Genomic DNA, 57,671 nt, shown 5'->3' with positions numbered 1-57,671 from the left:
GGCTGACTACAGAGACATCAATATAGTCTTCAAGTCCTTTTAACTTTCTAAAAATCAAGGTGCGATGCGCCCATGGGCAGGCTAATGACACATATAAGTGGTAACGGCCTTTTTCAGCCTTAAAACCAGCTTCACCCGTTGCGCCTGCGCTGCCATCTTCGGTTACCCAGTTACGTAATTGTGCAGACTCGCGTTTAAACTCACCGTCGCTTTTATCGGTGTCGTACCATTTATCTTGCCATTTACCGTTGACTAGTAATCCCATAATTGACTCCTGTATTGTGTATTAAAAGGTACCAAATTTACCGCTTTGGTAATCACTAATTGCTTCTCGCAGTTGCGCTTGCGTATTCATCACAAACGGTCCCATGTGGGCAATCGGTTCATTGAGCGGATCACCGGCTAAAATAAGCACCCCGGCACCGGTTTGTGAACTAAATTGAATATCACTGCCAGGCTCTAAAATAAGTAGGCTGCCGGCCATCACGGGGCCACCCTGTTCGGTGTTGATAGCGCCGCTGTGAATATAAAGCATCACCTTAGTTTGTGTCAGCGGTGGGTGAACAAACTCAGCGCCCGCAGGGATTGTTACATCCGCTAACATGCCATTGGCTGCCAGCTCTTGTAGGCTAGAAACTTGAGTTTGCTGGTCAAATTGCCAACTGCCAGCCAGCGCTTTTAACTCAACACCTTGGCTATTTTTAAAGCGCGGTGCAGGGTGCTCGGTGGTATCTTGATATTTAGGTGCTCTGAGTTTTTCAGTACTTGGCATATTGAGCCAAATTTGAAAACCATGCATGCCTTCTATCGCATCGGCAAGTGGCATTTCGCTGTGAATAACACCAAAACCTGTGCTCATCCATTGCACATCTCCCGCGCGAATGGCTTTTTTATTACCCATTTGGTCTTGGTGCTCAAAGCCACCTTTAATAATGTAGGTAAAGGTTTCGATGCCACGATGCGGGTGCGCCGGAAAGCCGCCGATAAAATCACTATGATCGTCAGATTTTAATTCGTCGATCATCAAGAATGGATCTAAATGTTTGCCATCAAAGCCTGGAATACGGCTGATGTTTACGCCATCACCATCTTGGGTTGCATGGCTATTGAGTTGCTTTATTACTTTCATTGCTTTGCTCCGAATCTTATATAGTGTTATTTAAGCACATTAAAATTAAACAACCATGGGTAAAAATAGCACTATTCATTCGTTTTAGAAGAATGTTCGCGTTTTTGTCGTTCAGTACAATAGGCAGTAATGCATAAAAAGCGACACCAGCCGAGCAGAGGAATGTCTGCAGGCTTATTGGCTGTAAAACCACGCTGTTTATGTGCCATTATATTCCTTACTTAGCTTTATTATTAAGTAACCAGAGTTCAGGTTGAGTGTCTTATTTGCAGTTAAATACTTATCTATTAATGAATTTAACTGCAAGGTGTTTGCCAGTTTAAGTTGGCGTTTTATTTGCAATGTCAAAGTTAATATTTATAGCGGCACGGAACTCAAGGTATACATATGGAAATTATCAATATCATTAATAATCAATTTCTTACTTTATTTCTGCCACTCGAAGTTAATACTAACTCAGTCGCTGTCGCCCCGATATCTTGGCAAGCAATAAACCTACAGATCGCGCATTTTTTACAAAGTGCTTGGCAAATGTTACCTGCTCTTACCTTGGGAATTGTAGCGATAGTTTTGTGCTATTTGCTTGCTAGGCCATTGTCATACTTATTTGTTAAGCCCATCGGTTATGTTAGTGAAAGCCGGTTGTTGCACGTTGTTACTCGTCGTTTCATTAGCATTGTGATTATTTTGTTTGGTGTTTATCTGTTTTTACGGTTAGCAGGCTTAACTGAGTTTGCAGTGGCGGTGATGAGTGGCACTGGCTTAATAGGTTTGATCTTAGGGTTTGCATTTCGAGATATTGCTGAGAATTTTATATCAAGCATGTTGTTGAGCGTACAGCGGCCTTTTCGTATTGATGATGTGATTGAGGTCGATGGCCGCTTAGGAGTCGTTAAAAAAGTAACGGCTCGTGCCACCACTTTAGTTGATTTTGATGGTAACCATATTCAAATTCCTAATGCGACCGTATATAAAAATGTGATTAAAAACCTGACTGCAAACCCCAAAATGCGTGGTCATTTTAAGTTAGGTATAGGTTACGATAACGACATACGCGCGACTCAACAACTTGCCGTTAGTTTAATGGCTCAACAGGAGGCGGTGTTAAACGATCCGGCCCCACAAGTGTTACTTGATGAGCTGGACTCTGCGACTATCAATTTAAGCATTTACTTTTGGATTAACAGTGAGCAACACAGCACAATTAAAGTGGCGTCACAGTTAATGCGAGAAATGGTCAACAGCTTTACTGAGCACAGTATTAGTATGCCAGATGATGCACGTGAGCGAATTATTTTAAATGCATCGATCAGCGAGCAAACGCAAAATCTATCGGCAGAGCCTGTTATACCAGAGAGAAAAGCCAAGGCAATCGCGCAAACTCACACTGATATTGATGATGTGAGTAGTGATGCCGATGAAATTCGTGAACAAGCTGATAGCTCTCGCGATCCTGAGCAAGGCAATAATATTATTTAGCTCTCGCTTTTCTCCGTTTTTTTGTAAAAAACAGTGCGCTGTTTTGTGGCAGCAGCGTGTATAGCGTATACTGCTGTGCTGGTAATTTTAGACTCGCTCGGTGCTTTACGGGTATAGCTTAATTACGTCGTCTTCTTACCCCTTTTCAAAAATGACATTAAATATATGAATGATTTAACAGTAGTAACCCACAATGGTAATTTTCACGCGGATGATGTGTTTAGTATCGCAGCACTTAGGCTAGCTCTTCCTGACTTTAAGCTTGTGCGTACTCGCGATACGCAGTTGATAGCGCAAGCTGATATTGTGATTGATGTGGGCGGTGAATATGATCCAGAAACAGGACGCTTTGATCACCACCAACGTGGTGGTGCGGGTGAACGTGAAAATGGCATTCCTTATTCGTCATTCGGTTTAGTTTGGCAGAAATATGGCTTACAACTGTGCCATGGCGATGAAAATATCGTTAATGCTGTTGATTCCTCTTTAGTATCTACCATTGATGCCATTGATTGTGGTCACGTTGAAGGGGTGTCACAAGGGATCAGTTTAAGCCAAACTATTTCTATGTTTAACCCAACGTGGCAAGAAGCAAGTGAGTTTGATCGCTGTTTTGACGAAGCGGTTGAATTTGCAATGCGTATTTTGTCGCGCTTTATAGCCTCGGCCAGTGGCAGTATCAACGCTAAAGCAATTGTCGCAAAAGCGATTGAAAACGCGGAAGATCCAAGAGTCATTGTGCTAGAGCAGTACACGCCGTGGAAAAAAACAGTGCATGCGTTATCGCAACAAGCGCTATATATGGTTTACCCATCACATTCGGGTAAATGGATTTTGCAAACTGTGCCAGTGGAGCCAGGCTCATTCGAAGATAGAAAATCACTGCCAAAAGCATGGGCGGGTTTATCAGATATTGAATTTCAAACCGAAACGGGTATTGATGATGCAATGTTTTGCCACAATGGTTTGTTTATCGCAGGGGCAGAGTCATTTGCAAGTACTATGAAACTGGCTGCGATGGCGTTGCAAGATTAATAAAGAGATTAAAAATCTTGGAAAAGGGGAGGCGATTGATCCGCTTCCCCTTTTTGTATTAGTGCCTAAAGTTCTCTAGCAGTGCAGGAATACCTGGCAGCATACCCACCATCGCCATTACACTGGTTAATAATACAAACATAAACAGCGGAATGATCCAACGGCTCATATGAGTGAGCTCAGAGCTGCGCTCTTTACAGCCAATTAAGCCTAAGTTATCCAGTAGCATGGTTAGCGACCAGCCAAATGCGGGGTTTACTAACGTTGACGCAAATACCACAATAGCGGCTGATTGCGTGGTTTTACCTTCGCGAGTCATTTCCATGCCAGCCTCAAGCAGCGGGATAAATACACCGACAATTAACGCCACACACAGCACTGGCTGCCAAATAGCGAGATCCATTGGATAACCCCATATACCTGCAATCACACAAAACAATGCGGTTAAAATTGCACCGGCTGGGATAGGACGCTTGGCAATTGCAGCAGGCACAATATAGGTGCCCCATGATGAGGTAAAATTAGCCCCGCCTAAAATAGAACCAAAGGTTTGCCTGACCGATGCACTGAGCATAGTATCGTCAATATTCATTTGTACTTTTTCAGTGCGTTTTGGGTAGCTGATTTTTTGGAATACTTGATGGCCTAAAAAGTCTGGCGACCACATTGCTACAGCAAGTATCGCAAAGGGCAATACCACTACAAAGCTTTCAAGAGTCGGCAAACCTAACATCCAACCCGTGTTTTCGCCCCACCAATACATAGGGTTCATATTTGGCATGCCGGGGGCGGTTTTAAATTCAAACGGCGCGCCTAAAGCAAAGGCAGTCAAGCCACCAATTAGGCAACTGAGCGGCACCGCTAACCAACGCTTTTTAAAATGCTCGAGTAGCGCATAAAGTAAAATAGTGGCCAAAATAACGATAAAAGCAATGTGCGCCATTTCAATTTCTTCCGCCCATGCAAATAGTTTTTTTACCTGTGAAATTGTGCCGATGAAGCCTAAATACAGTAATAACCCGCCGCACACTCCTTTACTGGTCAGCCGTGCCAGTAAACTGCCGCCTTTACTGATGGCAAGCAGTAATCCTAACGCGCCAATGAGTAGTCCGAACGCCATGGGGTGCCCGCCTGCTGCAACAACAATGGGAATGAGTGGAATAAGCGGCCCGTGGGTTCCCGCTAAGTTAGCGGTGGGCAAAATAAAACCTGAAAACAAGATGATAAAAATAGCTACTATAAGTAATTCGTAGCGTACATTTTCTAGCACAAAGGCATCACTCAAGCCCAGTGGCGCAGCAAATGTGGCAGCTATTGCACCCACCATCACGACTTTGCCTATGGTGCCTGCCATCGCTGGGATAGTATCTTCAAATTCGAAGCGGTAATCGCGAAAAGGCAAATTAGGGCGCCAACGCTTGGGCTGCATAATTTGCAGTTCATGCTCAAGGTAGTCATCTCGACTGGCAAACTCAGAGCTAGGTTTATGAAGATTTTTATAGCTATCGGAAACGGTTTGAGTGTCGCTTACCTGCTCAGCTTGGGATGAAGAGTCATCTTTTCGCGTAGTTGTCATTAATTCTCCTGCAACATAGTTGCTTACTCAAAATAAAAAAACAGCTTTATATACCTATTTAAAGCTATGAATATTGAGTTGGCACAGTAATGCAGGTGAGTAACAATTACGATTAGGCAAAGGTCGAGCATGGTGTTGAAAGTGGCAAGTGTGTAAAGTAACCAAGCTGCCAAGTGTGAATGTATTTTATCTTTTAAAATCAGCTTTTTAAGTGTGTTTTAGTGAGTGGGAAACTGATCGTTATTGGCTGATGACGCAGATGCTGTTTAATCAATTGGCTCTACACCTTTAGTCTAATAAGCGCAGCACAGTGTTAATAATCAATAACCAGCAGGGCGGCTGTCTTGCATTAATAAGTCTAACTTGGCTTGTGCTTTTTTGTAGTTATCCAAATCAATGACCTCAATCATTTCACATTCGTCTCTTACCATTTCGCTAATGAGGCTAGGGTAGTGACGACAATCTTCTGGTCTATCTAAGTAAATACTGCAGGTATATTTATTCGCTGCATGGGGGGTTGCTTTGGGTGCAAGCGCAAGAAAAGGACATCGGCTGAGTTTTTCCCCTGTGTGCGGGTCGTGCCATATTTGCTTATTTTTAACAAATGCGAAAATGTCAGGGTTAAAAATTTCCCAAAGATCAATCTCTTCTTGCGTAGCACTGAGATCGCCATCGCCGTATTTAATACAGCATTTACCACACTGATTACATTCTTTCATAATTAACATTTCTGCAAGTTTGTGTGCTCACTATACAGCAATTGTTGCTCAAGGCAGATAAATCAGCCGACTATTATTGCTTGAGGTCAATTTTGTTCAATACGACACACTGAGAAAAAGAAATACTCATCAGCAAATTAATTACTGAAGTACGCTTATGACTTTTTCTGTGATCATCTCAATGGCATTATTTGCCTTAGCAGCCTCTATTACACCAGGCCCTGTTAACCTTTTATCGTTAAGTTGCAGTGCTCGCTTTGGGGCAAGAAGCGGCCTATTATTTGTGACCGGGGCTACTTTAGGTTTTATCGTATTATTTTTATTTATTGGTTTTAGTTTACATATTTTGATTGATGAATTGGCTTGGATCACCGCGGCTTTGCAGTGGTTTGGTATCGCATTTTTATTGTACTTGAGCTACCAACTATTTATCGATGATGGCACATTGAATAGTAAAGATAGCCGCCGCGCCCCCACTTTTATGACTGGGGTTATCATGCAATGGCTTAACCCTAAGGCATGGTTGGCTTCGTTATCGGGTATTGCGGCGTATATTCCTAATGCATTAAGTACAGAGGTCATCACCTTTGCCAGTTTGTACTTACCGATTTGTTGGCTATCACTTGGTTGTTGGGTGTGGCTTGGTATGCGACTCGGGCAGCATTTTCAAAGTGCTGCGAATGTGCGGTTGATGAACAGAGCACTGGCATTGTTGTTGGTGGCCAGTTGCGTGTTATTAGTGGTTTAAATTGCTTTTACTTACAACGGTAAGGAGCGCCGGTATTGCTCAGGAGTTGCGGCAACACGTTGCTTAAATACACGTTGAAAGTGAGCTTGATCACTAAAGCCACTTTCGTAGGCAATACTGGCTATTGTTTGCCCTTTTTTGAGTGCTTGCTGGCCTAACTGAACACGGCGATTTAGCCGATAGGCATGAGGAGTCATGTTAAAGTGGCGTTTAAAAGCGCGCACTAAATAGCTGGTACTAAACCCGAAATGTTCACTGATGGCACTAATAGGGGTGTCATCTAAGCTGTGCTCATTTAAATAATGAGCCACTTGATAAAGCGTGTTGGGAGCGAGTAAAGTGCGCTCGACTGTGCGTGAGTTGCTATCTAGATGGTTAAATAATTCAATAAAATAATGATGCAATTGACTACGCTTAGCACTAACAGGGTTGTTTGATAGCAGTAATTTGCACAGGCTAACAAAATCCTGATACAGCAATGGCATGTTCAGGGTATCTAAACGACTATCTTGCCAGTGCGGCTCGGCTCTCACTCCTGACTCAAATAATAACTGCGCTAACCACTGTTTATCGACGTGCATCATATAATATGCCCATGCAGAGTTTTGCTGTGGGTTACAGGCATGCACTTTATCAGGGTTCATTATTACGAGGTGACCTTGGCTGACTTGATGTAGGCGGTTTTCACAAACAAATTCACTTTGCCCAGCTAAAATAGCCCCGATAGACCATTGTTGATGAGAATGGGGGGCATAGGTAACGCGTCGGCCATCAAGTACTTGGCGAAGCTCTATAAATGGCAATGCGGGATCGCGCCAAAAAGCAGGATGTGTTGTAGGGAGCATAGTGTTTGCCACGGGTGAAAATATAAGCCCAGTATAACCTCAGTGGTGATATATAAATCTACCCCTAATTTAAAATATTTTCTACAAAAGCAACGAATGATGGACCGCAAAACGCTTCGATAAAGACTGGTAGACAAATAGCCAATCATAGAGCGATAAATTAATTTTGGTATTTCCAATACACGGGATTGCCATACACCTCACTAAAGTAATCAATACAGGCACGCACATTGAGCGGTGGCTGCTTGGTGTTTGGGTAAATGGCAGTAATGTTTTGTGAGCCAACTTTAATTGTTGGTGCAAACGAACCTAAAATTGATACTAGTGTTCCAGCTGTTAGGCTTTCACCGATTAACCAGTCTGGAAATAACACAATCCCCATGTCATTTAATGCGCTAATTAGCAGCGTTTCGGCATTATTAGAGACTAAGGTAGGGATCACTGCTTGTTGCTGCCATGCTGATGAATTGTTTTTAAATAACCAACGATTTTGCCCAGATGAACCGCGATATATTAAACCATGATGCTCACTCAGATCTGACGGACGTTTAGGTATACCATGCTTTTTAAGGTAACCGGGTGATGCCGCCAAATGGTATGTTTGCACGCCTAAAGTTTTGCCATGCAAGGATGAGTCGCTGAGTGAGCCAATCCGGAAAATTATGTCGGCGGCATCCGTATGTGGATCAATAAAATCATCTGTTTGGGTTAACTCAACTTGAATTAACGGGTAGCGATTTAAAAACCCGCCAAGCCAAGGGGCGATGTGTTTTTGGCCAAAAAACACCGGTGCATTTATTCTGATCAACCCTTTTGGCTGACTTGCTCTATCTTGCAATTCATTATGTACTGCTGTGAGTTGTTCGGTCATTGACCGCGCATAGTCGTGAAAAATCCTCCCGGCTTCGGTTGGTATTATTGCACGTGTATTGCGATAAAACAGTTGCTGACCAAGCGCCTCCTCAAGTTGCAGAATTACCCGAGAGATCATTGAAGGAGAGACATTTTCACGCCGAGCAACAACAGAAAAGCTTTTACTTTTATATACGTCGATAAAGAACTTTAATGCGCGGATATTAATTGAGCTAATACCATTCATTTGTGCAAATCCTGCAAAGGTGTTTTCTATATAATCCCATTTTTTGCGTTAAACCACTAGGCTATGATGAATTTCTTATTTATAGGAGATTTGTATGCAGTTTATTTTGATTCTAATTGTGGTTGTGGGAGGAATGGGGTTGTCTGTAGAAGCCGGCATATTGGGGCCTTTGGGCGGCGAAGTTGGAGAACTATGGGCCACCTTTAGTGTGTTTAGTGTCGGTGCTGCTCTGACTTTTATGTTGATGCTATTTTTTAGTCCTCGTAATAGCCCGTCATTTTTCACACAACCATCATGGACATTGTTAGGTGGTGTTTTGGGGCCGATTTATGTTGTTATTTTGACCATAGCAACACCGGTGATTGGTATTGCGATGACGATGATCGGTATTCTGATGGGACAAATAGCGAAAAGTTTATTGATAGATCATTACGGCTTATTTGGCACAGAGCATCGTCAGGTCGATCGTAAACGGCTTGTTGCACTAGTTTTTATTATTATTGCATTGATTTTGATGGCACAGGGGTAGGGGACGAAAATGACTTTTATAATGATAATTTTAGCTGTGATCGGCGGTGCTACATTAAGTATTCAAGCGGCAATAAATGCCCAGCTAGGAAGTAAAGTCGGCGTGTTTCGCTGCGCATTCTTAACTTTTTCGGTAGGTGCGTTGATCACCGGATTACTTATTTTTTACTTTGAACCTAACCACGTCGTGACACTATCAGATGTGCCCAAATGGCAATTACTCGGGGCAATGTGTGGCGTACCCTATATCGTAATTATGGTGTTTGCTGTACAGCGTATAGGCACTGCGGTTGCAACGGTTGCGGTTATTTTTGGGCAATTATGTATGAGCATGCTTATTGATAATTTTGGTTGGCTTGGTAATGACATTATTACTTTTTCGCAAACTCGAATTGGTGCCGTTATTTGCTTAGGGATCGCATTGTATTTTATTCATGCAAGTAACAAAACTAAGGCCAAAACAGAGAATTAATATTTTTACAATCGAGAAGGTGCGGTAGACCCCTCAATTCACCGTTATTATGGCACCAAATCGACAGTTTTACCCATCGATAATAAAACAACTTGTGTGATCTCGCTTAGGATGAATCATTTCAGCGTAGAGTGTATTAGAATAGTGCATTATTGGTCTTAGCTAGATTGCTGGTTTCGAATTACTTTAAGCAATCTATTATTGAGCTGGCCGTTATTTCTAACAAAAGGTAATGATAGAATGATGAATACAAAACTGTATAAATCAGTATTGGATTTGGCTGGCGAGCTAATGAATGCAGCGCAACAGCAAGATCAAGCGAGCTTTGAGGCACTTTACGAGCAGTTAAAAGCCCTGTGTATTGAACACGAAAATACTGAAAAAGATCATCCTGTTCAGTGGGAAACGCTGGCTGATTTTACCGATGAATTTGCCGATGCTTTGTTGATCTATGAAAAAGCGTTAGCCAAGGCGACAGCCATTAATGCTAAAGATTATATGTCGTCAATTGGCTATGCAATGGCAACTATGCATATTGAACTCGGGCAAACCGATGCCGCAATTAGCTGTTTACAAGCCGCACAGGTTAGTGCAAATAAAATCCCAGATAAAGCATTAAAAGCTGAAATAGCTGAGTTATTAGACACCTTAAAATAGAGTGTTGAATGATTATCTGTAAGAAGGGGTAATAAATGGATGTTACACTAGGCACTAGCCCTGAACTGATTGCGCAAGCGCATGCTATTCGCCATCAGGTATTTGTTATCGAACAAAATATTCCTAAGCAGTTAGATTTGGACGGCTTAGATGAGGAAGCTATTCACGTTGTGGTGACTGATGTAGGCTCTTTAGTTGCGACAGCGCGATTAGTTAAACGTGACAAATTTTGTGCTGTTATGGCAAGGATTGCGGTGTTAAAGCAGTACCGAGGGGTGGGTGTTGCTAAGCTGGTTATTAATGCTTTGCTATCACATGCTGGTAAAATTGGTCTTGAGAGCATTGAAATTCATGCGCATGCCTACTTGCAAGGCTATTACCAACGTTATGGTTTTAAATATATTAAAGATGTTGAAAAAGTTGGCGAACACCAACTTATTGAAATGCAATGCAGTTTAAAAAGTGAAGTGAGGTAACGCCGTAATGCGCGATGAATTAAGGACTAAGATCATTCAAGTTTGCGATAAAAAAATAGCGACGAAGGGTGATAATGTGGGATTGTCATTTTATGCTTTCTTTGCAAATAAAAATGATGATCCTGAACTATTGATGGAAGCCGCGACATGGTGGATACAAACTCATCAATTAGATCACTTTGTTAAAGCACGAACGATTAAAACTATGATTGAAAATAATCTGTAATAGCGTGTAGCTGTTTGAGTTATTGTTTATTAACCACAATAGCGGTTGAGATATTTATTTTAGTGGGGTGTAGGGCTGGTGGTTGATAGTTTGATTGCCCAAGGGTTTGGTTTACTCAGCTTTGTTTTAGCATTGGTGTGCTTTTATCAAAAGGATGATCGTCGTTTAAAAATAATGATGGTGGTGATGAATCTAAATCATGCACTGCACTTTTATTTACTCAATGCGATCACTTCATCATTGTGCTGTTTATTTTCAGCGGGGCGTACGGCTGTATCAATGCGGGTAAAATCGGTGTGGGTAGCAGCCATTTTTATTATTTTAACCGTGTTTATCGGTTACCTAACAGCGCAGCAATGGACGGATTATCTTGCGATTGTTGCCGCCTGTTTGGGTTGTTTTGCACTATTTTGTTTAACGGGCATCAAAATGCGTGTTTTGCTGTTTGTGGGATCGTGTTTATGGTTGGCAAATAATATTATTGTTGGCTCAATTGGCGGCGTGTTATTAGAAGCAACCGTTATCGTTATTAATTTAACCACCATTTACAGGCTGCATAAACAACGCTTTACGAATGCTGCGTTTACGCAGTGAAGGACTTAGCCAAGCCCTTCACTGGTAATGTGGGGTTACTGTTTGGTTAGTTCAAACATTTGATTTTCTGCCCCGGCTAAGCATGTCCACTGCAAAATATTAGCATCATCGCCCGTTTTACTGCCATCTACATCCAAGCATAGTTCACTATTGCGGTTGATGATACGCCACTTACCTGAGCCGGCACTTTGGAAACGAAACTGTTGGTTATAGCTTCCTGTGTAGGTCCAGATATTGATATTTTCTCCCGCTGTTGTGGAATGGGTATAAACTTCTAACCCTTTAGCTGGGGCATTAGCGGGTGAAATACGATGCCATATACCATCCACTGTGGAGATATTAAACTTTTGGCAATTATTATTAAGCCAAGACCACTGCCTGATATTTGCCCCATCCGTACTATCACAATTAGCTACATCGAGTGAAGCGCCACTGTGTTTTGGGGTAATGCGATAGATACCATTGACTAAGGTATTGCTGACGTTGCCATTCGAGCCATCGCTATAGCCATTGTAGACTTCAAACTCTGCGATTTGTGGTACACCGCTGGCTGAGTGAATTACAAAACTGACTTTTGATAAGTTAGTGTCAGAGAAAGTGATCACATTTGGCACGGCACCACCGTTTGCAAGGGTGACACCTGTATCATGATTCACTAAAGACCAAGCAGTGATCCGCCCAGCACTGGCTGCTGTTTCGATAATTCTCACAGCATTAATAGTTGTATTTAGGTTTTTAATATTAATGGCGCCTGTGGTAGCTGACGGTGACCAGTAAGTTGCAGTATCGCCATCATTGACATTGCCATAGCTTGAACCACTGGCCTTTGAGCTACCATCAACACCTGCATTGAGTGCCAAATTTTCACCAGCGGGTGTCGGCTTAGGGGTTGGAGTTGGATCCGGATCCGGTGTTGGATCAGTTGGTGGCGTTGTACCACATTGCCCATTGGATGTTTGTAAGCCTTTGTTTGCCCCCGCTGTTGCAGCGATGATGCTGGGTATACACTGCGCATTATCAAGTTGATAGCTATAAGGGATGTTGATTGATGTGGTGGAGGTCGGGTTAGGCCCAGCAGGGTGAAGCTTGCTTTCTTGCTGTGACCAATCGATATTATCCCAAATATTGCCACTGACCTGCCAATAACCCATATCATTCGTATAAAACGTGCCCAGTGGATCTTTTGAATTTTTGAAGTAATTATTCTCGGCTCGCATTTTGCCACCAATACGTGGATTCATACCTGATGATACAAGTCCACTGTAGTAGTTATTGTAAGCATGGGCTGTGGCATGTCTTAATAAAGGCGTGCGAGAGTTGATATTTTCATAGTAGTTGTGATGAAAAGTAACAGGGCCGTTATTCTCATCACTATCACTTGAGCCAACAAGCCCGCCACGACCTGAATTACGTAAAATACTGTATGATAACGTCACGTATTTAGTGTTACTTTTCATATCAAATAACGCATCATAACCCGAACTTTCTCCTCCGTTGGCTTCCAGTGTAACGTGGTCAACCCAGACATTACTGACATTCGATTCCATGCCAATGGCATCCCCGCCGTTGGAGGTGGGTGAGCCAGACTTTTTGACGTTTCTGACATGGACATTCTGAATAATGATATTTGAAGAAGAGCGAATATGAATGCCCAGTTGATCAAACATGGCACCGCTTCCTACACCAATAATTGACACATTACTTATTTCTTTTAGTTCAATTAAATCAGGCCCTGTATTGCAGCTGTCTCCTGAAACTTTACTAGTATTACCATGATTTATTGTACCTTCAACATGGATGATAATTGGCGTGTCACTTGATGCTCGATTACACAGTGCCTGATGAATTTGCGTACCCGTTGTCGCATAAACAATATCACCGCCAGCACCGCCGGTTGTCCCGCCATTTGTGGTGGCAAAACCTGAAGCATTAGCAAGCGCACTGTTGCCATAAATTGCCGCAGTGATGGCCAAAGCCCGCACTGAGTAGTTAAAAAGTGTACTTTTTCTCATTGTTGTTCCTAATTATTGTATGTTCAGATAAAAACAATTAAATAAATTAATTGTTAAAAGTGTTAACACAATCAAGGTTTTTAATGCTTGTACAGCAGTGCTACCGGTGGCATTATTGCGGTAAATATTATTTTACGCAATGCTAATTGCTGAATATTTAGTTTTAATTTCATCATTTAGGTTTGCTTTATTTTCCTTTAAATTATTTAATTTCATTAAAATCAGTTTGTTGTCCTGTTTTTGCGCGGAGTTGTAAGTAATAAAAATAATAACAATTTAATTTACTATTTTGTTTCAAAGGTAGTTGATTTGCGATGTTATTAAATTAACATTTGTTCCCTTTATGTTTAAGCGAAAAGTACACTAAGTGGATGAAATGAGCATCTTATTAGGCTCTATGAAGGGGCATATTTGCTTAATGCGTTATCTAGATCTTTTGGATCATTAACTTAGCTCCCACAACGATGACAACCCTAACCGGGTTGAATTTAGTTGTGCTAGAAAAACCTCTAACGTTTAAATTCGCTTTGTGTGCTCTGTAGGTATTCAGCGGGTGACTTAAATAAATATTTATTTTTAATCAAGCTGTTAATCGTTTATTTAAGCGAAGTTTAGTTACTGTCAGGAAGTGTTGAATGAGTAATGCAAAACCAATCTATATTGGTTAATTTTCGCTTAAAATGAGCGTTCAGCTTACAAATCATAACGTTGATGACGACTGCTATAGCAACTTCAGTGAGTCGATTTAGGTTGTTAGTGGGTCGTTCGCTAAGCTAAAGAGCAGCCATGCTGCAGGAAAGTTTATTGCAGCATCAATGTATGCAAGGGAATTATCTACACGCTGTGGCACTTTTTATATTTTTTACCGCTACCGCATGGACATTCATCGTTACGGTTAATTTTAAGATCAGCAACAGGGAAAATCTCACCATCTAAATAGCGCCATAATCCAGCTTCTTTTATAAAATTTGATTTTTCATGCAGCTGGCAAAATAAGTTTTGATAAAAATAACTAACGCAAAATTCAACATCAGCAGTGGACTCGTGTTGCTCGGCACTGACTACGGCTAATTTTATAAAACGACAGCTGTTGGCAAACTCAGCGATTTCTTTGACTGGATTTTCAGCTTGTTTTGCTTGGACATAAGTTTGATAAATATACTTGGCATTTTTCAATGCATAAGCAACATAACGAGAGCGCATCAGTTGCTCTGCCGTGGTTGCTTGCTCTGTGCCTAAATGCAGCTTTTGGCAGCAGTCTTGGTAACTGTGTTGACTGCCGCATAAGCAATTACTGTTAGTAAGTGAAGTCATGTTAAATTGGTTTTATGCAAAAACGTTATTTTAACAGCTTATTGCGCCAATGCCATATCGGTACTTTGTTGGGTTTTAGTAAAGCAGTATAACTTTGCACTTGCTTGATCTAAGTTTAGCGATAGATCCGCAATTTGATTATCTTTTACGATGTCAGTCCAAGTGATCACTGCTGCAAAATTACCATTATGTAATGCTGAGTTTAAAACATACGCTAAATTCACAAGATGCTTTTGACGTATCACTAGTAGTTTACTGGTATCAATAGAGCATGAATCAAGTAACGCTTTACTCGGTACATGATCGGGTGCAATCAGTAATGTCCATGCATTTTGATTATTGTAATGGTGCAATACCTTTAGTAATTCAAACGTTGCTGAGATCTCATCTTCAATTTGAATTAAGTTAACTGATGCGCTTTGGTTATCTCGTTGGTAGCTTTTAACAGTTCTTACGGTAATTGGCTGTAACATAATGTTCACTCACTGGTTGTTTATACAGTATGTGTATACAGTAGTTTATACAGTTGTTTGGTGCAAGTGTTTTTTGCTAATTTTTTATACGATTTGTAATTTTTAATGTTCGCTGTGCAGATTTAATACATAGTAAAATTGAAATTTAAAATAAAAATCAATCCCTTAATTATTATTTCATGCTGTTGGTATTTTACTCAATATAAAGTGGTGGTTATTATTTTTTTATACAGTAGTTGGGATCAGATGCGCAAATTGCTGCTGATGGATCTGTTCATACAGTGTTGCAGCGTAGCACTGAGCATCTTTAAAACGACGTGTAGTGAGATGTTTACGAAGATCTGCCAGAGCTGCAGTCGCGGGTGCATAGTCTTGGCTACTAGCTAAACTTAGCCATACTGCACCATGAAATACACTACTGGGCACGCCTTGGCCTTTGATAAAAAATAACCCGAGATAAAACTGTGCTCGGTGATCTCCTGACATCGCTGCCAGGCGCATCCATTTAGCGGCGAGAGGGGCTTGTTCATTTTTTAAATAATACAGCGCTTTATTCACCGTGCTTTGTGGTGTATCAGCTTTAGCGTCACCCTGTGGGGGGCGGTTTGGTTGAGTGATAAACGATAACACGTTATCTAGCTGTTGTTCTAAATCTAAGCCAATTGGCGAGGTATCTGTCATAGTGCCACATATATTATTGTTGTCTATTACCGCGTAAGTTTAGTCTAATACAAGGTAAAATGTCCTGCTATTCTTGAAATATATGATAAAATTGCACAATTATTCTTATCTAAAATGAAACTCATCTATGCTTGACGCGTTATTTAAAATTAGCGAGCACAATTCAACTGTGCGCCGTGAATGTATTGCTGGCCTCACAACTTTTATTACAATGGTTTATATTGTTTTTGTAAACCCTGCAATGTTAGCTGAAGCTGGTATGGATCAGGGCGCGGCGTTTGTTGCAACCTGTATAGCAGCCGCGATTGGTTGTTTTATTATGGGTCTTTGGGCTAATTACCCGTTAGCACTGGCTCCAGGTATGGGGTTAAATGCCTTTTTTACTTATGGTGTTGTACTTGGCATGGGCTATACCTGGCAGGCTGCATTAGGTGCGGTGTTTATGTCGGGCTGTATCTTTTTGTTTTTAAGTTTGTTTAAAGTCAGAGAGTGGATCATTAACGCAATCCCTTTGGTATTAAAGCAAGCAATAGCCACGGGGATTGGCGCATTCTTAGCGTTAATCGCGCTAAAAAATGCCGGTATTATTGTGGCAAGCCCTGCCACCTTAGTACAGTTAGGTGATATCACTGCAGCAGGGCCATTGCTGGCAATTTTCAGCTTTTTTGTTATTGCAGCTTTGTTGTATCGTGATTTTAAAAGTGGCGTACTGATCAGTATCTTATTAGTTACTGTCATAGCGTTAAGTTTAGGTTTAGTTGAGTATCAAGGGGTGATGTCTATGCCACCTTCAATTTTACCTACCTTTATGCAACTTGATTTTGCTGCGGCACTTGAGTTGTCAATGCTCAGTGTTATTTTTGCATTTTTGTTTGTTGATTTATTTGATACATCAGGCACTTTGGTGGCGGTAACGCAAAAAGCGGGCCTTGCTGATGAAAAAGGTAATATGCCGCGGTTAGGTCGTGCACTCAGTGCTGATAGCACAGCAACCATTGCAGGCTCGGTGCTTGGTACTTCTACAACAACGTCCTATATTGAATCGGTTGCAGGGGTTTCTGTTGGTGGTCGTACAGGCTTAACTGCGGTGGTTGTTGGTTTGTGTTTTTTACTGATGATGTTTTTTGCGCCGCTGGCTAAAATGGTGCCAGCATATGCTACTGCAGGCGCTATCTTATATGTTGCGGTATTGATGCTACAAAATCTCAAGTTTGTAAATTGGGATGATATGACTGATGCGATCCCAGTGAGTGTTGTATTACTGATGACACCACTGACGTTTTCGATTGCACATGGTATTGCGCTTGGCTTTATCTCGTACACGGCGGTAAAAGTATTGTGTGGCAAACGTGATGAAGTGAGTATTAGTGTGTGGATCTTGACGGCGATGTTTGTGGTTAAGTTCGCGTTTTTATCGTAAATCGGTTTTTAACGACTCATGCAAAGAAAAAGTGGCTTACCACTTTTTCTTTGGTGCAAATAATACATCTAAATCGTCTTGCTCTTGTTCGGCTTTCTTCTTCAGTGCCGTTGCATTTGATGCTTTTAATTCAGTACTAATAGCTTCTAAGTAACCCTCTAATTCTTGACGTTTCCCAGTGATATAGTCGTCGCTGTAGGCCACTGCTGATAATGTAGCGTAGGCTTTTTCAAAGTATTGCCGTGCTGAACCCACCATGTTGGCTGAGCGAGCGGAGATACCCCGTTTAATTTGGCTTTCTATGTTAATTCTTAATTGCAGTTTTTCTAAACGCTTATCTTCAGCAACAAAAATCTGGCTATCAACTTTACCTTTACCATGCTCAGAGCGAAGCACTGCGCGTAATTTTTTAATAGCTTGGATCAGTGATATCAATTGTTTGTCGTTATCAGGTAACACTAAGTTCTCTGAATTAGTGGCGTCAACAAGTTGGTTACTCAACCGTTCTTTTGCTTCTTTTAAGCGATTTTTTAACTCTTTAGAATTGGGAGAAAGTTGCACCATAGTTACTAAAGCATCATGAATACGGCGCTGCAGAATACGTAAAATATGCTCAGACATGGGGATGTTAGCACTATTTAGTAATACGTCTTCCGATTCTTCAATGATTTTTTTTTGTTTAGTTAAATCTTTGCGACGTTCGGTTTCTTGTTTCTCTTTATGCTGTTGTACCGCACTGACCCACAGGGCAATGACAATTAGTGCAACAATCAACATAATAATAATAGAAACGATCATGGTTTAGGTCTCAGGTTTCACAAGCTAATAATTTTTATCTTACATTAAATATATGCTAACAGGGTAGTTTTGCGCTATTTATGTCAAAAAAGAATTTATTTTCTCATTATTTATTCCTATACGGATTATGATTTTTTTTCATTTTGGGGTTCCGTTAAAAAGATGGCTACCTCAATACGAGGGTTTATGCTAGCCTAAGCACATAACCTTATAATTCTGATCCCAGAGAGTCTTTTTCTATTATTGAGTAGAAAACACTTGGCTTGACGTGATGTAGCATTTATAAATAAGCAGTATAACTACACTAAAAAATGCAGCCATGAAATTACAACAACTCAGATACATCGTCGAAGTCCAAAATCATAAACTAAATGTTTCAGCAACAGCTGAAAGTTTATTTACCTCGCAACCAGGTATTTCTAAACAAGTACGTATGTTAGAAGATGAGTTGGGTGTGCAAATTTTTGGTCGAAGTGGTAAGCACCTCACTCATGTTACGAGTGCAGGCACTGAAATTATTAACATTTCTCGTGAAATACTTTCCAAGGTCGAAGGCATCAAAGCGGTAGCAAATGAACATACCTTACCAGATCAAGGTAAGTTAAATATTGCTACCACACATACACAGGCCCGTTATGCGCTGCCAAGCGTGATCCAAGGCTTTATGAAAAAGTATCCAGCGGTGTCATTACACATGCATCAAGGTACGCCACAACAAATTTCCGATGCAGCGGCGCGCGGGGATGCCGATTTTGCCATTGCCACCGAAGCACTGCACTTATATTCAGACTTAGTGATGTTGCCGTGTTATCACTGGAACCGTAGTATCGTAGTTGCTAAAGACCATCCACTTGCGAAAAAAGCGGGATCTTTAACCGTTGCTGATATCGCCCAGTATCCGTTAATTACCTATGTATTTGGTTTTACTGGTCGCTCAGAGCTTGATAAAGCCTTTAATGCGCAGGGACTTGAACCGCATATTGTATTTACTGCAACGGATGCAGATGTGATTAAAACCTACGTACGCTTAGGTCTAGGTGTGGGTGTTGTTGCATCAATGGCGATTGATCAAATTGCAGATACTGATTTAGTGTGTATTGATGCAAGTCACTTATTTGAAGCGAGCACCACTAAAATTGGCTTTCGAAAAGGCAGTTTCTTACGCACCTATATGTATGACTTTATAGAACGTTTTGCACCGCATTTAACCAAAGAGCGGGTGGAACGAGCCAGCTTATTGCGTAATCAAGAGGACGTTGATAAGTTGTTTGAAGATATCGAGTTGCCAGTTAAGTAGCTAATATTGCAAATAAAAAAGCCGCATCGAGCGGCTTTTTTGAGCATCTTAAAAAATTAGCATTCAATAATGTTTACAGCCAAACCACCCCGTGCGGTTTCTTTGTATTTGGTTTTCATATCATTGCCGGTATCGAGCATGGTTTTGATCACTTTATCCAGTGATACCTTTTGCTCGCCACTGCCACGAATAGCTAAGCGTGATGCGTTAATCGCTTTAATCGCGCCCATTGCATTACGTTCGATACAGGGCACTTGTACTAAGCCACCGACCGGATCGCAGGTTAAACCTAGGTTATGTTCCATGCCAATCTCGGCGGCATTTTCTACCTGCAATACGCTGCCACCAACAATTTCTGTCAGTGCACCGGCAGCCATAGAGCAGGCAACACCTACTTCACCTTGGCAACCTACTTCAGCGCCTGAAATTGAGGCATTCTTTTTATATAAGATGCCAATCGCAGCGGCAGTGAGTAAGTAGCGCGTTGCGATATCGCGGTCAACTTCTTTAATAAAGGTGTGATAGTACATAAGTACCGCAGGTAAAATGCCCGCTGCGCCATTTGTCGGTGCCGTAACCACACGGCCACCGGCGGCGTTTTCTTCGTTAACGGCAAGGGCAAATAAGTCTACCCAGTCCATCGCTCGCAGTGGATCGTTACTAACTTCAATATTGAGCTTTAAATACAAACTCGGGGCACGGCGCTTTACTTTTAAACCACCGGGTAAAATGCCTTCGGTGCGCATACCGCGTTCAATACAGGCTTTCATTACTTGCCAAATATTGAATAGCTCATCTTTTATTTCATCTTCTGTGCGCAAGGTTTTTTCATTTTTCATCATCAAGCTTGATACGCTAAAACCCGACTCTTTACACATCTCAAGCAATTCTTTGGCGCTGCCAAAAGGAAAGGGGGCTGGGTTTTCTTCGCGAATATCCAGCGCTGCTTGTTTTTCTTTTTCAAATTCTTCATCGGTAACAATAAAGCCGCCACCAATTGAATAATATACTTTACTGTGGAGTTTTTCGTCACCTTTGAATGCAATGATTTCCATGGCATTTGAGTGTTTAGGTAAGGTTTTGCGACGATGAAATACGATCGCCCCTTGTTTTGGGAACTTAGCTTTATGAACTTGATTTAAATAGATAACTTGTTCGTTTTCAATTTTAGCGAGAATATCGTCAACTAAATCAGCATCTATGGTTTCCGGATCGTAACCGGCAAGCCCTAAAATAACGGCTTTACCAGAGCCATGGCCAATGCCAGTTTGGCCTAATGAACCATATAGCTCCACTTTAACGCTGGTGACATCGGTTAATAAATTTTGTTGTTGTAGTTCGTTAACGAATAAACGCGATGCACGCATAGGACCGACTGTGTGTGAAGACGACGGGCCAATGCCAATACTAAACATATCAAATGCACTGATCATAATAACTTTACTCTACTTTTACTCAGCACGATTGCTGCCTTTGAACGGTCGCACATAATAACCCGTAATTGTAGCCTTGTAACCCTTTGCGGCAGAGATTTAAACTGGTATGGCGAGCTGTTTTGTAAAGTTTTTTATAATGCTTGCCGTTGCCCCCCAGAGCAATCCATAAGGGGTTGAAAAGCCTTGTAAAGTAATTACCTTTCCGCGTCGTTCAAACGCTAAGGGTTGCCAATTGTTTACATTCGCTAAGGCGTTAATGGGCAGTAAAAAACTTGCTGCAACTTCATTGTGATCGGGTTGCCATTGGGTATTCGCTGCGAGCACACCAACAAATGGCGTGATGGTAAAGCCGGTAAGAGTAGAATAATCGGGTAATTGGCCAATCACACGGACATTCTCAGCAGCAATATTAAGCTCCTCATTTAACTCGCGCAGGGCGGTGTCACGTAAATCGATATCACTGTGTTCATATTTACCGCCGGGCAAACAAATTTCGCCAGGGTGATGATTTAAAAAGGTTGGCCGTTTACATAATAAAATGTGCGCAATGTTGTCGATATCAATCAATGGCAGCATCACGGCACTAGCGCGTTGAGTGCCTTGTAAATAAGCATGATGCGCTGGAATGTCAGTATTGGGCGCAGTTAGCTGAAAACGAGCCATAAGTTGTCGGCTATTCAAGAGGATCACTTCAATAAAGGCAAAATTTTATTTACTTTATCGTAAGTTTCTTGGTATTCCAACTCCACTTGGGAGTCAGCCACAATGCCGCCGCCAGCCCAACAATAAATATGCTGGTTATGACACACTAAGGTGCGAATGGTAATGCTGGTATCCATATTGCCACAAGCACTTAAGTAACCAATTGAGCCACAGTAAATACTGCGGCGATGTGGTTCTAATTCTTCAATAATTTCCATCGCACGTATTTTTGGTGCGCCAGTAATTGAGCCTCCAGGGAAAGCCGCTTTGAGCTGATCAACGGCGGTTTTATCAGCGGCTAATTGCGCTGTAACTGTACTGACTAAATGGTGTACGGCCGGAAAGCTCTCAATCGCAAACAACGAAGGCACGTGTACGCTACCGGGTTTGGCAACTTTACCTAAGTCGTTACGCAGTAAATCAACAATCATCACATTCTCGGCGCGATCTTTCGCTGAATTTTGTAAGCGAGTGGCTTGTGCAGCATCTTCTTGCTCGTTTGCGCAGCGCGGCAAGGTGCCTTTGATGGGCTTAGTTTCAATGTAACCTTGCTTGATGGCGATAAACCGCTCTGGCGAAATAGATACAATAGCGCCATCGGGGTGATTAATAAAACTGGAAAAGGGCGCTTTGTTGGCATCACGTAAAGTGCAGTAAGCTTGCCACGGCGAACCTTGATATTGCGCGGTAAAGCGTTGTGCTAAGTTGATTTGGTAGCAATCGCCACTGTTTAAGTATGCTTGGATTTTGGCAAATTTATCGCTGTATTGAGCAAGGCTCATATTTGATGACCAGTCACGGGTTATCTCAAATGCAGAATAAAGTGGTGTTGCGGTTGTTAACGGCTCAAGGTACAGGGCTCGTCTATCAATATTTGGCTGCGCGATATAAAACCAATGGCCGAGCTGCTTGTCGTAAATTAATGCATCAGGGTACAGACCAATCGCCATTTGTGGCATAGCAATATCATCAATTGCTTGTTCAGGTAAGTGTTCAATGACGCGGCCTAAGTCGTAACCAAAATAACCTAGCCAACCACCGCTAAACGGTAAGTCGTGCTGTGTTTTGCTGGCATCAAGCTTGGCAAGCTCGTTTTGGATGACACTAAAGCAGTCTTGCGTTGTCAGCTGGTCATCAATATAAGTGTGATTATTTTTAACTTCTAGGCGCATGCTAGGGGCTATAGCAATCAGATCATAACGGCTATTGATATGCTCGCTATTGGCAGAGTCGAGCAGTACTGCATAAGGTAAATCAGCAAAATAGGCGAAAACCTCTACACAGTTGAGCGAAATGTCTAATTGAATACAGGTTTTTTGTTGCTTTATCATCTATTTTTTTACCCTGAAAAACTGGCTCGAAACGGGCTGGGAGGGTATCATAAGTTAAAATTTTTTGGCAGCGTTTAGTGAATAACAAAGGCTGCCTATGGCTTTGCAAACCACCGTCACCGGTTTGATTTATGTTACGTGTATAAAAATACGTAAAGGTAACTTAAGGAACCCCTATGAGTACAATTCGTCAGCAAGACTTTATTGATAGCATTGAAGATGCTCTGCAATATATTTCGTTTTATCACCCACTTGATTTTGTACAAGCACTCGAAAAAGCCTATAACAAAGAGCAAAGTAAAGCGGCTAAAGATGCCATCGCGCAAATTTTAATTAACTCGCGTATGTCGGCTGAAGGTAAGCGCCCGCTATGCCAAGACACCGGCATTATTACCTGCTTTGTAAAAGTAGGTATGGATGTGAAATGGGATAAAACCGATTTAACCGTACAACAAATGGTTGATGAAGGAACGCGTCGTGCTTATTTGAACCCAGATAATCCTTTACGTGCATCGATTGTTGCAGATCCAGCAGGCACCCGTAAAAACACCAAAGACAACACGCCATCAGTGGTACACATTGATTTAGTGGCAGGCGGCGAAGTAGAAGTGATGGTTGCAGCCAAAGGCGGCGGCTCAGAAAATAAAACCAAAATGGTGATGCTGAACCCATCTGATGACGTAGCGGCATGGGTTGAAAAAACCTTACCGACCATGGGGGCTGGTTGGTGCCCACCGGGTATGCTAGGCATAGGTATTGGTGGCACGGCTGAAAAAGCAGCGGTACTAGCAAAAGAATCCCTGATGGATCCTGTTGATATCCATGAGCTTATGGAACGTGGTGCACAAACTACCGAAGAAAAGTTGCGTTTAGATATTTTTGAACGTGCTAATAAACTTGGTATTGGTGCGCAAGGTTTAGGTGGTTTAACAACGGTTGTTGATGTAAAAATTAAAACCGCACCAACACACGCCGCATCAAAACCTGTGGTAATGATCCCAAATTGTGCCGCGACTCGCCATGTTCACTTTACCCTAGATGGTTCAGGCCCTGCGAACTTAAAAGCGCCAAAACTTGAAGATTGGCCAGAAGTAACGTTTGAAGTAGGTGAAGGCACACGCCGCGTTGATTTAAATACGTTAACCAAAGAAGATACCCGCGAGTGGAAAATGGGCGAGACAGTATTATTGTCAGGCACTATTTTAACCGGTCGTGATGCGGCGCATAAACGTTTACAAGATATGATCAATTCAGGTGAAGGTTTACCAGAGGGCGTGGATTTTGATAATAAGTTTATCTACTACGTTGGCCCAGTTGATGCGGTACGTGATGAAGCAGTAGGTCCAGCAGGCCCAACAACTGCAACACGGATGGATAAATTTACCGACATGATGTTAGAGAAAACCGGCATCATTGGGATGATTGGTAAAGCAGAGCGTGGCCCTGCAACCGTTGAATCTATCAAAAACAACAAGTCAGTGTATTTGATGGCAGTAGGTGGTGCGGCATACTTAGTATCGAAAGCAATCAAAAAAGCCCGTGTTGTGGCGTTTGAAGACTTAGGTATGGAAGCTATCTATGAGTTTGAAGTAGAAGATATGCCAGTTACAGTTGCGGTAGATAGCGAAGGCGCAAATGCGCATACGCAAGGTCCTGCGATTTGGAAAGCAAAGATCGAAGAGTTAGACGGTAAATTAAAATAAACCGCCGTTGATTTTGTGCGGTATTTAGCGAATGTTAAATACCGCTTATCAGATCTGACCAGTTTCAATGAATCCCTAACTCCGCGCATAACTTACTCTATTTAAACATATATTCCCGTTATTCTGGTTGTAATATTTACTTTACACTAAACTTGCCTTTTACGTTCACGTAAAGCTATATTTGTAATCTTTCAATTAATGTGCATTTAAGTTGTTGTTTTTGTATTTTTTGTGGATTAAATATGCGGCTAATTTGTCTTATTGCATTTGTTTATGATGTTTAGTTATTTTGATTAGTTTTATCATCTCATATAGTGGTAAGGCGCAATTTGAAGTGATAAAGTCTCGGCAATTTCAGCGTGCATACCCTCTCACGGGTTACAAATTTCGGAGTAAGATAAAGTGGCTGTGTTTAATCAAGTTGACTTTGATAACCACGAACAAGTGGTTTTTTGTGCAGATAAAGAATCAGGGCTTCGAGCAATTATTGCCGTACATAATACTAATCTGGGTCCTGCCGTTGGTGGTTGCAGAATGTGGGACTATGCAAGTGATGATGATGCTATCGTTGATGCGCTGCGTTTATCAAAAGGTATGACCTATAAGAATGCAGTAGCACGCCTGCCATTTGGTGGCGGTAAATCTGTGATCATTGGTAATGCGAAAGAGATTAAATCTGAGCAGCTATTTCGTGCCTTTGGCCGTCAATTAGAGCGTTTAAATGGCAGCTATTACTCAGCCGAAGATGTTAACATCACCTGCGAAGATGTTGCCATTATGAACAAAGAAACTAACTATGTGTTAGGCCTTGAAGGTAAAAGTGGTAATCCATCACCATTTACTGCTTATGGTACTTTTTTAGGCATTAAAGCCGCGTTACAGCATCAACGTGGTGATCAGGACCTAACAGGTATTAAAGTCGCGGTACAAGGGTTAGGCGCCGTTGCTTATGGTTTATGTAAACACTTACATGAAGCCGGTGCACAATTATTTGTGACCGACATTAACCAAGTAGCGATTGACCGTGTTGTCAATGACTTTGCCGCAACTGCGGTGAGCATCGACGAGATCTATGACCTTGATGTAGACGTTTATGCGCCATGTGCACTAGGTGCTACAGTCAATGATTTAACGATCCCTCGTATTAAAGCGACTATTATTGCTGGGTGCGCAAACAACCAATTGGCAGAATCTCGTCACGGTGAAATCATTCGTGAAAAAGGTATTTTGTATGCGCCGGATTATGTGATCAACGCCGGTGGTATCATTAATGTTTATTATGAAACTGCGCCAGAAGGTTACTCTGCTGCAGCGTCAAATAAACATGTTGAAGGTATTTACGATACCCTAACTGAAATTTTTGCACGCAGTGAAAAAGAGCAAAAATCAACGCATTTAATTGCCGATGAACTAGCACAAGAGATCATCAAAAACGGTTTATAATAGCCGAATACCAATCGTGTTAAGTTATTAGCCATTTATAGCGACAGATAAATAGAGTGATAACAAGGCATAAATTTCGACATGTAGTTGTTCTACTTTAGAAATTTATAACGCAGTTAGCGCTTTATTTAGCACGCTAGAATGGTTAAATATTTAAGCCGATTGGTATATAGGCGTGTTATTGCACGCCTTTACTTTATGTAATAAATCACTCACGATACGCTTACCCTAAGCCGTTTAGTTTTAAATAATGACCCCAATCGATTTAACCTCATGGTCACGCCAACAACACTTCTCTTTGTTTAAAGAGTTTACGCAACCTTATTTTAATGTCTGTGTACGGCTCGATGTGGCAGCACTTTATCAGTATTGTAAAGCACAACAGTGTTCATTTTTTCATGCTTATATTTATGCGGCGTTACAGGCCAGTCATGCTTATCAGCCAATGCTGCTGCGTATTATTGATAACATGCCTTGGCAATTAACAACTCAGCGGGCCAGTGTTGTTGAGCTTGCAGATGATGATACTTTTCGGTTTAGTTATTTGTTACCGCAGTCTAGCTTTGCTGATTTCCAAGTGCATGCCAGTGCTGTGAGCCTAGCAGCAAAACAACAACCTTTATTTTCAGATGCTTTTGCATGCACAGAAGGGCAAGCGGATCTGCTGCATATTTCAGTGTTACCTTGGTTGGATTTTATGAGCTTCTCTCATGCCTTTAGCCAAGCAGATAATTTCGGTATTCCAAAATTAGTGTTTGGTAAATTTAATGCCAAAACCGGAAAAATGCCGCTTTCCATAGATGTACATCATGCATTAATGGATGGTTTGCATGTGGCAAAGTTTATTGAACACCTGCAACGCAGTATTGATGACTTTTCTGTTTAGTTTAGACGTAAACACATTGTGTTATTTAGTTAATGAAACTAAAACTAAGACTATGTTAGTATAATTGCCGAACAGTGAAATGTAATGATAATTAAATACTAATAAATCATTATTAATTTAATTTGTGTTAATGCTAAGTTGTTAGCTCGCCATAATTACAAAGGCGTTTAGTATAATGATCCGTTTAGGTCTTTGTTTTTTCATTTTTGTTGTCTTTAGCAGCTTTGCTGCTGAGCAAACTCGCTTACCTCTGAATGACTATTTTGCTGAAACATGGAATACCCGCTCGGGCTTACCACATAATAGTATTAATAGTGTTGCGCAAACCAGTGATGGTTATGTGTGGATTGCGACCTGGGAAGGATTAGTCCGTTTTAATGGTCGTGAATTTAAGCTATTTTCCCGCTCAGAAATAGCCGGTTTACCTGATTCCGGTTTACGTAGCCTAGCCCCGCAAGCCGATGGCAGTTTGTATATTTCAGGAGCACGCGGTGGTATTAGTCATTTAAAAAATAGGCAATGGATTGCGCAAGACAATGCGTCAGCCATGGTTAATTATGTTTTAAAAACCCGTTCAGGTGAAATGTGGTTAGCACTAGAAGGCGACGGTGTTACATATCGTGAGTTTGATAATGGCCCAGAACATAGGGTATTAGTTAATTTCAGCGCATATAGATTAGTTGAAGATGCGAGTGGGGTGATCTGGGCCGCTACTAGCGATGGTTTGTATCGAGTCGAAAATAAAACGGCACAATTGGTTACGCCAAGTAGTGGATTACCTAACAGCTCTATTTATTCGGTATTATTAACTAAACAAGGCCAACTCATTGTTGCAGGTGAAAAAGGTGCGTGGCGATTAGTGGGTGATATGTTTGAAAGTATTCATACCCAATTAGATGGAGAATCTATCTCTAGTCTATTACAAGATGATCATGATGACATTTGGTTTGGTACTATCAATAAAGGTCTCTTTAGGCTCAGTGAAATTGGTTTAGAGCAACTGGATGCCGACGCAGGTTTACCGGCAAATCGTATTTTATCGTTAATGCAGGATCGTGAAAAAAGCATCTGGGTTGGTACTAACGGCGGTGTCTATCGATTACGCGAAGCCCCTTTTTCGTCATGGACAAAAAAACGTGGACTTAATGGCGACTATGTACGCAGCGTACTTTCTCGCCCTGATGGCAGTATCTGGGTGGGGAGTAGCTTAGGTTTAAATCGCATTAGTGATGATAAAGTAGAGGCGATTAAACCTGCATTTGATCAAGATCCCTTATCAATTCTCAGCTTAGCTGAAGATCAACAAGGAAATGTCTGGGTCGGTACTTATACCAGTGGTTTAATGCGTGTTATTGATAAAAAAATCTACCCAGTAATAAATCGTGATTATGGCTTAGCAAGTAATGAAATCAGAGCACTTTTGTTTGATAACGAACAACGCTTGTGGGTCGGCTCTGCTGCAGGGCTAACACGTATAGAACCCGATGGTTCATTAACTCAATATACAACCAAACAGGGTCTACCTGGTGATTTTATTATGGCACTTGCGCTTGATAGCCATGGCAACATTTGGGTTGGCACGGGGGTTGGTGTTGCTATGTTTAATAGTGCCTTAGGGGAATTTAAAGGGCAGGCATTTCCTAAACAATTTAATGCAGAATATGCATTTGGTTTTTACGCTCAACAAAACTTTATGTGGATGACCACAGATAGAGGTTTGATTCGCTTTAATATTATTACTGGCGATATTGCGATGTTGGGTCGTGAACAAGGTTTACCAGTTGATAAGCTCTTTCAGCTAGTGGCACAAGGTGATTCGTTTTGGTTGTCGAGTAATCGTGGCATCATTCAAGTTAAGCAGCAGCAAGTGAATGACTTTTTAGATGATCCAATCAATGCTAAAAGCCAAAAATTACAGTATCAACTGTATGATGAAGGCGATGGTATGCTAAGCGCCCAAGCCAATGGTGGCTCTAACCCGGCTGCAACACTTCATAATGATGGCAGTATTTGGTTTGCTACTTCCCAAGGAGCGAGTACTGTTGTGCCTGAACGTATAAAACAAGCCACGCAAATATCATTGCCAACAGTGATAGAAAATTTGTATGTAGATGGTAAAAATACCCCGTTATTATATGCTGAAGAAGTGCTACTTTTACCGCCAAGTACGTCGCGATTGTCATTTCATTATGCTGGCTTGAGTTTCATTATGCCGCAGCGGCTCAACTTTCAAACAAAATTGCTTGGTTATAATAACGAGTGGGTAAATCGCCAGCGCTTAACAATTACAGAATATACAAATCTTGCTCCGGGTAAATATACTTTTATGGTACGAGCGGGATACCCAAATGGTCAGTGGCAGGATAATTATAAAACGGTAAATTTTGTTATTCAGTCGTATTTTTGGCAAAAAACAAGCTTCAAACTGGTAATGTTTTTTACTTTACTATTGCTTGCATACGCCTTGTATCAATATCGTCTTTATCATTATAAAAAAATTGAAAAGGAGCTCATGATTCGTGTCGAGCAACAAACTAGAGACTTGCAACAGCAAACGGATGCATTTGCTCATCAAGCAACTCATGATCAGCTAACCGATTTGCCAAATCGTCGTGCCTTTGATAGTTGGCTAGCTGATAATTTTTCAGATTTTAAACAGCAAGCTTTACCTTTGGCTATTGCGATTATGGATATCGATCATTTCAAACGAATTAATGACGGTTGGTCACATATTATTGGCGATCGGGTAATTTGCGTAGTTGCTCATTTGTTAGGCCAATGTGGTGAGAGCGACGCAAGCCAAGTCGCTCGTTGGGGAGGTGAAGAGTTTACCTTACTATTCCCTAATAAAACCGCACAACAAGCCGCGCAATTATGTGAACAATTACGGGTGGAAATTGCCAATTATGATTTTTCAAATATTGCTAGCGGGTTATCTGTAACGGTCAGCTTTGGTGTCGCTGACTCATTGAACGTTAATGATTATGATCGGTTACTAGCGCAAGCTGATCAGGCATTATATAAAGCAAAAAGTAATGGCCGAAACAGGGTAGAAATAACATTTTCAGATACATTTAGCGCTAAACAATTGAATCCTTAATGTGCTTTTTTGTAATTTGCTTGTGTATTTTTTATGCGCTTATTTTTATCAGAGAAAGCCCGCTGCAGACCATGCTATATCAGGTACATAAAATATATTTATGTAAACATTAAAACACTTCATTAACATCTGCTTAACCTTGATGTTATATCTTTGTTCCCAGTTGGGGATATTTTTGATATTTATACAAGGAACAACAGATGAAAAATAATATAGTTAATCTTGCACTAGCGAGTATTTTAGGCGTGTCACCTGCGGTATTTGCAGAAGGTCATAAGCACGATAATTTTTCGTTTACAGCCCAGTCTATTGAATCACTAAAATTAAACTCTTTACTGGCTGTTGATGATACTCAGTTTGTATTTAATAATGCCTTATTGAATGAAGACTGGGATAACTTTTTTGCTCTACATGCTCCTGCACTACAAGATAAAAAAGAGCTTATTCTGCATTGGGCAGGTTATGCGAGTATTAATCCGAAAATTATTTTAGCCTTGCTTGAACAGCAAAGCGGTTTACTTTCAAACCCTGCTGCTGATAGCACTAACCCGCTAGCGGGTTTATCTGATGAGCGGGGTTTTGATGCGCAAGTAGAAGATGTGGTTACAAAATTAAGTCAGCGGTTTTATGCTTACAAACAGTGGCAAGATAGCCAAGTGACGGCAAAAAAATCAAAATACGCGAGCACGGCTATAAGCAACTCGGCCATTACAAATAGCAGCACAGCTGCAACGGCTGCCTTGGTTAGTGTGTTTAAAAAGCGTAATAAATTAGCCGTGGAGCAAGATAACGTTCATCACGCTAATAGCGATTTAACAGGCTTTTTAGCCACTTTTGATAGCTTATTCCCCGAAAGTAGTGCACAGCTACAACGTTCATCAAAAAGTGCAGCAAAAAGCAGTCGTCAACAGTTTACAGCTGCCAGCTTTTCCATGGATCTACCTTGGCCATCAGGTTATTGGTATAGCGGGGGGGCCCATTCAAATACTGGCTCTGGCTATCCATATTCATCACTTGATTTTAATAATGGTTCGGGTAACTGGGGCAGTAATACACCATACGTACAAGCGGCTCATGGCGGCACAGTCACGCGTTTTTCATCGTGCAATATTCGCGTAACGCACTCCAGTGGTTATGCAACCAACTATTATCATATGTCTAACTTACAATATACCAGTGGTGATTATGTACAACCTGGCGCATGGCTTGGCCGTTATGCTAACAACTATAATCAGGCCTTGTGTGAAGGCGGTCAATCATCAGGCCCGCATGTACACTTCACACTGTTGTATAACGGTCAGCAGGTGTCACTGCACAATCAGTACATCAGTGGCCATCGTATTGATGTAGGTAACAGTAATTATGATGATAACTGTAACCGCTTCTATTTCGAGCGTTATGGTTATAAAACCTGCGCATGGCAGCCACTGTATCGTTAATTCTACAAGCTGTTAACCTGTATTTAGGTTAACAGCATGTCAAGGAGCCGTAGCTCCTAAATCGATATGCGGCGTTTTATTTGTAGTTAACTAATTGAATTTACCAGCCAACGGACATATTAATACTGCATAGCTTTTTAGTGGACACTCATATGGTAAATGGATTATTAATACTGGCGCTAATTGCGTTTGTGGCTGTTTATTGGCGTTGGCCGGTAATTCAAAATCGACTGTGGCAAAAGAAATACCGAGATTACCGTTTAGACGCAAAACAAACAGCATTACTGTTACGTTGTATGCCTATCTACCAAAGAATGACCGATAGCGATCGTGAGAAATTAGAACGTCATATTGTGTGGTTTTTAAATGAGAAACGTTTTATCGGCTGTGATGGTTTACAGTTAAATGATGCCATGAAGCTGATAGTTGCAGCTGACGCATGCGTGTTAGTGCTCAACAAACCATGGCCCTTATATCAAAATGTGAAAGAGATTTTGCTTTACCCTAGTGCATATTATGCCCCACAAACGTCCCGTGACAATGCTGGGCTGGTAAGTTATCACAATACGGTACGCCAAGGAGAGTCGTGGCCTGGCGGCACTTTAGTACTGAGCTGGCATGATGTATTAGAAGGTAACCGTTTGCCCAGTGACGGACATAATTTAGTGTTTCATGAGTTTGCTCATCAACTTGATCAAGAAACTGGAAAAACAACCGGCACGCCGTTATTAGCCAAGCAAGCGGATTATCAACAATGGGGGCGTGTTTTTAGCCGTGCTTATAATCAGTTAAAAACGCATGTGGCTTATAATATGCCCCATGTTATTCATAGTTATGGCGCGACTAATGAAGCCGAATTTTTTGCTGTAGTCACTGAAACCTTTCTTGAAAAACCCGCCGAGCTGCGCCATTACGACCCTGAAATATACAGTTTGTTGGTCGGTTATTACCAGTTTGACCCGATAAAATGGCATTAACCGCCAAATAACTGCGCTTTATCAGATATCGCTGGTAACTTGCAGCCGTTTTTGTTGCAATCATGTTCATAAGATGAAAACCGCAATAAAAATAAGCGAGAATGCAATGAAAACAATGCTTCATACAGCGATGGCTGTTGCTGTGTCATTGGCACTTTATGGCCAAGCTCAGGCAGCGGATAATAATGATGAAAAATGGCAAGTAGATGCGCCACAAGGGCAGTTTACTGATGCCGCTATCAGTGTCTCACAAGGCACTTGGATGAATATTGATGTTAGCCCTGATGGCAAAACCATCGTATTTGATTTGCTGGGTGATATTTATACCATGCCAATGGCAGGTGGCACAGCGGTGCAGCTTACTTCTGATATTGCATGGCAAATGCAGCCACGTTTTAGTCCTGATGGAAAGCATATTGCGTTTACCTCAGATCAAGGTGGTGGCGATAATATCTGGCTAATGGATGTAAATGGTGAAAACCAAACGCCGGTAACCGATGAAACGTTTCGCCTGCTCAATAGCCCTGCTTGGAGTCCTGATGGCGATTACATAGTTGCTCGTAAACACTTTACTGCAACGCGCTCACTGGGCGCTGGTGAAGTATGGCTTTATCATAAAGCGGGTGGTAAAGGTGTACAACTCACTCAACGCGCGGATGACCAAAAAGATTTAGGTGAGCCAATGTTCTCACCGGATGGCCGTTATGTGTATTTTTCTCATGATGCAACACCGGGTAAAACCTTCCACTATTCAAAAGATTCCGTTGCTGGTATTTATAAAATCAAACGCTATGATCGGCAAACGGGTGAGATAGAAACGATTATTGATGGTGTCGGCGGTGCAATTCGACCAACCCCTTCGCCTGATGGCAAAAAGCTTGCGTATATTAAGCGTGACGACTTCCAAACGAGCCTGTATTTATATGATTTAACCAGCGGCAAACACACCAAGTTATACGATAAGCTTGAACGTGATATGCAAGAAACATGGGCTATTCATGGTGTGTATCCAACCATTGCCTGGACCCCAGATAACCAACAACTGGTGTTTTGGGCGGGTGGTACTATTCACAAACTGGATGTAAGTGACGGTGATGTAGAAACTGTGCCATTTGCAGTTAAAACCAGTAAGAAAATTCAAAAAGCAGTGCGCTTTACGCAGAACATTGATAGCGATGAATTTGCTGTAAAAATGCTCCGTAACGTGCAGGTGTCACCGGATGGTGAAACGGCAATTTTTGAAGCGCTAGGGCATATTTATAAACGCGATTTAGAGTCAGGTAAAGTTAAACGTTTAACTACAGAAGATGATCACTTTGAGTTGTTCCCGCAGTTTTCCCGTGATGGTAAAAAAATCGTTTATGTAACCTGGGACGATAACGAGCAGGGCGCTGTACGAGTTGTATCTGCACGCAGTGGTCGTGGTGATGCTATCACCACAGAGCCGGGTAAATATGTTGAGCCAACCTTTAGCCCTGATGGTAAAACGGTGGTGTATCGTAAAGCCTCTGGTGGCAGTATTTTAAACCCTGATTGGTCTTTGCACCCTGGTATTTATGCAGTGAGCAGTAAAGGCGGTAAAGCAGAACTTATTACTAAAAGTGGTTATCAGCCACAGTTTGCAGCAGAAAATGACCGTATTTATGTAATGAGCCCGTGGCCAAAGCCTACGTTGAGCATGGTTGAGCTGGATTCGAAAAAAATCACTAAGCTTTATGAGTCAGAGCATGCCACTGAGTTTAGAGTCTCGCCTGATGGTAAATATTTAGCTTTTGCAGAACGCTTTAAAGTGTTCGTTACTCCTTTAGTGCAAAGTGGAAAAACCATTAATATTGGTCCTAAAGACAGCCAGTTCCCAATCGAGCAGTTATCTGTGCGTGCCGGTGAGAATATCAGCTGGAGCGCCAGCAGCGATAAACTGTATTGGAGCTTAGGCCCTGAGCTTTATCATGCAAGCTTGGCAGGTTTATTTGATATAAATAAAGCGGATGACGCTGATTTTAAAGTAACAAGCGGCGATAACATTGGCTTTAGTAGCAAAATGGCTGAACCAAAAGGCATGATAGCCTTAACGGGCGCACGTATTATTACCATGAAAGGTGAGCAAGTCATTGAAAATGGCGTATTACTAACCGATGGCAAGCATATTAAAGCCGTTGGCAGCGCCGGTGATGTTAGCATTCCAAAAGGCGCCCAAGTGATCGACGTCACTGGCAAAACCATTATGCCAGGGATTGTTGATGCGCACGCGCATGGCTCACAAGCCAGTGATGAAATTATTCCTGAGCAAAACTGGAAAAACTTAGCCGGTTTATCGTTGGGTGTAACCACGATTCACGATCCATCAAACGATACCACGGAAATTTTTGCTGCCAGCGAAATGCAAAAAGCGGGAAACATAGTTGGTCCGCGTATCTTCTCAACCGGTACTATTTTATATGGCGCCAATATGCCTGGTTATACGTCGCATATTGATTCGTTAGAGGATGCAAAATTTCATCTAGAGCGTTTAAAGAAAGTCGGTGCATTTAGTGTTAAGTCATATAACCAACCACGCCGTGAACAGCGCCAGCAAGTGATTGAAGCCGGTAGAGAGCTTGAGATGATGGTGGTACCAGAAGGCGGCTCATTACTGCAACATAACTTAACCATGGTGGTTGATGGTCACACCGGGATTGAGCATTCAATACCAGTGGCAAATATTTATGATGACATTAAGCAGCTTTGGTCACAAAGTGATGTAGGTTACACGCCAACGCTCGGTGTTGCCTATGGCGGGATTTGGGGTGAGAACTATTGGTATGATAAAACAGACGTGTGGAATCATCCGCGTTTGAGTAAATTTGTGCCAAAAAACCAATTGCTACCGCGTTCAATGCGTCGCGTTAAAGCACCCGATCATCACTATAATCACTTTAATAATGCCCGCGTTGCAAAAGAGCTGCAAGATTTGGGCGTATTAGTGAATTTAGGTGCGCATGGCCAGCGCGAAGGACTTGCCGCGCATTGGGAGATCTGGATGTTTGCGCAAGGCGGTATGACACCACTTGAGGCAATTCGTGCGGCGACGCTTGATCCGGCAAAGTACATCGGCCTTGATCAAAATATCGGTTCATTAGAAGTCGGTAAACTGGCTGACTTAATGGTGATCGATGGCAATCCACTGACGAATATCCGTGATACAGATAAAGTTGATTACACTATGATCAACGGTCGCTTGTTTGATGCCGCGACTATGAATGAAGTTGGCAAAAAAGCACGTGACAAACTGTACTTTGAAGATAAGTAATTATTAAATAAACCAATCAAAAGCGGCTGAATAGTCGCTTTTTTTATGGCTGCACATTCATTAACTGACATAACAACTCTGGATTTTGTAAAAAGTGATTCGTTGTATGCGTGACTCGCGCTTGGCAGATCATGCCCTCTTTTAGAGTCATCAGCAGCTGCGCCAGTTGAGCGGCTTTAGCGGGCTGGTTTTGTAATTGCGCCGTTTGGCTGAGTGTATCAATTAGCAGAGTTAGCACCGCTTGTTTATGTGCTGCGCACTGCAAAGCAATAGGATGATCGGGCACAGGATATTCTGCCGCAGTATTAATAAAGAAACAGCCATTAAAATTGCCAAGCTCGGGCGCTTTATTATCTATCCAAGTTGCGATAGCACCAAATAATGCACAGGCAACGTCTAGTGGCGTTGTACTGCCTGCAATTTGCTTGCTTAACCAGGTATTAAAACGCTGATCTCTCACCTCAAGACACGCGCAGATCAACTCATCTTTACTGACGAAATGATTATAAAGCGTTTTTTTTGCAACACCTGATCCTTTAAGTATTTCATTAATGCCTACCGCATGGATGCCTTTTTGATAGAAGGCACTGAGTGCGGTATTAATTATCTGGGTACGTTTATCCATGGCTGCTCCTAGTCAAAAAGTAAGCTTGACATAAGTAGACCGACTTGTCTACACTGCTGCGTGTAGACAAGTCGGTCTACTTTGTTTGGAGGTAACTATGAATTATCCGTTTTATAAAGCACTCAGTGCCGGTGTATTTTCTGCAATGACATTATTGGTGTTGGCGTATTTAGAAAGTTTAGGGAATTATGGAATTTGGTTAATGGCCCCTTTTGGTGCTACAGCGGTGTTAGTGTTTGGCGTGCCACACAGCCCGCTAGCAAAAGCAAAAAACGTGATAATAGGGCATTTTTTAACTGCGTTAATTGGTGTTGTTTTTGTGAATTTTGTGGGTGTTGAGCCAATTAGCATTGCTGTAGCTACGGGTTTGGCTATCACAGCCATGATGCTGACAGACACCATTCATCCTGCTGCCGGTGCGAACCCTATTCTAATCATGTTAAGTGGGCAAAGTTGGGATTTCCTGCTCATGCCAGTGTTGCTTGGCACTGTATTTATTGTGCTGTGCGGTACATTATCTAACGGCGCAAATAAAAAAGTTGCGCAATACGTGACGCACAAAAAAACCGCTTAAAAGCGGTTTTTTAATAACAGCTAAATTAGCTTACACAACACCGCGCGGTAGGCGACAATCGTGATCTTTTTCAGCTAGGTACACAATCCAAAGTTCTTCGGCTGTGTAACCTTCTTCATTCGCTGTTGTTATAGTAAATGGCGCTTTTTTAACAGCTGCTTTAGCGGGAGCTACTTTAGTTTTAGTTTTTTTAGCTGGTGCTTTAGCGGCAGGTTTGTCAGACGTTGTGCCTGATGTTAACTGCTCTGTTAATTCAGCAACTTCTGCAAGGCGTAAATTTTTGCCGCCATCGATGCTGTACCAACCAGGTTTGGTGGTGATTTCAGGTTTCTTACCGTTGGCTGCTTGATATGCAGCTTCAAAGGCATTTAATACTTCTGTTTTGTCTAGTTTGCTCATCAGAGACCCTATACGTTGTAAACACAGATTGAGAATATTTATTTATACCTATTTTTGACTTACTTTTCAATTTTTTGCGATTTTCCTTCCATTTTAGCCCTATAAACGCCAAAATTTGCACAGAATTTAACGCTAATCTGGAATAATAAAATGCAGCGCAGAGAATTTAATCACTTATTAAATACTATTTTAAGACCGGATGCTATCCAAGATTTTTGTCCAAATGGCTTACAAGTTGAAGGACGTGAGCAGGTCAAAAAAATTGTTACGGGTGTCACTGCCAGCCAAGCATTAATAGATGCTGCAATTGCTCATAACGCAGATACAATATTAGTTCATCATGGCTATTTTTGGAAAGGTGAAGCGCAAGCAATTACCGGGATTAAAAAACGTCGCATAGCTGCGCTGCTTAATCACGATATAAATTTGTTTGCGTACCACCTTCCTCTTGATGTGCACCCGGTAATAGGCAATAACGCACAACTTGCCCAATTACTTGACTTGGAAATGAGCGCAGGTTTAGAGCCTGTGGTAAACAGCGTGGCGGTAAAAGGGCGATTAAAAACCCCGATGAGTGGCGAACAGTTCGCACAAAAGATAGCAAGGGTATTAAACCGAGAGCCATTGGTTAGTTTAGTACGCGATGAACCAATTGAAACAATTGCGTGGTGCACCGGCGGCGGTCAAGGGTATATCGATTTGGCGGCAAGCCAAGGCATAGATGCATACCTAACTGGCGAGGCATCAGAGCAAACCATCCATAGCTCCCGAGAACAGCATATTGATTTTTTTGCCGCAGGCCATCACGCCACCGAGCGCTATGGTATAAAAGCGCTCGGTGAGTTATTGGCTGAGCAACATGGCTTTGATGTAACCTTTATTGATATAGATAACCCAGTGTAACCCTGAACTTGATTTAGAGCGCTTCTGGATCAATCCAGCGGCGCACGTTTATCCACGCACTTCCTAGTACTTCACGCCAATAACGGGTAACGGCCTTGAGCACTTCTACATTTGGAATATATTGTTTGTGAGTAGGCCAGGCGGAGAAATCATAAAAATCCGTAGCGGCAGGGATCACGTCAACACCTTGAGCATTAAATAAATCGCTTGCCCGTGCCATATGACTGGCTGAGGTGACCAGTGCCACTTTAAAATCAACTAGGGTGGGTGCTAGAAGTCTTGCTTCGTCGGCGGTATCCATGGCTGCGGGGTTTTGTTTGATGCGCGTTGCATCCACTCCTAAACTGATGGCAGTTTGTTGCATCAAGCTACTATTGGTGACTTTTGCATAGCCACCGCCTGAAACAATAAGTTGCGCATTAGGGTAAATGTTGGCTAACCGCAGGCCTTCAACTAAGCGACTTTTAGCACAATTACCGAGCTGACTATTGGCACTAAGTTGTGGGTTGGGATTTACGTCGCAACCAAGTACCACTATTTTATCGAGTGCTGGCTGCTGATTTGAGTGAAAGGTGTATTTTAATTGCGAACTTGGATCTATTATTTGTTGGCCAATAAATGGGGTGCTGACCAGCAGTAAAAAGCTGATTGCGAAGATACCAATATACGCGCTGAGCTTATTGGTGCGCAGCGCGATAACCAGAGCGATAAAGCACAGTATTCCCAATAACGGTAACGGCATAAGCATTGCGCCGAGGATTTTTTTTAATTCAAACATTACAGTAGCACACATAAAAGGGTTTTTTGTATGCTACTGGGTTACTGTTATTTTATCGACCGTTATTTAACTTACAGGTATTTAAAAAGTGGCGATAGACTGGATTGTCTTTCATATTCTTTTTCATCGCTAAATACATCGGCCGTGTTAAGCCCAGCGCACCCAACGGAATTGATTTTATCAGCCCTTGGCTTTCATAAGGTGTGACTAACCAATCTGGTAATGCCGCAACGCCCATTCCCGCGCTTACTAGTTGAAAAATTAATAAGCCTTGATCAACCGTTTTTAAAGTACCGTCATAGCGTGCATTTTGAATGAAATGCTTAAATATATCCTGACGTTCACGAGGAATAGGATACGAAATAATGGTTTCGTTTTTTAGATCAAGGGCTGTGACATAGGCTTTTTTTGCCAGTTCATGATCAGGGGCAACAATGAGCTTAAGTTTAAAATCAAATAAATGTGCGTATTCAAGTTTATCTGGCTCACGAATATCTGAGGTTAATACTAAATCCAGTTCATCGCTGAGCAGATCGGGTATAGCGTCATAACTAAAGCCGCGCTCGTAATCCACTTTAATATCTGGCCAAAAGTTATTGAATTCTTTAATCGTCGGTAGTAACCAATGAAAACAGGCGTGGCATTCTACACTTAGGCGTAATTGTGAGATTGGTTGGTTAAGACTTTCTTTCAAACGACACTTAGTCGCCTCAACGCGAGGCAGTACTTCGTTTGCAAGTTCTAGCAATAGCATACCTTGCGGAGTAAAACGTACCGGTTGAGTTTTACGTTCAAATAGTTGGCAATCAAGCTTGTTTTCTAAATCTTTGATTTGATGTGATAAAGCAGATTGAGTCAAAAATAATTCCCGCGCAGTATTCACCAAAGAACCGGTTTCTTTCAAGGTTGCGATGGTTTTCAAATGTTTTACATCAATCATCTTTAATAATTCTCATGGTAAAAGTGAGCCGAACTCAGATTGCAGACATAATACGCTTTTATTAAAGGTGCTTCAACGTCTAGATGGCTAAATAACGTCATTTTTTCACGTAAAGTTTACAAGTTCACTATAGCATTAGATTTGACAGCGTTATCATTGTATTTTTTTAGATTATTAAAATTATTTCCATGAATTTACCTCACGTTAGAACTGAGAAAGCATCAATTGTACGATTGCAATTACGAGTGTAGATTTTAGCCATCTAAACAGCTAAATGGAGATTAGAGCATATGGCACAATTACATAACTTAGGCTTTCCGCGAATAGGTAAAAAGCGCGAATTGAAATTTGCAGTTGAATCATATTGGGCAGGTAACATCACTCAAGCAGAGCTATTAGCGCAAGGTGAGGCGATCCGCGCAGAAAATTGGGCACTGCAGGCTGATGCTGGTATTGATTTATTACCGGTGGGCGACTTTGCTTGGTACGACCATGTACTGGCTACCAGTTTATTAGTTGGTGCTATCCCTGAGCGTCATCAAACAGCGGATGGCAGCGTGGATCTGGATACCTTGTTTGGTATTGGTCGTGGCCGCGCACCAACAGGTTGTGCATGTGCAGCCAGCGAAATGACCAAGTGGTTTAACACTAACTATCATTATATTGTGCCTGAGCTTAGCAGTGATCAGCAGTTTCAATTAACTTGGAGCGAGTTATTTGAACACGTTGCCCAAGCACAAAAATTAGGTTATCAAGCAAAAGCGGTGTTATTGGGCCCTGTCAGTTACCTTTATTTAGCTAAATGTGCAGGTAAAGAGTTTGATAAATTAAGTTTACTTGAAAAGCTACTGCCCGTTTATCAACAGGTATTAGCTAAACTTGCTGCGCAAGGGGTTGCGTGGGTACAAATTGACGAGCCTATTTTGGGCCTTGAACTCGCACAAGATTATCGCAATGCATTAAAAACGAGCTTAAATGCATTAGCCGGACAAGGTGTAAAGTTGCTACTTGCCAGTTATTTTGACTCAGTAACTGCTTATTATAACGATATTGCTGACTACCCAGTTGATGGTGTGCACTTTGACTGTGTTGCAAGCGATGTAGATGTGACAACGCTTGATTCGCTATTAAGCCCATCGCAAGTGCTGTCGCTTGGTGTTATCAATGGTCGTAATATATGGCGCGCTGACTTAGAAGTTGTCTATGCAAATGTAAAAGACATTGCTGCAAAGCGTGCTGATAACTTATGGCTTGCGCCGTCGTGTTCGTTATTACATACCCCAGTGGATCTAGACCAAGAGCAACAGCTTGATGATGAGCTGCGTTCGTGGCTTGCATTCGCGAAACAAAAAGGCCAAGAACTGGCATTACTAAAAGCGGCACTTGCAAGTAATGATGTCAGCGCGTTGCAAAGCTACTGCGCACCAGTTAAAGCACGTTTAACGTCAAAACGGGTGAATAATCTTGCTGTGCAGCAACGTGTCAGTGCATTAACGGCAACAGATGGTGAGCGCAACAGCGTATTTGCTCAGCGTATCGAAAAGCAACATGCGGCGCTTGATTTGCCGCTATTACCAACCACAACGATAGGGTCGTTCCCGCAAACACAGGCTATTCGTAAAGCCCGACGTGATTTTAAAGCCGGGGCGTTATCCGCTGCACAATACCAATCGCAAATGGCGGCAGAAATTCGTTACGCGGTTGAAGAGCAAGAAGCGCTCGATCTTGATGTATTAGTGCACGGAGAAGCTGAGCGTAACGACATGGTTGAGTATTTTGGAGAGCTCCTTGAAGGCTTTGCTTTTACTCAATTTGGCTGGGTACAAAGTTACGGCTCACGCTGTGTGAAACCGCCAGTCATTTGGGGCGATGTCTCACGTGAACAGCCAATGACGGTTGAGTGGAGTAAATATGCGCAATCGCTGACTGACAAGAAAATGAAAGGCATGCTCACAGGCCCTGTGACGATTCTGTTTTGGTCATTCATTCGTGATGATTTAGATAAGCCAACCATAGCTAATCAAATAGCACTTGCACTTCGCGATGAAGTGGTTGATCTGCAAAATGCGGGTATTGAAATCATTCAAATTGATGAACCTGCATTTCGTGAAGGCATGCCGCTAAAAGCCAGCCAATGGCAAGCATACTTGGAATGGGCTGCGTATGCATTTAGGGTGTCTGCCAGCGGTGTGAAAGATGAAACGCAAATTCATACGCATATGTGCTACGCCGAGTTTAATGACATCATTGCTGCGATTGCAGATATGGATGCTGATGTGATCACCATTGAAACGTCGCGTTCAAACATGGAGTTACTTGCAGCATTTGAGGATTTTGCATACCCGAATGATATTGGTCCTGGGGTGTATGATATTCACACACCGAATGTGCCCGACATTGCATGGATAAAAGCCTTGATCCACAAAGCGGCGCGAAAAATACCTGTCCAGCGCTTATGGGTTAATCCAGACTGTGGTTTGAAAACCCGTGGCTGGGAAGAAACGCGTCAAGCACTTGATAACATGGTTAAAGCAACTAAAGAACTCAGAAAAGAGCTTACCTAAATTAAAGAACATCCCCTACGATGCAAAGCCCTAACTAAACTAGGTTAGGGCTTTTTTTGCGCTCTGGTGTCTGTTTTTTTATCCTGGGCTTTAAAACTAATGTTTGCTGAGTGCTTTAATAGCATGATATTGCCGATAATAACTGCCAACACAACAATGATAATAAGGACTTGCCAAATTTGCATGATTTTTTAATGACCAATTAATTTTCACTGAGTTTAGCAGCTATTATACACTTTAAAAACGCCTAGCTAACGACAGCGAAATAAAGTCAAGGCCAGGGTTTGGACTTTTAAATCCCGCATTTGAATAATGTAAATAGCGTAGTGCGGCCTTGGTTTTTCCAAAGTCAGCAACAAAGCCTAGACGGTCTTCAAATTGGTAGTGGGTACTCACGTTTTTACCTGCAAAGTGAGTGTCATTAATTAATGAAACACCAATTCCAGCTTCGAAATACAGTGGTATGTTTGCTACTGATCCGATTGGGTATTGAAATACCGGCGACAAAGCAAGCACGGTATTGGTCTGATGGCTGTTTTTAGCACCATATTGCCAAAGATTAATACTTGATTCTAAGTAAATATGGGTGTTTTTAAACAGCGATTGTAGGGACTCTGGATGGTACTGGTATGCTAATTTTAACCCTTTGACATCACCTTCACCTTGGATGTAGTCAATGGCATAACCGTGGGGAGAAAGTGTATAGGAGGCGCCATAAGATAGACCGCTGAACATGGAAATAGATAATAAAATCAATAAAGTTAGTCTTTTAAATAACATGGGAAAGCTCTTAAGGTGGAAATGTTATTTACAAAATAAGGGCGTGGGGGAGGCTAATTCAAGTGGCGTAAATTCACAGACTCTGTGTGTTATTGCATGAGCTTAGCTAACAATATGAAATAAAAAGATTAAATAGATTGGTGTCTGTTTGGCATTAATAAGGTGCTATTTTGTGGCTTTTTAATCTCTTATGAACAGCGTAAATTACACCATAAGATTTACTCAGGACTTACTCAACAATGACTTTACTTAGCCGTTACATTTTATTTATCTCACTTTTTTTTAGTGCTTCGTTGTTTGCGCAGGCTCAACCGTCGCCACATCAGTTACTAACCCAAGTAGGGGATCAGCTGTTTAGCGAAATTGGCAAAATAAACAGTCAAGGTACGGCCAGTAAAGGTGACATGGCACAGATTGTTGAACAGTATTTAATGCCTAATATTGATGTTAAATTTGTGTCTTATAAATTATTAGGTAAGCATATAAAAGGGATTGAGCGCGAACAAGCGACTGCATTTATTCGTGCCGTGGAGCATTATTTAACGACGACATACGCAAGTGCATTAATGAAGTACACTGGCCAAGAAATAAAGTTTGCACAAAGCAGCGACACAACGGCTGGCGATTTTGCAACAGTGAAAACACAAATTATTGATGCTAATGCACCAACCATTGATTTACATTTTAAGCTTCGTCAAGGCAAAGATGGCAGTTGGAAAGTATATGATATTGTCGCCGAGGGTATTTCGTTACTCAGTGCAAAACAAAAAGAAGTGATCCAACGAATTTCAGAAGTTGGGCTTGATCAAGTGACAGCCGAACTTAATAGTAAATAACCATTGCCAAGTACGTCTCCAACCAAAAGCGGCACGCTGTGAAAACACCGTGCCGCTTTGTTATTTTCTTTTAAAATCACATTGTTTGTCTATAGCCTGTGGTTTTGGCTATGCTAGAATAAGCGCTTAAATTGCCTTAGAAAATTTTAAGGTACTCATTACTATATTAAGCGCAGTGTCAGTTTTTAGTTGTTAAACTCTTTAACTGACCTTTGTACCGAGCAAGATAGACACTGGAGTTGTGTTTTTTTAATGGAAAATGTACTTATTTGGCCGAAAGAATACCCGTTATTAGTCAAAGGACTTATTGAGCAAAACGGTGCATTCATTTTAGACGCTTTAGAAGCATGGCCGGCTTGTCGCTCGACTGAAGAAGATGACGGCGTGTGCACTACTGTATTACCGCCTATCTATTATCTAACTTGGTTAACTCCCCTTGAGCCATTTGAAGAGTGTTTTTTTCAACATATTTGTGAATATGATGAAGCGGCTCAGCAATATATATCAGCAGCAAAAAATTACTATTTTGACAACGACTATAGTCCTGAAAGTCTAGTGCTATTACTTTGTCAACGCCTTGAAAAATATGCAGCTGTTGCTGCGCAAACGACGATAAAAACACCAATCACATTACTATCCCAGTTATTTTCAAAACGCTATTTTACCATTATTGAGCATGCGCTTAATGCGGGCAGTAAAATGACGGCAGAAGATGCTTTAGCGTTGTGGAAAGAAGTTGATTTTAGAGAGCGTTTAAGTAGCTTTATTCCTGATGCAATTATTGATGTGAGTGCACTGAGCGATTTAGCGGCGCAAAAGGTGGCTGGCGGCAAAGATTACTTTACTTTGCTGACTCAAGTATCGCCTGATGTTGACTCTGTGGTGCTATTAGAGCAAGCACTGCTGGCGCATTTAAGTGTGGATACTGCTAAGCAAACAATGGCGATGCGCTTTATAGAGCAAGGAGCAACGGGTACGCTTGCCGATGAAAACGATAAAACCGCTTTCATGTGGGCTGTTGAAAAAGGGTTTGTTAATTTAGTACAGACGCTTTTAGATAAGCAAGATAAAAAACAACGCGATGCACTTGGTAATAGTGCCTTACACTATGCCGTACTCGCAAAAAATGAACCGCTGATGGTGCTGTTATTGAAATCGGGCTATGATTTTCGCGTACGTAACAATGACGGGCTAAGCTGCTATCGTTTAGCTGTTAGCATTAAAGCGAGTCAGTTAGTTAAGTGCCTAGAACGTGATTTTGGCATTAAAGAACTATCGCCAGAAGGGCAGTTTTCACGAATTAAAAAAGTACATGGTTTACATGCGATAGTGACGTTGTTATTGCCATTACAGCTGTTTTTCTTTTTTGATGATTCGATTGCAATTAAAAGTGAATTAACACTGTGCTTAACCATGTTGGCAATTGTTTGTTTCTTTTTTGCAATGAGTTTAAAGCGTTGTGCACTCTACCCACACATCAAACACCCCTGGGGGTTGTTTGTATTACGCTGTTTTTCGTTTTTCAGTTTGATAGCGCAACTCGGTTTAGCGAGTATTGTTGCACTAGCAACACTGAGTGAAGTCGTGTAGCTTATATATCCTTAAACAAAAAACGCGCCAGTAGGCGCGTTTTTTGTTTTTTATAACAGGGTTAACGATTTTTTCTATCGTATTCTTGCTCGGCTTTTTCTTGTGCTAATTCATCTTTTAACTTACGAATTTTCAGCCCGAGTTCTTGGCCGCGATGGCGTGCGTAATACGTGCAACCAATAAACATCATACTGGCAAATAATAATTCAAGTAATACCCATAGTAATTGCTCTTGCGCTACCCAAAGTAGTGTAAAACCATGAATAAAGTAGAACATAACGATGAAATTTGCCCACGCGTAGGTATACGGTTTATCTTGAATAATGCCTTTCAATGGCAGTAATAGCGGTAAAATATACACAGTAAAAATAAAGCCGTTACTGTGGCCCTCACGGGGGGCAATCAAAAATAACCACAGTGGCATTAGCAGTAATAGGCCAACATAGCCGATAATAGCAATGCGCTGAAAGCGAACTGTGATGGCTTTTTTCGGCGTCAGTTGTGGGTTTAAATCGCTGTGCGATGTCATTGTAATTTTCTCGTTATTTTAACTAAGCGTTGGCCAACACTTTGGCAAATTTTAATTTCGTCTTTGCTTAATTGCGCGCTATTTTGTGCACCGGCTACATGGCTGGCGCCATATGGGGTGCCACCTGTTTGTGTGGCAAGCAATTCAGGTACTTCGTAAGGCACACCCATTAGCATCATGCCATGATGCAGCAGTGGTAAAGACAAGTTAAGCAAGGTTGCTTCGTTACCGCCGTGCATACTGCTTGATGATGAGAATACGCAGGCCGGCTTATCGATTAATTGTCCTTTCAACCAAATATCGCTGGTGGTTTCCCAAAATGCTTTTGCTTGTGCGGCCATCATACCAAACCGAGTTGGCGTGCCAAATGCTAAACCATCACACTGAATTAAATCATCTTTGCTGATCACAATGTCGTGAGGTGCTCTTTTTTCAAATGTTCGCAGCAGTGCAGTGGCGCCTTGGCATTCAATCGATTCTGCAATCTCATGTGCCATTGCGGCAACAGAGCCATGACTTGAATGATACAAAACAACAATAGTGATGCTCATTAAAGTACGCTTAGTACGTTTTCAGGTGGGCGCCCCAATGCCGCCTTATTGTTGTTAACGACAATTGGCCGTTCAATTAATTTAGGGTGAGTTTGCATAGCTGCGATCAAGGCACTTTCATCATGCTCATTTTTAAGCGCTAGCTCTTTGTAGATATCTTCTTTGGTGCGCATTAATTCGCGTGCTGATGAAAACCCTAATTGCTGTACTAAGGTACTGATCTGTTCAGCACTAAGCGGTGTTTTTAAATATTCGATGATATCTGGTTGAATCGATTTTTGTTCAAGTAGGGCCAATGTTTCACGTGATTTTGAACAACGTGGATTATGAAAAATAGTAACAGACATAGTAACAATCCAATTAGATAAAGTAAGGCTATTTTAGGGCAAGCAGCGCGAGACTTAAAGTCTCGCGAGCTCTTTTTGCATTTGTCGATATTGCGTCAGTAGTGCTTTGAGACGCTGTTGTTTAATTAGTTCTTGTGGCTCTACAAAGTTGAGTGCTTTTTGAACTTCGTCGGCTGCTTTTAAATAGGCACCGTATTGCGCTAACACTTCAGCATTCGACTCATGGTAAGCGGCCAAGTTTTCTTGTTTTTTGTAAGCGTTGGTTAATAATTGCATGGCTAAATGATGTTCAGGTTTTTCCAGTAAAAATGACTTTAAAATAGTGACTGCAACATCATATTGTTCAGCTTCTATGGCTGCATTAGCGTAGTTTAAAGTGATGACTTGATTATTGGGGCGGTTGTCATGCAACGCAGCTAAAAATTTTACCGCTTCAGCGGCTTTATCCTGTGCTATTAATAAATCGGTGTGGGTATCAATATAAAATAAATTTTTAGGATCAGACTCTAAAAGTTCATCTAAAATAGCGGCAGCTTCATCAAGCTTTTTTTGATCCAATAAACTAATACCCAAACCATAATTAAGCGCTGTTTTATTATAGAAACTGTTTTCACGAATGAGCTTTCTAAAGAAGTTTTCTGCAGCTGCCGGTTTTTCGTGATAACGGGCAATTACACGACTTTTGGCAAGATTAAAATCCAAGCTATCAGGAAGTTGGCGTTTTTCAAACTGTTGCGCTCGCAGACGTACATCAGATACTCGGCTCTCTGGTAATGGGTGAGTCAGTAAAAAAGCTGGCGGTTTATATTTGTAACGAATTTGCGCCGCAAGTTTGGTTAAAAACTCACTGGATGCATAAGGATCAAACCCTGCGTTATTGAGTGTTTGCATACCAATGCGGTCAGCCTCTTGCTCTGCAGAGCGGCTGTGTGTTAATTGGCTAAATGCACTTTGTGTTTGACTCGCTGAAATAATAGCAATACCGGCATCTGGAGAGACCACCGAGGCTAAAATACCCGCAATCATACCAGCAATAGTCAGTGCGCTGTTATCTTGCTGCTGTTGCAAACGGCGTGCAAGGTGGCGCTGGGTTACGTGGGCTATTTCATGACCAAGTACCGAAGCAAATTGGCTTTCATTGTCTGATTGGGCAATTAAACCGGTGTGAACACCCACATGACCGCCATAAAAAGCAAATGCATTGATCTCAGGGTTATTGATCCAAAAAAATGAGAATGGAAAGCGCACGTCATTGGCATTGGCAACCAGTTTTCGGCCAAGTGTGCTTAAATACTCATCAAGTACCGGATCGCTAACCACAGGCGAAGAGCCGCGAATTTGCATCATCATTACTTTACCAATCGCTTGTTCTTTTTCAAGGGGCAATGCTTGTAATGCTGAAGTACCAAGATCGGGTAATGTAAAACTGGATTGTGCCTTTAATGGCTCACTTACCAGCACACTAACTGTTAAAAGTGCACTGAATAATGTGATAAAGGCTGATTTAAGCTGCATTTTATTCCTTGTTATGGTTTTCACCGAGCATAAGTTTTGCAATGTCTATTTCGTCACTGCATGCTCTGCTGTCTCGTTCACATAATTGATATAACTCTTTGATTGTGACCCCATCTAGCTTTACAACGTTCAATTCTCTTTGCAAAAAACTAATGATTTTATGCACTACCTTGTGCGCATGCAGGATAAGCGCTTTATCTGCTTTATCGCCACGTTCAAAATAAAAGCCAATAAATTTGTGCAATTGGTTAATGCGGATCAAACTTTTCATTGAAACCGGATCCCACTCAGTAAACTCCATAAAACGGTTATCTTTGACATATTTGTCTATTGTAACGTCTTTTGCGTAGGGCAGTGCCCACAATTCAAAACCACGGTCAGTAAATACTTGGTGTAACGCAATTCGCGGTTTATTTGCACAGTGAATTTCTCCTGAAGCATCTTCATGGCCTTCTAATATATCGAGATTCCAATTGCGTTTATCAATGATTCTTTTCACTGCATTATCAAAACCGTGTTCTAATATCCCCTCTGATTCGCTCACTGATGAGGCAACAAGGTGATAGAAGGGGGGCAGTTCGCCCCAATTAATTTGCTTTTTATACCAGTTAATTTCTTTAAGAGTTGGATTACTGGGTAGTTGCGCTTTATTATGCGTGCCAGACATTAACTTATCCTTACTACAAACTATGCTATAAGGATAAACTATTGCGATGCGTGTTTTAAGAAAAAGTTACATTTGTTATCTGTAGCATTGGTAAAGGCCAGTGTTGCAAAGTAACGCCTTGATATTAAGCCCTTGTGAAACGCTGAACTCTGCATCATCAGATAGTTTGGGTATAATACTTATTATTCATTTTTATAGAGTAGATAATTGGTTATGCTAGAGCAAGATTTGCGCGGATTTAAATGCCCACAGCAATTTATCCAGTTTAAGCTGGCTTTACGCGAAGCGGTCGACACTGCGCAAACGATTAAATTTACTTTCTTGGCGCAGCAATCGACTCGAGATATTGAGCGCTTTTTGCAAAAAAATCATTATCCTTACAAATTAGAGCAACAACATGGGTTGTTAATCGTGGAGCTTAATCGTGTTTGAATATGTAAAAACGTGGTACGACAGGAAGTTCTCTGATCCACATTCTGTTACTTTACTGCTTTTATTACTCGCTTTAATGGCGCTATTTTATTTTTTCGGTGCGTTTATCGTACCGGTATTAATTGCCTTGGTGATTGCCTATTTGCTGGATTGGCCTGTTGCGCATTTAGAGCGGTTTGGTTTACACCGGTTTACCGCCACAATTATTGTGATGTTAATTTTTTCAGGATTGATGTTGACCTTAGTGATTGGTATGGGACCTGTTCTGTGGCAGCAAGCAAGTAACTTAGTGCAGGAAACACCGCATATGATAGAGCAAGGTAAGGCATTTTTACTGCATTTACCCGAGCAATACCCAAGTTTAATTACCGCAGAGCAAGTGCAGTCAGTGGTAACGAGTGTTGAAGCCAAGGCTATCGAGTTTGGTCAAATGCTGTTATCGGTGTCTTTAACGTCACTCAAAGATGTCGTTGCTTGGTTGATCTACCTAATTTTGGTGCCATTGTTAGTGTTTTTTATGCTTAAAGATAAGCTCGAATTGGTTACCAGTGCAGAGAAGCTAGTACCTAAACAGCGTCGTTTAATTCTGCAAGTGTGGCATGAGATGAACCAACAGATCATGAATTACATTCGTGGCAAAGTGCTTGAAATTTTGATTGTGGGTACTGTCTCGTTTATTGCATTCACTATTTTTGACTTACGGTATGCGGCGTTATTAGGTGTATTAGTTGGTTTTTCAGTGTTGATCCCTTTTGTAGGAGCAGCGCTTGTGACAATCCCTGTTGCGGCTGTGGCACTGTTTCAATTTGGTTTAGAAACGCAGTTTTGGACTATCTTAATTATCTACGGTGTTATTCAGGCGCTGGACGGTAATGTGCTAGTGCCGTTATTGTTTTCAGAAGCGGTTGACTTAAATCCGGTATTTATTATTGTCGCGGTATTGTTTTTTGGCGGTTTATGGGGATTCTGGGGAGTGTTTTTTGCAATCCCGCTGGCTTCTTTAGTTAAAGCGTTACTCAATGCTTGGTCAACTAAATATGAAGAACAAACGAGCGAACAAAACCCGCTTTAGTCATAAATAGTATAGATAACGCACTTGAGAGACTAATTGATTATTACGCTACTCATTAATTTTATGTAGAATGGGTTATAAGATATATCTTTTAGTAATATGGTGCGTTTTTTAATGTCTGATTTATTATTTCCTACTGACACTGGTTCACAAATTTACCTAGATGCAAACGCAACGACCCCTGTGCTACCCTGTATTGCCGAGGTAGTGTCACATACGATGCAAATTTGCTTTGGTAATCCTTCTTCTTCTCATATTACTGGTATTCAAGCTAAACACTTATTAGAGCAAACGCGTCAAAAAGCGCGTGATGTTATTGGTGCACAGCAGGGCGATATTTTATTTACTTCAGGGGCCACCGAAGGCATTCAAACTGCGGTGGTGTCGACGTTAATTGCTGCTAAGAATCATACTATCAAAAACCCCGTTTTATTATACGGCGCCACTGAGCATAAAGCGGTACCAAATACGTTAATCCATTGGAATGCGGTATTAGGTATTAACGCCACTGTGCTTGCGATACCTGTTTCGAGCGAGGGTATTTTAGATTTAGAGTTTCTTGCTCAACACGCCAGTGATGCGCTGATGATTTGTACCATGGCGGTTAACAATGAAACCGGTGTTTATCAAGATTTAACTGCCATTGAAGCGGTCATTCGCAACCATAACACTGAGGTTGCGTGGATGGTGGATTGCGTACAAGCACTGGGCAAAACTGCATTAGCCCTTAGCGATACAACGATTGACTACGCGCCGTTTTCAGGTCATAAGCTGTATGCACCGAAAGGCATTGGGGTGTTGTATATTCGCCAAGGCAGTGCTTACACGCCTTTTATCGCCGGTGGTGGCCAAGAAAGCGGTATGCGCTCTGGTACTGAAAACTTACCGGGTATTGCAGGTCTTAACAAACTGTTTTCCTTATTACTCGATAAAACAAGCGACACCTTTAAATCAATCGAGGTGTTAAACAGCTACCGTGAACAATTGCATCATGCGTTAGTGGATACCTTTGGTAGTTTAACATTTAATCATGCTTTTGAATTATCAGTGCCTACGACTTTAAACTTTGCCGTTGATGAGTTAAGCAGTAAAGAAGTGATGGATTTATTTGATGCAGCAGGTATTCGTATCAGTGGTGGATCTGCGTGTAGTTCCGGTGCAAATCGTAGTTTTGTTCTAGATGCTATGGGGGTGAGTGATTGGCGTAGTGAAAATGCAATTCGCTTGTCATTTGGACCTGCGACAACACAAGCTGAAATAACTACGGCATGTACGCGTATTCGTTCACTTAAACCTATATTACAAGCCAACTGTTTAGTGGTATCTGATTCATCATTGCCACAACAAGAAGCCTGTGCATTAGGATTAACCCAATTTCGGCATCAAGGAGCATGCTGTTGGCTTTATGTCAGCGCAGATAAACAAGCAGTGATCATTGACCCTATTGTTGAGCTCATTCCTCGCCTTGAAAAAATAGTGCACACCCAAAATTTAACTGTGGCAGCAATTTTAGATACCCATGCTCATCAAGAACGTTGTGGTGCAACCGCGTTATTGGCGCAAGCTCTAAAATTTAGTTTTAATGACGCACATCAATTAGGCTGGCCAGTTGCACAGACTGTGATTGAATTACCTGAGTGCACCATTGAACGTATAGCGACGCCAGGACACAGTGAGGATAGTGTTAGTTACTTGTTGCGTTGTAATGTATCTCAGCAAGTGCGTTTTTGTTTTTGTGGCGATTTACTGCTGCCTGCCGGGCTTGGTAATACAGCCATTGACGGCGGCAATGCGTTAGTTATGGCGCACTCATTACGCCAATTAGCACAGTGTTTAGATAATTCGACAGTGATTTGTTCTGGTCATGACTACCAGCAATGCTTTGCTATCAATTGGCAGGTCCAGCAACAGCAGACGCCGTTATTGCAGGCATTATTAAGTAATGAAATAAGCGACACCGAATTTTCAGAGCAAAAACGCCACAGTGATGAATGCAATCTGTCTAAATTTGCAACCTTGTGTGGTTATGCTGATAGTTTACAACATAGCACTGCGTACGAACTAAATGCCGCACAAGCAAAACAGATGTTAACAATAGGCGACGTATATTTAATTGATACCCGTGAACCCTATGAGCATGGCGCAACTAATGTGTCTCAGCAATTTGCAATCAATCCTGCGCGTGTAATGAACATTCCGCTCAGTAGAATGGCTAACGCGTTAGTCGATGGGCAATTAAGCTCGCAAGGGAAATATATTTTACTGTGTCGCAGTGGTAATCGTTCAAAACAGGCGGCCACTAATTTGTCTCAGCTTGGCTTTACCAATGTGTATAACCTCAGCGGCGGTATGGCATTGTTATAAAAGCACGGCAAATTGTAAGATTAAATAAATAAGGCGCTAAAAAGCGCCTTATTTATTGTGAATAGGCATAAGGCTTACTGTTTTGGACCAGAACTTTCACGAATAACGATTGAGGGTGTAAACGAGGTAATGATGTCTTTATCTTGATTTCGCGCCCCGCGAGTTTTGGTAAATAATAATCGTGCTGCATGTTGAGAAATAACATCGTTGGCTTGGTGGGCTGTAGTTAGTTTTGGCCAAGTCTGACGAGAGAAGGGCGAATCCTCAAAGCCGGTAATGGATAATTGCTCAGGAATAGCAATACCCATTAAGCGTGACGCAAATAAAGCGCCTGCGGCCATTTCATCGTTACCCCCTAAAATTGCTGTGATCGCCAATTTGTTATCATCGGCTAACAATGTTTTTGCGCCTTCAACACCTGACTCAAAAGAGTATTTACCATCATAAACAAACTCATTGTTGAATTGAGTTTTATGATCTGCCAGTGCCGCTTTATAACCTTCAAGACGCTCTGATGTAGATTTGTGCTCTTTATCACCACAAATAAAACCTATATTTTCATGGCCATGCGTTAATAAGTGAGTGGTGATCTCATACGCCGCTTTATAATCGTTGACATAAATGCAGGTATCTTGGTCATCATCAGTTGGCCGTCCCGATAGCACTCGCACGTAGTGAATGTTTAATTCATCCAACAAATTAGTGATGCTGCTTTGCTCTGATAACGGCGGAGTAAGCACAAGTCCGGCTAGACGAGAGCGTTTTATCATAGTGATAAAATCTGCTTCCATGTTTGCATCAGTGTAAGTGCATGGATGGATCACCAGTTCATAGCCTTCGTCTTTACAGCGAGATAGCACACCATTTTGCATATCAATCACATAATACGCATTGGGGTTGTCATAAACTAAACCGACAGTAAATGATGATGTACCTGCTAGGTTTCGTGCTGCAAGATTTGGCTGATAGTTCAGCTCATTGACAGCTTCCATGACTATATCGTAAGTTTTTTTACGAACAGAGGGCTCTTTATTGATCACCCGTGAAACCGTTTTCATCGAAACCCCGGCGAGTCTCGCTACATCATTTATAGTTACTTTCATAGAGTTACTTTTAGGTTATTGGTTTAGTGTTGTCCTGTGTCTGTGATGAGTACTTTTGAGTAGACTTAGCAAAGTACTATTCATTAATTCTTCATCAAGACCAGTTAGTGTATCTAATGTTCAGTTAAATTAGCAGTAAAATAATTGAGATAATTTTTATGATACCGGTGTCAAATGAGTAAAAGTGCGTTATTATCTGAACTATAAAATATAAAAGTAGCTTATTGACAGCGTTGTCATTTTAACTTATCGTTAACTTCGTTTGTAGGTTAATACGCTATCAGTTCACTTTATTTATATAAAGATAGTTATAAATCAGTTTGTTGCAAGTTTAAGGGGATGTTAAAAAATGAGTTGTCGTTCACAGTTAGCTAGTTGGCAAGCATTACAAACAAGTGCGAATAAGATGAAGGAAACTCATCTTAAAGATTTATTTGCCAATGACAGCACACGATTCGAGCAATTTTCGACTCAAATCCCTGGTGTTTTATTTGATTATTCAAAACAATTGATTGATAGCAGTGTGCTCGCACAGTTGATTTCTTTAGCACAAGAGTGCGATATCGCCACTTGGCGTGACAAAATGTTCAGCGGTGAAAAAATCAATATCACCGAAGATAGAGCAGTGCTGCATACTGCACTGCGCAATCGCAGTGCCTCATCATTAGTTGTAGATGGCGAGAATGTAAGTTCGGTGGTTAATGCTGAATTGCAAAAGATTAAATTGTTCGTTGAAAAAGTACGCAGCGGGCAATGGTTAGGTTATACCGGTAAAACAGTTAAAGATGTGGTAAGTATTGGTGTCGGTGGCTCGAACTTAGGTCCGCAAATGGCCACGGAAGCACTAAAAAGCTTCGCAGACGATACTCTTAACGTGCATTACGTCTCAAATGTAGATGGTGTACAGATTGCGTCAATATTAAAAGAAATTGACCCAGAAACGACCTTGTTTGTGATTTCATCAAAAACCTTTACTACATCTGAAACCATGACTAATGCGAAAACGGCTGTTGCATGGTTTTTAGAGTCAGCCAATGACAACCAAGCGATTGCTAAACACTTTGTTGCAGTAAGCACAAATTTAGAAAAAACAGCAGCGTTTGGTATTGCTGATGAAAACGTATTCACTATGTGGGATTGGGTAGGCGGTCGCTTTTCATTATGGAGTGCGATAGGATTACCCATTGCATTGTACTTAGGCTTTGAAGCGTTTGAGGCTATCCTTGAAGGTGCATTTGAAGTTGATGAACATTTTAAAACTGCTGAATATCAACAGAATATTCCACTGTTGATGGCGTTGCTAAGTGTGTGGAATACCAGCTTTTTAGGTTTCGATTCACAAGCAATCTTACCTTATGATCAAGCACTGCACATGTTACCTGCGTATTTGCAGCAAGGTGAAATGGAAAGTAATGGTAAGCATGTAAACTTTGCGGGTAATACTGTGCCGTATACCACAGTGCCAATTATCTGGGGTATGACAGGTATTAATGGTCAACACGCCTTTTATCAGTGTTTACATCAAGGTAACGTTGTTGTTCCAGCTGATTTTATTGCGTCAATTAAACCGCAAGTTAATGTTGGTGAGCATCATGATATTTTATTATCGAACTTCTTTGCGCAAACTGAAGCGATGATGATGGGTGTCGATGCACAGCAAGTACGTGCTGATTTAACTGCTAAAGGTAAATCTGAAGCTGAAATTGCAGAATTGTTGAATCATAAAATTCATCAGGGTAATCGTCCAACGACATCAATGCTGTTAGATACGGTTGATGCAAAAACAGTGGGTCGCTTAATTGCCTTGTATGAACATAAAATTTTCTGCCAAGGTATCATCTTAGAGATCTGTTCATTTGATCAATGGGGTGTAGAGCTTGGTAAAGGCTTAGCGTCAAAAATTGAAGCTGAGTTATTGGATGACAGTGTAACTCATCCACATGATAGCTCGACAAATGGCTTAATGAGCTATTATAAACAACGTCGTGAACAGTAAAAAATTCGCACAGTACAATCAAGTGTGCTGTGCAACCAAATACCTTTGAACGGGTAGCGCTGGAGTTCTTAGGGCCTGTATATTTGTGAGAGGATATACAGAGCCCCTAAGACTCATTTAATTACCAGTTTAATATGAGTACAGCTGGATCAATATTCAGCAATAAAAACAAGCGAATTCAACAGGCTTTTTCTCGAGCACGATGCCAAAAAGCTGACATCATCTAAACAATAAGAATGTATGCCTGTACTATCAATAGCAGATAGTCGACAACCGGGCATAGCAAACGTAGAGAGTAAATTATGCTAAATCCTTTTGATATTGTAATTTTTGGGGGCGGTGGTGATCTTGCATTACGCAAATTATTACCTGCAATGTATCGCGCATATCAAGAAGGCAACCTTCCACAAGGTTCGCGTATTTTACCGACGGTTCGTGAAGAAAGTAAACGTGCGGAATACATAGAAACAGCTCACCAAGCATTAAAAGAGTTTTTAAGTAAAGGTGAATTTAATGCTAAAGATTGGAAAGCCTTTTCAGCGTGTTTAGTGCCAGTAGTAACTAACGTTACCGAAGCGGACGATGATTGGGACAAACTAAAAACAATCCTTGATGAACACGATGCAGATAAATCTCGCGTGTTTTACTTATCACTGCCACCTGCTGTTTATGGCAGCTGCTGTGAAATACTATCAACGAAAGGTTTGATCACCCCTACATCACGTGTCGTTGTAGAAAAACCAATTGGTTATTGTGGTAGTTCGGCTGAAGAGATCAATGCAAAAATCGCTGAATACTTTAGCGAAGAGCAAATTTTCCGTATCGATCATTACCTAGGTAAAGAAACGGTGCAAAACTTAATGGCACTGCGTTTTTCAAATTCATTATTTGAAAATATGTGGGATGCTAAGTCAATCGATAATATCCAAATCAGCTTATCTGAAACCGTTGGCCTTGAAAGCCGCGCTGGTTTTTATGATAAAGCGGGTGCTTTACGTGACATGGTGCAAAACCACTTATTACAATTGTTATGTTTAGTCGCGATGGAATCACCAAATAAACTTAATGCGAACAGCATCCGCACCGAAAAATTAAAAGTATTAGAATCACTACGTCCGCTTGTTGCAACAGGTGTAGATGACAATATTATTCGTGGTCAATATGTACCGGGTGATTTGGATGGCAAAATTGTCCCAGGTTATCTTGAAGAGCTAAATGAAGG

Annotated in this window: 54 protein-coding genes and 1 pseudogene (1 of these 55 running past the window's edge); 28 read left to right on the top strand and 27 right to left on the bottom strand. The window is 41.5% G+C overall.

What is annotated here, in order from left to right:
* The 3 genes from ENH88_RS19120 to ENH88_RS19110 all read right to left on the bottom strand — a co-directional run.
* Window positions 1-265, bottom strand: partial view of a glutathione S-transferase family protein gene (locus tag ENH88_RS19120; protein WP_304184744.1) — the beginning only. It extends 707 nt beyond the left edge of the window; only the first 265 of its 972 coding nucleotides appear in the window; it begins with the start codon at window positions 263-265; its stop codon lies off the left edge, out of view.
* Between the two features lie 21 nt (window positions 266-286).
* Window positions 287-1,129 (bottom strand): pirin family protein, encoded by an 843-nt coding sequence (locus tag ENH88_RS19115; protein WP_304184743.1) that lies wholly within the window; start codon window positions 1,127-1,129, stop codon window positions 287-289.
* Between the two features lie 71 nt (window positions 1,130-1,200).
* Complete coding sequence (locus ENH88_RS19110; RefSeq protein ID WP_304184742.1) at window positions 1,201-1,338, bottom strand: hypothetical protein; 138 nt, start codon at window positions 1,336-1,338, stop codon at window positions 1,201-1,203.
* Window positions 1,339-1,516: 178 nt separating this feature from the next.
* Between ENH88_RS19110 and ENH88_RS19105 the strand changes: the two genes are divergently transcribed.
* Both ENH88_RS19105 and ENH88_RS19100 read left to right on the top strand, forming a co-directional pair.
* Complete coding sequence (locus ENH88_RS19105) at window positions 1,517-2,608, top strand: mechanosensitive ion channel family protein (protein ID WP_304184741.1); 1,092 nt, start codon at window positions 1,517-1,519, stop codon at window positions 2,606-2,608.
* 165 nt (window positions 2,609-2,773) lie between these two features.
* A complete protein-coding gene (locus ENH88_RS19100; RefSeq protein WP_304184740.1) occupies window positions 2,774-3,643 on the top strand; it encodes an MYG1 family protein in 870 nt (289 codons plus the stop codon).
* Between the two features lie 58 nt (window positions 3,644-3,701).
* Here the strand turns inward: ENH88_RS19100 and ENH88_RS19095 are convergent, their stop codons facing one another.
* Entirely contained in the window at window positions 3,702-5,219 is a 1,518-nt protein-coding gene (locus tag ENH88_RS19095; protein WP_304184739.1) for a DUF3360 family protein, read from the bottom strand.
* 320 nt (window positions 5,220-5,539) lie between these two features.
* Window positions 5,540-5,938 carry a YkgJ family cysteine cluster protein gene (locus tag ENH88_RS19090; RefSeq protein ID WP_304184738.1) on the bottom strand — a complete coding sequence of 133 codons (399 nt, stop codon included), beginning with the start codon at window positions 5,936-5,938 and terminating at the stop codon, window positions 5,540-5,542.
* Between the two features lie 157 nt (window positions 5,939-6,095).
* On the opposite strand from ENH88_RS19090, the gene ENH88_RS19085 reads away from it, so the two are divergent.
* The gene (locus ENH88_RS19085) at window positions 6,096-6,686 is read left to right on the top strand and encodes a LysE family translocator (protein ID WP_304184737.1); all 591 of its coding nucleotides are present in this window, start codon (window positions 6,096-6,098) and stop codon (window positions 6,684-6,686) included.
* An 11-nt stretch (window positions 6,687-6,697) separates the two neighbouring features.
* On the opposite strand, the gene ENH88_RS19080 is transcribed toward ENH88_RS19085, so the two are convergent.
* Entirely contained in the window at window positions 6,698-7,531 is an 834-nt protein-coding gene (locus ENH88_RS19080; RefSeq protein WP_304184735.1) for an AraC family transcriptional regulator, read from the bottom strand.
* 160 nt (window positions 7,532-7,691) lie between these two features.
* On the bottom strand, window positions 7,692-8,630 hold the full coding sequence (locus ENH88_RS19075; protein ID WP_304184734.1) for a LysR family transcriptional regulator: 939 nt from the start codon (window positions 8,628-8,630) through the stop codon (window positions 7,692-7,694).
* A 94-nt stretch (window positions 8,631-8,724) separates the two neighbouring features.
* On the opposite strand from ENH88_RS19075, the gene ENH88_RS19070 reads away from it, so the two are divergent.
* From ENH88_RS19070 to ENH88_RS19045, 6 genes are all read left to right on the top strand, one after another.
* On the top strand, window positions 8,725-9,159 hold the full coding sequence (locus tag ENH88_RS19070) for a DMT family transporter (protein ID WP_304184733.1): 435 nt from the start codon (window positions 8,725-8,727) through the stop codon (window positions 9,157-9,159).
* A 9-nt stretch (window positions 9,160-9,168) separates the two neighbouring features.
* Entirely contained in the window at window positions 9,169-9,630 is a 462-nt protein-coding gene (locus ENH88_RS19065) for a DMT family transporter (RefSeq protein WP_304184732.1), read from the top strand.
* A 240-nt stretch (window positions 9,631-9,870) separates the two neighbouring features.
* Complete coding sequence (locus tag ENH88_RS19060; protein WP_304184730.1) at window positions 9,871-10,287, top strand: tetratricopeptide repeat protein; 417 nt, start codon at window positions 9,871-9,873, stop codon at window positions 10,285-10,287.
* A gap of 35 nt (window positions 10,288-10,322) precedes the next feature.
* Window positions 10,323-10,763, top strand: a complete 441-nt coding sequence (locus ENH88_RS19055; protein WP_304184729.1) for a GNAT family N-acetyltransferase — start codon at window positions 10,323-10,325, stop codon at window positions 10,761-10,763.
* A gap of 7 nt (window positions 10,764-10,770) precedes the next feature.
* Window positions 10,771-10,989, top strand: coding sequence for a DUF6500 family protein (locus ENH88_RS19050; RefSeq protein ID WP_304184728.1), 219 nt, complete (start codon window positions 10,771-10,773; stop codon window positions 10,987-10,989).
* Between the two features lie 78 nt (window positions 10,990-11,067).
* Entirely contained in the window at window positions 11,068-11,583 is a 516-nt protein-coding gene (locus ENH88_RS19045; protein WP_304184726.1) for a YgjV family protein, read from the top strand.
* Between the two features lie 35 nt (window positions 11,584-11,618).
* Here ENH88_RS19045 and ENH88_RS19040 read toward each other — a convergent pair whose 3' ends face one another.
* From ENH88_RS19040 to ENH88_RS19025, 4 genes are all read right to left on the bottom strand, one after another.
* A complete protein-coding gene (locus ENH88_RS19040) occupies window positions 11,619-13,595 on the bottom strand; it encodes an RICIN domain-containing protein (protein ID WP_304184725.1) in 1,977 nt (658 codons plus the stop codon).
* Between the two features lie 834 nt (window positions 13,596-14,429).
* Window positions 14,430-14,909, bottom strand: a complete 480-nt coding sequence (locus tag ENH88_RS19035) for a YchJ family protein (RefSeq protein ID WP_304184724.1) — start codon at window positions 14,907-14,909, stop codon at window positions 14,430-14,432.
* Between the two features lie 38 nt (window positions 14,910-14,947).
* Window positions 14,948-15,382, bottom strand: coding sequence for a SulA-like leucine-rich domain-containing protein (locus ENH88_RS19030; protein ID WP_304184723.1), 435 nt, complete (start codon window positions 15,380-15,382; stop codon window positions 14,948-14,950).
* 225 nt (window positions 15,383-15,607) lie between these two features.
* Window positions 15,608-16,063: a tetratricopeptide repeat protein gene (locus tag ENH88_RS19025; protein ID WP_304184721.1), complete on the bottom strand. Its 456-nt coding sequence runs from the start codon at window positions 16,061-16,063 to the stop codon at window positions 15,608-15,610.
* A gap of 127 nt (window positions 16,064-16,190) precedes the next feature.
* Here ENH88_RS19025 and ENH88_RS19020 point away from each other — a divergent pair, with 127 nt between their 5' ends.
* Window positions 16,191-17,483, top strand: coding sequence for an NCS2 family permease (locus ENH88_RS19020; protein WP_304184720.1), 1,293 nt, complete (start codon window positions 16,191-16,193; stop codon window positions 17,481-17,483).
* 36 nt (window positions 17,484-17,519) lie between these two features.
* On the opposite strand, the gene ENH88_RS19015 is transcribed toward ENH88_RS19020, so the two are convergent.
* Window positions 17,520-18,281: a hypothetical protein gene (locus ENH88_RS19015; RefSeq protein WP_304184718.1), complete on the bottom strand. Its 762-nt coding sequence runs from the start codon at window positions 18,279-18,281 to the stop codon at window positions 17,520-17,522.
* A gap of 319 nt (window positions 18,282-18,600) precedes the next feature.
* On the opposite strand from ENH88_RS19015, the gene cysB reads away from it, so the two are divergent.
* Complete coding sequence (gene cysB, locus ENH88_RS19010) at window positions 18,601-19,578, top strand: HTH-type transcriptional regulator CysB (RefSeq protein ID WP_304184717.1); 978 nt, start codon at window positions 18,601-18,603, stop codon at window positions 19,576-19,578.
* Between the two features lie 56 nt (window positions 19,579-19,634).
* Here the strand turns inward: cysB and ENH88_RS19005 are convergent, their stop codons facing one another.
* The 3 genes from ENH88_RS19005 to pabB all read right to left on the bottom strand — a co-directional run bounded on the left by ENH88_RS19005 (window position 19,635) and on the right by pabB (window position 23,047).
* Window positions 19,635-21,011: an L-serine ammonia-lyase gene (locus ENH88_RS19005; protein WP_304184715.1), complete on the bottom strand. Its 1,377-nt coding sequence runs from the start codon at window positions 21,009-21,011 to the stop codon at window positions 19,635-19,637.
* Between the two features lie 99 nt (window positions 21,012-21,110).
* On the bottom strand, window positions 21,111-21,695 hold the full coding sequence (locus ENH88_RS19000) for an NUDIX hydrolase (RefSeq protein WP_414704866.1): 585 nt from the start codon (window positions 21,693-21,695) through the stop codon (window positions 21,111-21,113).
* A 5-nt stretch (window positions 21,696-21,700) separates the two neighbouring features.
* Complete coding sequence (pabB, locus tag ENH88_RS18995) at window positions 21,701-23,047, bottom strand: aminodeoxychorismate synthase component I (protein ID WP_304184711.1); 1,347 nt, start codon at window positions 23,045-23,047, stop codon at window positions 21,701-21,703.
* A 176-nt stretch (window positions 23,048-23,223) separates the two neighbouring features.
* Between pabB and ENH88_RS18990 the strand changes: the two genes are divergently transcribed.
* The 7 genes from ENH88_RS18990 (at window position 23,224) to ENH88_RS18960 (ending at window position 35,884) form a co-directional block, all read left to right on the top strand.
* Window positions 23,224-24,750 (top strand): fumarate hydratase, encoded by a 1,527-nt coding sequence (locus ENH88_RS18990; RefSeq protein WP_304184709.1) that lies wholly within the window; start codon window positions 23,224-23,226, stop codon window positions 24,748-24,750.
* A gap of 402 nt (window positions 24,751-25,152) precedes the next feature.
* Window positions 25,153-26,193 carry a Leu/Phe/Val dehydrogenase gene (locus ENH88_RS18985; protein ID WP_304184707.1) on the top strand — a complete coding sequence of 347 codons (1,041 nt, stop codon included), beginning with the start codon at window positions 25,153-25,155 and terminating at the stop codon, window positions 26,191-26,193.
* A 250-nt stretch (window positions 26,194-26,443) separates the two neighbouring features.
* Window positions 26,444-27,079 carry a CatA-like O-acetyltransferase gene (locus tag ENH88_RS18980; protein WP_304184706.1) on the top strand — a complete coding sequence of 212 codons (636 nt, stop codon included), beginning with the start codon at window positions 26,444-26,446 and terminating at the stop codon, window positions 27,077-27,079.
* A gap of 175 nt (window positions 27,080-27,254) precedes the next feature.
* The gene (locus tag ENH88_RS18975; protein WP_304184705.1) at window positions 27,255-30,179 is read left to right on the top strand and encodes a ligand-binding sensor domain-containing diguanylate cyclase; all 2,925 of its coding nucleotides are present in this window, start codon (window positions 27,255-27,257) and stop codon (window positions 30,177-30,179) included.
* Between the two features lie 200 nt (window positions 30,180-30,379).
* Entirely contained in the window at window positions 30,380-31,618 is a 1,239-nt protein-coding gene (locus ENH88_RS18970; protein ID WP_304184704.1) for a M23 family metallopeptidase, read from the top strand.
* A gap of 152 nt (window positions 31,619-31,770) precedes the next feature.
* Entirely contained in the window at window positions 31,771-32,595 is an 825-nt protein-coding gene (locus tag ENH88_RS18965; protein WP_304184703.1) for a M90 family metallopeptidase, read from the top strand.
* A gap of 106 nt (window positions 32,596-32,701) precedes the next feature.
* Window positions 32,702-35,884, top strand: coding sequence for an amidohydrolase family protein (locus tag ENH88_RS18960; protein ID WP_304184702.1), 3,183 nt, complete (start codon window positions 32,702-32,704; stop codon window positions 35,882-35,884).
* Window positions 35,885-35,927: 43 nt separating this feature from the next.
* Here the strand turns inward: ENH88_RS18960 and ENH88_RS18955 are convergent, their stop codons facing one another.
* Window positions 35,928-36,509, bottom strand: coding sequence for a TetR/AcrR family transcriptional regulator (locus ENH88_RS18955; RefSeq protein WP_192540778.1), 582 nt, complete (start codon window positions 36,507-36,509; stop codon window positions 35,928-35,930).
* A 97-nt stretch (window positions 36,510-36,606) separates the two neighbouring features.
* Between ENH88_RS18955 and ENH88_RS18950 the strand changes: the two genes are divergently transcribed.
* Window positions 36,607-37,083 carry an HPP family protein gene (locus ENH88_RS18950; RefSeq protein WP_304184700.1) on the top strand — a complete coding sequence of 159 codons (477 nt, stop codon included), beginning with the start codon at window positions 36,607-36,609 and terminating at the stop codon, window positions 37,081-37,083.
* 30 nt (window positions 37,084-37,113) lie between these two features.
* Here the strand turns inward: ENH88_RS18950 and ENH88_RS18945 are convergent, their stop codons facing one another.
* Window positions 37,114-37,482: a hypothetical protein gene (locus tag ENH88_RS18945; RefSeq protein ID WP_301562367.1), complete on the bottom strand. Its 369-nt coding sequence runs from the start codon at window positions 37,480-37,482 to the stop codon at window positions 37,114-37,116.
* A gap of 150 nt (window positions 37,483-37,632) precedes the next feature.
* On the opposite strand from ENH88_RS18945, the gene ENH88_RS18940 reads away from it, so the two are divergent.
* Window positions 37,633-38,385 (top strand): Nif3-like dinuclear metal center hexameric protein, encoded by a 753-nt coding sequence (locus ENH88_RS18940; protein ID WP_304184699.1) that lies wholly within the window; start codon window positions 37,633-37,635, stop codon window positions 38,383-38,385.
* 13 nt (window positions 38,386-38,398) lie between these two features.
* On the opposite strand, the gene ENH88_RS18935 is transcribed toward ENH88_RS18940, so the two are convergent.
* Both ENH88_RS18935 and ENH88_RS18930 read right to left on the bottom strand, forming a co-directional pair.
* Window positions 38,399-39,163, bottom strand: coding sequence for a YdcF family protein (locus tag ENH88_RS18935; RefSeq protein ID WP_304184698.1), 765 nt, complete (start codon window positions 39,161-39,163; stop codon window positions 38,399-38,401).
* A gap of 52 nt (window positions 39,164-39,215) precedes the next feature.
* On the bottom strand, window positions 39,216-40,103 hold the full coding sequence (locus ENH88_RS18930) for a LysR substrate-binding domain-containing protein (RefSeq protein WP_301562364.1): 888 nt from the start codon (window positions 40,101-40,103) through the stop codon (window positions 39,216-39,218).
* Window positions 40,104-40,393: 290 nt separating this feature from the next.
* On the opposite strand from ENH88_RS18930, the gene metE reads away from it, so the two are divergent.
* Window positions 40,394-42,667, top strand: coding sequence for a 5-methyltetrahydropteroyltriglutamate--homocysteine S-methyltransferase (metE, locus tag ENH88_RS18925; RefSeq protein ID WP_304184696.1), 2,274 nt, complete (start codon window positions 40,394-40,396; stop codon window positions 42,665-42,667).
* A gap of 44 nt (window positions 42,668-42,711) precedes the next feature.
* On the opposite strand, the gene ENH88_RS18920 is transcribed toward metE, so the two are convergent.
* Both ENH88_RS18920 and ENH88_RS18915 read right to left on the bottom strand, forming a co-directional pair.
* Complete coding sequence (locus ENH88_RS18920; RefSeq protein WP_304184695.1) at window positions 42,712-42,852, bottom strand: DUF2897 family protein; 141 nt, start codon at window positions 42,850-42,852, stop codon at window positions 42,712-42,714.
* Window positions 42,853-42,904: 52 nt separating this feature from the next.
* Complete coding sequence (locus tag ENH88_RS18915; RefSeq protein WP_304184694.1) at window positions 42,905-43,447, bottom strand: acyloxyacyl hydrolase; 543 nt, start codon at window positions 43,445-43,447, stop codon at window positions 42,905-42,907.
* 239 nt (window positions 43,448-43,686) lie between these two features.
* Between ENH88_RS18915 and ENH88_RS18910 the strand changes: the two genes are divergently transcribed.
* Window positions 43,687-44,283, top strand: coding sequence for an MlaC/ttg2D family ABC transporter substrate-binding protein (locus ENH88_RS18910; protein ID WP_304184692.1), 597 nt, complete (start codon window positions 43,687-43,689; stop codon window positions 44,281-44,283).
* A gap of 252 nt (window positions 44,284-44,535) precedes the next feature.
* Window positions 44,536-45,873 carry an ankyrin repeat domain-containing protein gene (locus ENH88_RS18905; protein WP_304184690.1) on the top strand — a complete coding sequence of 446 codons (1,338 nt, stop codon included), beginning with the start codon at window positions 44,536-44,538 and terminating at the stop codon, window positions 45,871-45,873.
* Window positions 45,874-45,934: 61 nt separating this feature from the next.
* Here the strand turns inward: ENH88_RS18905 and ENH88_RS18900 are convergent, their stop codons facing one another.
* The 5 genes from ENH88_RS18900 to ENH88_RS18880 are packed head-to-tail and all read right to left on the bottom strand — an operon-like array spanning window position 45,935 to window position 49,482.
* On the bottom strand, window positions 45,935-46,402 hold the full coding sequence (locus ENH88_RS18900; protein WP_304184688.1) for a DUF2069 domain-containing protein: 468 nt from the start codon (window positions 46,400-46,402) through the stop codon (window positions 45,935-45,937).
* Complete coding sequence (gene wrbA / locus ENH88_RS18895) at window positions 46,399-46,953, bottom strand: NAD(P)H:quinone oxidoreductase (protein ID WP_304184686.1); 555 nt, start codon at window positions 46,951-46,953, stop codon at window positions 46,399-46,401. The genes ENH88_RS18900 and wrbA overlap by 4 nt, the downstream gene beginning before the upstream one ends.
* Entirely contained in the window at window positions 46,953-47,300 is a 348-nt protein-coding gene (gene arsC, locus ENH88_RS18890; protein ID WP_304184684.1) for an arsenate reductase (glutaredoxin), read from the bottom strand. Before arsC ends, wrbA begins: the two co-directional genes overlap by 1 nt.
* A 54-nt stretch (window positions 47,301-47,354) precedes the next feature.
* Window positions 47,355-48,815: a M48 family metalloprotease gene (locus ENH88_RS18885; RefSeq protein WP_304184683.1), complete on the bottom strand. Its 1,461-nt coding sequence runs from the start codon at window positions 48,813-48,815 to the stop codon at window positions 47,355-47,357.
* A 1-nt stretch (window position 48,816) separates the two neighbouring features.
* On the bottom strand, window positions 48,817-49,482 hold the full coding sequence (locus tag ENH88_RS18880; protein WP_304184682.1) for a hypothetical protein: 666 nt from the start codon (window positions 49,480-49,482) through the stop codon (window positions 48,817-48,819).
* A gap of 213 nt (window positions 49,483-49,695) precedes the next feature.
* Between ENH88_RS18880 and ENH88_RS18875 the strand changes: the two genes are divergently transcribed.
* From ENH88_RS18875 to ENH88_RS18865, 3 genes are all read left to right on the top strand, one after another.
* Window positions 49,696-49,914 (top strand): sulfurtransferase TusA family protein, encoded by a 219-nt coding sequence (locus ENH88_RS18875; RefSeq protein WP_304184681.1) that lies wholly within the window; start codon window positions 49,696-49,698, stop codon window positions 49,912-49,914.
* Window positions 49,907-50,986, top strand: a complete 1,080-nt coding sequence (locus tag ENH88_RS18870) for an AI-2E family transporter (protein WP_304184679.1) — start codon at window positions 49,907-49,909, stop codon at window positions 50,984-50,986. Before ENH88_RS18875 ends, ENH88_RS18870 begins: the two co-directional genes overlap by 8 nt.
* 114 nt (window positions 50,987-51,100) lie before the next feature.
* Window positions 51,101-53,350 carry an aminotransferase class V-fold PLP-dependent enzyme gene (locus ENH88_RS18865; protein ID WP_304184677.1) on the top strand — a complete coding sequence of 750 codons (2,250 nt, stop codon included), beginning with the start codon at window positions 51,101-51,103 and terminating at the stop codon, window positions 53,348-53,350.
* 74 nt (window positions 53,351-53,424) lie between these two features.
* On the opposite strand, the gene ENH88_RS18860 is transcribed toward ENH88_RS18865, so the two are convergent.
* Complete coding sequence (locus tag ENH88_RS18860) at window positions 53,425-54,453, bottom strand: LacI family DNA-binding transcriptional regulator (protein WP_304184675.1); 1,029 nt, start codon at window positions 54,451-54,453, stop codon at window positions 53,425-53,427.
* Between the two features lie 349 nt (window positions 54,454-54,802).
* Between ENH88_RS18860 and pgi the strand changes: the two genes are divergently transcribed.
* The gene (gene pgi / locus ENH88_RS18855; RefSeq protein WP_304184673.1) at window positions 54,803-56,449 is read left to right on the top strand and encodes a glucose-6-phosphate isomerase; all 1,647 of its coding nucleotides are present in this window, start codon (window positions 54,803-54,805) and stop codon (window positions 56,447-56,449) included.
* 302 nt (window positions 56,450-56,751) lie between these two features.
* Window positions 56,752-57,671, top strand: a pseudogene (locus tag ENH88_RS18850) (glucose-6-phosphate dehydrogenase); the annotation flags it as partial.

Origin of the sequence: Pseudoalteromonas prydzensis (assembly GCF_011050055.1) — a bacterium.
GTDB lineage: Bacteria > Pseudomonadota > Gammaproteobacteria > Enterobacterales > Alteromonadaceae > Pseudoalteromonas > Pseudoalteromonas prydzensis_A.
The sequence above is the reverse complement of the archived record's forward strand: the minus strand, read 5'-3'. Positions and strand labels throughout refer to the sequence as shown.

Coding starts and splice junctions, on each gene's coding strand:
- ENH88_RS18880 (WP_304184682.1), bottom strand. CDS start 49,482: ATGTCTGGCACGCATAATAAAGCGCAACTACCCAGTAATCCAACTCTT.
- ENH88_RS19105 (WP_304184741.1), top strand. CDS start 1,517: ATGGAAATTATCAATATCATTAATAATCAATTTCTTACTTTATTTCTG.
- ENH88_RS19065 (WP_304184732.1), top strand. CDS start 9,169: ATGACTTTTATAATGATAATTTTAGCTGTGATCGGCGGTGCTACATTA.
- ENH88_RS19060 (WP_304184730.1), top strand. CDS start 9,871: ATGATGAATACAAAACTGTATAAATCAGTATTGGATTTGGCTGGCGAG.
- ENH88_RS18945 (WP_301562367.1), bottom strand. CDS start 37,482: ATGAGCAAACTAGACAAAACAGAAGTATTAAATGCCTTTGAAGCTGCA.
- ENH88_RS19020 (WP_304184720.1), top strand. CDS start 16,191: ATGCTTGACGCGTTATTTAAAATTAGCGAGCACAATTCAACTGTGCGC.
- ENH88_RS19055 (WP_304184729.1), top strand. CDS start 10,323: ATGGATGTTACACTAGGCACTAGCCCTGAACTGATTGCGCAAGCGCAT.
- ENH88_RS18900 (WP_304184688.1), bottom strand. CDS start 46,402: ATGACATCGCACAGCGATTTAAACCCACAACTGACGCCGAAAAAAGCC.
- ENH88_RS18980 (WP_304184706.1), top strand. CDS start 26,444: ATGACCCCAATCGATTTAACCTCATGGTCACGCCAACAACACTTCTCT.
- ENH88_RS19110 (WP_304184742.1), bottom strand. CDS start 1,338: ATGGCACATAAACAGCGTGGTTTTACAGCCAATAAGCCTGCAGACATT.
- ENH88_RS19100 (WP_304184740.1), top strand. CDS start 2,774: ATGAATGATTTAACAGTAGTAACCCACAATGGTAATTTTCACGCGGAT.
- ENH88_RS19090 (WP_304184738.1), bottom strand. CDS start 5,938: ATGAAAGAATGTAATCAGTGTGGTAAATGCTGTATTAAATACGGCGAT.
- ENH88_RS19095 (WP_304184739.1), bottom strand. CDS start 5,219: ATGACAACTACGCGAAAAGATGACTCTTCATCCCAAGCTGAGCAGGTA.
- wrbA (WP_304184686.1), bottom strand. CDS start 46,953: ATGAGCATCACTATTGTTGTTTTGTATCATTCAAGTCATGGCTCTGTT.
- metE (WP_304184696.1), top strand. CDS start 40,394: ATGGCACAATTACATAACTTAGGCTTTCCGCGAATAGGTAAAAAGCGC.
- ENH88_RS19050 (WP_304184728.1), top strand. CDS start 10,771: ATGCGCGATGAATTAAGGACTAAGATCATTCAAGTTTGCGATAAAAAA.
- ENH88_RS18860 (WP_304184675.1), bottom strand. CDS start 54,453: ATGAAAGTAACTATAAATGATGTAGCGAGACTCGCCGGGGTTTCGATG.
- ENH88_RS19070 (WP_304184733.1), top strand. CDS start 8,725: ATGCAGTTTATTTTGATTCTAATTGTGGTTGTGGGAGGAATGGGGTTG.
- ENH88_RS18950 (WP_304184700.1), top strand. CDS start 36,607: ATGAATTATCCGTTTTATAAAGCACTCAGTGCCGGTGTATTTTCTGCA.
- ENH88_RS18865 (WP_304184677.1), top strand. CDS start 51,101: ATGTCTGATTTATTATTTCCTACTGACACTGGTTCACAAATTTACCTA.
- arsC (WP_304184684.1), bottom strand. CDS start 47,300: ATGTCTGTTACTATTTTTCATAATCCACGTTGTTCAAAATCACGTGAA.
- ENH88_RS18990 (WP_304184709.1), top strand. CDS start 23,224: ATGAGTACAATTCGTCAGCAAGACTTTATTGATAGCATTGAAGATGCT.
- ENH88_RS19085 (WP_304184737.1), top strand. CDS start 6,096: ATGACTTTTTCTGTGATCATCTCAATGGCATTATTTGCCTTAGCAGCC.
- ENH88_RS19075 (WP_304184734.1), bottom strand. CDS start 8,630: ATGAATGGTATTAGCTCAATTAATATCCGCGCATTAAAGTTCTTTATC.
- pabB (WP_304184711.1), bottom strand. CDS start 23,047: ATGATAAAGCAACAAAAAACCTGTATTCAATTAGACATTTCGCTCAAC.
- cysB (WP_304184717.1), top strand. CDS start 18,601: ATGAAATTACAACAACTCAGATACATCGTCGAAGTCCAAAATCATAAA.
- ENH88_RS18935 (WP_304184698.1), bottom strand. CDS start 39,163: ATGTTTGAATTAAAAAAAATCCTCGGCGCAATGCTTATGCCGTTACCG.
- ENH88_RS18970 (WP_304184704.1), top strand. CDS start 30,380: ATGAAAAATAATATAGTTAATCTTGCACTAGCGAGTATTTTAGGCGTG.
- ENH88_RS18940 (WP_304184699.1), top strand. CDS start 37,633: ATGCAGCGCAGAGAATTTAATCACTTATTAAATACTATTTTAAGACCG.
- ENH88_RS18885 (WP_304184683.1), bottom strand. CDS start 48,815: ATGCAGCTTAAATCAGCCTTTATCACATTATTCAGTGCACTTTTAACA.
- ENH88_RS18975 (WP_304184705.1), top strand. CDS start 27,255: ATGATCCGTTTAGGTCTTTGTTTTTTCATTTTTGTTGTCTTTAGCAGC.
- ENH88_RS18965 (WP_304184703.1), top strand. CDS start 31,771: ATGGTAAATGGATTATTAATACTGGCGCTAATTGCGTTTGTGGCTGTT.
- ENH88_RS19040 (WP_304184725.1), bottom strand. CDS start 13,595: ATGAGAAAAAGTACACTTTTTAACTACTCAGTGCGGGCTTTGGCCATC.
- ENH88_RS19025 (WP_304184721.1), bottom strand. CDS start 16,063: ATGACAGATACCTCGCCAATTGGCTTAGATTTAGAACAACAGCTAGAT.
- ENH88_RS19035 (WP_304184724.1), bottom strand. CDS start 14,909: ATGACTTCACTTACTAACAGTAATTGCTTATGCGGCAGTCAACACAGT.
- ENH88_RS18960 (WP_304184702.1), top strand. CDS start 32,702: ATGAAAACAATGCTTCATACAGCGATGGCTGTTGCTGTGTCATTGGCA.
- ENH88_RS19015 (WP_304184718.1), bottom strand. CDS start 18,281: ATGATCGTTTCTATTATTATTATGTTGATTGTTGCACTAATTGTCATT.
- ENH88_RS18905 (WP_304184690.1), top strand. CDS start 44,536: ATGGAAAATGTACTTATTTGGCCGAAAGAATACCCGTTATTAGTCAAA.
- ENH88_RS18875 (WP_304184681.1), top strand. CDS start 49,696: ATGCTAGAGCAAGATTTGCGCGGATTTAAATGCCCACAGCAATTTATC.
- ENH88_RS18915 (WP_304184694.1), bottom strand. CDS start 43,447: ATGTTATTTAAAAGACTAACTTTATTGATTTTATTATCTATTTCCATG.
- ENH88_RS18930 (WP_301562364.1), bottom strand. CDS start 40,103: ATGATTGATGTAAAACATTTGAAAACCATCGCAACCTTGAAAGAAACC.
- pgi (WP_304184673.1), top strand. CDS start 54,803: ATGAGTTGTCGTTCACAGTTAGCTAGTTGGCAAGCATTACAAACAAGT.
- ENH88_RS18955 (WP_192540778.1), bottom strand. CDS start 36,509: ATGGATAAACGTACCCAGATAATTAATACCGCACTCAGTGCCTTCTAT.
- ENH88_RS19005 (WP_304184715.1), bottom strand. CDS start 21,011: ATGATCAGTGCATTTGATATGTTTAGTATTGGCATTGGCCCGTCGTCT.
- ENH88_RS19030 (WP_304184723.1), bottom strand. CDS start 15,382: ATGTTACAGCCAATTACCGTAAGAACTGTTAAAAGCTACCAACGAGAT.
- ENH88_RS19080 (WP_304184735.1), bottom strand. CDS start 7,531: ATGCTCCCTACAACACATCCTGCTTTTTGGCGCGATCCCGCATTGCCA.
- ENH88_RS18910 (WP_304184692.1), top strand. CDS start 43,687: ATGACTTTACTTAGCCGTTACATTTTATTTATCTCACTTTTTTTTAGT.
- ENH88_RS19115 (WP_304184743.1), bottom strand. CDS start 1,129: ATGAAAGTAATAAAGCAACTCAATAGCCATGCAACCCAAGATGGTGAT.
- ENH88_RS18920 (WP_304184695.1), bottom strand. CDS start 42,852: ATGCAAATTTGGCAAGTCCTTATTATCATTGTTGTGTTGGCAGTTATT.